This is a genomic window from Streptomyces sp. NPDC111520 (genome assembly GCF_055635295.1).
This window is the reverse complement of record NZ_JBVKBW010000009.1, coordinates 115,344-162,815: the sequence shown is the minus strand read 5'-3', so window position 1 is coordinate 162,815 and position 47,472 is coordinate 115,344. Positions and strand designations below refer to the sequence as shown.

Genomic DNA, 47,472 nt, shown 5'->3' with positions numbered 1-47,472 from the left:
CTGCGCCCGAGCACGCAAACAAGCCGACCTACCAACGGTATCCATGCCGGACGTCTACAAGCACCCCACCATCCGAACGCTCGCAGCCGCCCTCACCAACGACGCCTTGACCGCCGCACCGGCCGGCAACCCAGCCACTCTCGCCCTGTGCGAACGACGCTTCGCCGAAGTCCTGGCCGACATCGTGCACACCGAACACGTATCAGTCGACAGCCACTTCTTCAACGACCTCGGCGCCGACTCCATGCTGATGGCCCGCTTCTGCGCCCGAGCACGCAAACAAGCCGACCTACCAACGGTATCCATGCCGGACGTCTACAAGCACCCCACCATCCGAACGCTCGCAGCCGCCCTCACCCACACCGAACCCGACGCCAAGACCAGGCCCGCCTCGCAGCCGGCGACTCCGGCGGCTCCCACTGGGCCGCCGAGGCGGGCGCGCAACGCCGAGTTCGTCCTCTGCGGGGCGTTGCAGCTCCTGTTCCTCCTCGGCTACCCCGCCCTTACCGCAATCGTCGCGGTGAAGGGCTACGAATGGGTCTCGGACGGCCCGGACCCGGTCGACATCTACCTGCGGGCGGTCGCGTACGGCGGCGCGATGTTCGTCGGCCTCTGCGCCCTCCCGATCCTGGTCAAGTGGGTGCTCATCGGCCGGTGGAAGCCGCAGCAGATCCGCGTCTGGAGCATGGCGTACTTCCGCTTCTGGCTCGTCAAGACCCTGGTCCAGCGGAACCCGATGGCGCTGTTCGCCGGTTCACCGCTCTACGTGCTCTACCTGAGGGCGCTGGGCGCGAAGGTCGGTCGTGGCGCCGTCGTCTTCTCCAGGTCCTTGCCCGTGTGCACCGACCTGCTCAGCATCGGGGCCGGCACGGTGATCCGCAAGGATGCGTCGTTCAGCGGCTACCGGGCCCACAACGGCATCATCCAGACGGGCGCGGTAAGCATCGGCAAGGACGCGCTCGTCGGGGAGATGACGGTGCTCGACATCTGGACCTCGCTGGGTGACGGGTCCCAGCTCGGGCACTCCTCATCGCTGCACGCCGGACAGACCGTGCCCGACGGGGAGCGCTGGCACGGCTCCCCCGCGGAGCCGGCCGACGTCGACTGTCAGCGGGTCCCCACGATGGACGTCAGCGGTCGGCGACGGTGCGTCTTCGCGACCGTGCAGCTGGTGAACCTGCTTCTGGTGGGTACGCCGCTGGCGTTCGTCATCGTCGTCCTCGCGCTCACGAAGGTCCCGCAGCTCGTCACGCTGTTGGACGCGGGACCGCTCTCCTTCACGAGCGGCGCGTTCTACCGCGACAACGCGCTGGTCGTATCCGCCGTGTTCTTCTTCGGCGCCCTGCTCGTCAGCCTCGTCTTCGTGGGCGCCGTTCCGCGCGTGCTGAACCTCTTCATCAAGCCGGACGAGGTCTACCCGCTGTACGGGTTCCACTACTGGATCCACCGCGCGATCGCCCGCACGAGCAACAGCAGGTTCCACATGACGCTCTTCGGTGGCACCTCGTACATCGTCCACTACCTGCGTTGGCTGGGCTACGAGCTTCACGACGTACGGCAGACCGGCTCGAACTTCGGTGAAATGGTCAAGCACGACACCCCGTTCCTCAGTGCGGTCGGCAGCGGAACGATGGCCGCGGACGGGCTGTCCGTCATCAACGCCGACTTCTCGAACACGTCGTTCCGACTGTCCCGTGTGTCGATCGGGGCGGAGAACTTCCTCGGAAACGTGATCGCCTATTCCGCACAGGGCAAGACGGGCGACAACTGCCTGCTCGCGACGAAGGTCATGGTTCCTGTCGACGGGCACACACGGCAAGGTGTGGGCCTACTGGGCGCGCCGAGCTTCGAGATCCCCCGGTCGGTCAAGCGTGACGAGCGGCTCAAGGTGGAGAGCAAGGACGAGGTGCGCCGCCGCCTCGGGGCCAAGAACATCTACAACACCATCAGCATGGCGCTGTTCCTGCTGGTGCGCTGGATCCTCGCCTTCGTCGTCACAGTGCTCTACCTGGCCGCCATCGACCTCTGGGCCTCCCTGGGCGCGCTCGCGTTCGCGCTGGCCACCGCCGGGGCCTTCGTCCTCACCGTCGCCTACAACGTCCTGGTCGACCGGCTGGTCCGGCCGCTGCAGGCCTTGCGGCCGCAGGGCTGCTCGATCTACGACCAAGCCTTCTGGCGGCACGAACGCTTCTGGAAGGTGAGCTCCCTCGCCTATGTCCTCGTCTTCAACGGCACCCCGCTCAAGAACGTGATCTGGCGGCTGCTGGGTATGCGGATCGGCCGCCGGGTCTTCGACGACGGCCTCAGCGTGCCCGAGCGGTCGTTCACCACGATCGGGGACGACTGCACCTTCAATGCGGACACCATCATGCAGTGCCACTCGCAGGAGGACGGGGGATTCAAGTCGGACGGCATCGTGATCGGTGCCGGCTGCACGCTCGGTGTCGGCGCATTCGTCCACTACGGCGTGACGATGGGCGACGGCGCGGTGCTTGCCACCAGTTCCTTCCTCATGAAGGGCGAGGAGATGCCACCGCACGCGCTGTGGGGTGGGAACCCGGCCAAGGAGATGCGCGGGCGGTCGGCCGACCTTCAGGTGGGCACGATCAGCCGCTGCGACGGCGCCGCCGTGCCCGTCCACGGCGACTGACACCCGGCGAAAAGGAGAAATGAGATGTCGATCTCTTCCCAGACGGCGCTGCCCGAGGTGGACCTGCAACCCGGCAAACCGCCGGTCCTCCACACCGCTCCTGCCGACGACGCGGTGCGCTGGGCAGCCGAGAACCGCGCGGCGCTGCGCGCGGTGGTGGCCGAGCACGGATCGGTCCTGATCCGCGGCCCCGGGCTGCGCGACGCGGCCGAGACCGTCGCCGTCTTCCACCAGCTGGCCGGCACAGGTCCGATGACCGAGAGAGAGGCCTTCGCCTCCCGGCAGACCTACGCCGAGGGCGTGTACTCCTCCTCGAAGTGGCCGCCGAGCCAGCCGATGTGCATGCACCACGAACTGAGCTACCGGCTCGAGTTCCCCGGCCTGATGCTCTTCGCGTACCTGTCCGCACCCGTCGAGGGCGGGGCGACCGGTGTGGCGGACTCGACGGCCGTGCTCGACGCGCTGCCCGGTGACCTCGTCGAACGGCTCGAGCGGGAGGGCTGGATGCTCGTCCGCAACTACAACGAGGAGATCGGGACGTCGATCGCAGAGGCATTCGGCACCGAGGACCGTGACGTGATCGAGGGCTACTGCCGCGCCAATGCCATCGAGTCCGAGTGGCGATCCGATGGAGGATTGCGCACCTGGCAGCGCCGGAGCGCGGTGGTACGGCACCCGGTCACCGGTCAGCGCTGCTGGTTCAACCAGATCGCCTTCCTCAACGAGTGGACGCTCGACCCCGAAGTGCACGAGTTCCTCGTAGACACCTACGGCGCGGAGGGGCTGCCGTTCACCACCCGGTTCGGGGGCGGCGACCCGATAGGCGAGGACGTCGTGCAGTTGCTCAACGAGACGTACAAGGCCAACACCAAGCGGGAGCTCTGGCAGGCGGGCGATCTGATGCTCGTCGACAACGTCCGCAGCGCGCACAGCAGGGAGCCCTTCACCGGGCCGCGTGAAGTCCTGGTCGGGATGGTCGACCCGGTACGCCTGGCCGACTGCTCGCCGACCGTCAAGGTGAACGCCGGATGACCACGTCCCCCGTACGAACGCTCGTGGTCATCTCCGGTACCCACGTGCACCGCGCGAGCCGTCGAATCCCGTGTCCGGTCCCAGGCGCTCCCGGCCCTGCCCCCGGGGACCAGCCGGCGCAGGGCACAGGAGTGGGATTCCCCGGGCCGCCAGGAAAGAGTCGAGAGAAAGTAGTCCGCCGCAATGATCACCCGATTGCCGGACCTCGTTGCGAGGTCCGCCCAACGCAACTCCGGCGGGCCCGCCCTGACCGCACGGACGACCACGATCTCCTACACCGATCTGCACGAGCGGACGGAGCTCGCGGCCGCCGGACTGCGCGACCTCGGCCTCAGTAGTGGCGACCGCGTCGCGGTCTTCCTCGACAAGAGGATCGAGACCGTCGTGGCGCTGCTCGCCTGCTCACGGGCCGGTGGTGTGTTCGTCCCGGTGAATCCCGTACTGCGGGCCGGGCAAGTGAGGCACATCCTCGACGACTGCACCGTGCGCGTACTGGTGACCTCCACGGACCGGCTGCACACCCTTCGCGCCCAGCTCGCCGCCTGCGAGTCGCTCTCCCACGTCCTCGTGCTGGGCGACTCGCTCGCCGATGACACGGAAGCTGCTTACCGCGTGCTCCCCTGGTCGAAGGTCGCCGAGCCCGCGAGCCAGTCCGCGTGTCCTCCGGCGGGCGGCGTCGACACGGATGTGGCCGCGATCCTCTACACGTCGGGGAGCACCGGGGCCCCGAAGGGCGTCGTGCTGTCGCACCGCAACCTCGTGGTCGGCGCGGAGAGCGTCAGCGCTTACCTGGACAACACGGCGGAGGACCGAATCCTGGCCGTCCTCCCGCTGAGCTTCGACGCCGGACTGAGTCAACTGACGACCGGCTTCTGCGTCGGTGCCCATGTGGTGCTCGCCAACTACCTTCTGCCGGGTGATGTCGTCCGGCCGTGTGCGGAACACCGCATCACCGGGCTGGTGGGCGTACCGCCGCTGTGGATCCAGCTGGCAGCGCAGACGTGGCCGTCGGAGGCCGTGACCGGGGTGCGCTACTTCGCGAACACCGGGGGGCGGCTCCCGCGCGTCACCCTGCAACGACTGCGAACGATGTTCCCGAACGCCACGCCGTACCTGATGTACGGCCTCACAGAGGCGTTCCGCTCCACCTACCTCGATCCCCGGGAGGTCGACCGGCGGCCGGATTCGATCGGCAAGGCCATCCCGAACGCCGAGATCCTCGTGGTCCGGGAGGACGGCGGCCTGTGCGGTGCGGGAGAGCCGGGTGAGCTGGTGCACCGAGGCCCGCTCGTCGCGTTGGGTTATTGGAATGACGCGGAACGCACGGCCGAGAGGTTCCGGCCGCCGCCGAACCGCCCGGCCGAGCTGTGTACGCCCGAGCTGGCGGTCTGGTCCGGCGATGTCGTCGTCCGCGACGAGGAGGGCTTCCTGTACTTCGTCGGACGGCGCGACGACATGATCAAGACGTCGGGGTACCGGGTCAGCCCGCAGGAGATCGAGGAAGTGGTGTACGAGACCGGCCTGGTCCACGATGCCGTCGCACTCGGCCTCGAGGACGGGGCACTTGGCCACCGGGTCGTCCTGGTCGTGACACCCTGCGATCCCGCCGGCTTCGACCCGGCCGCGCTGACCGCACGCCTGCGGCATGAACTACCCGGCTACATGGTGCCCGCCGATGTGGTGGTCCGTGGTGTCCTGCCCAGATCGCCGAACGGCAAGTTCGATCGGGCGCTTCTTCGCCACGAGCTCAGCGCCTCCTGCCCCCAGGAGCCCGTGTGACCGCAGGTGCCTACGCGCACCCCACGATCAGCCGGTTCGCGATCACCGGCGGCAGGCTCCACATCGGCAGCCTCCCGGTCGGGGTGGCCCGCTGGGCGCGCCGGTGCCACTGCGGTCTTCATCGCAGGCCGCCGGGTCTGCACGACCGATGAGGAGAAGCCCGCATGACTCGCTCGCCAGAGATCTCGCAGGCGATTTTCGAGGACGTCAAGGCCGTCGTGGTGGTGACGCTGGACATCGAGGACCTGGCCGACGAGCTCGAGCCGGAGACGGGACTGTACGGCCACCTTCCCGAACTCGACTCGCTCACCGTCGTCAAGCTCATCGTCGCATTGCGGAAACGGTTCGGGATCGAGATCGAGATCGACGAGATCATCTGTCAGACCTTCGACACCCTCGGACAGCTCGCGGCTTTCGTGGAGTCCAAGGTGGGCTGAGAGCCGCGCGCGGCCGCCACCGCGAGGTGAGCCAGATCGTGCGCGTCATCCTGGACGACGCCGCCCAGGTTGCCGCCGGTCGAGGCAATCTCCTCGCCGCACGCCTCATCCTCCGTGCCTCTGTGAAGACAGGCTGGCACCTGTAAGAACCGGCTTGCGCCCAGGTTGGGGTCGACCGCGCCCGACCCGTACGCTGCACGGCGTGACCGTTGGCGACCTCGATCTGTCGCTCGCTGCGGGGTCCGGCCTCGCCGCTGTTGTCCCGCGGTCATGATGGAGGTGTGGCAGCCGGCTCGCAGCCTCCGGTGCCGGGGACCGTGGACCAGTCGAGCGTGTACGCCGAGGACCTGGCGCTGTAGCGGGAGAGTTCCGGCGGCGTCTGCCGACCCCGTTGGACGAGCTGTGCGGACCCGCCCGCAGGGTCGTGGATCTGCCGCCGCATGGCGCCTGGTCGGGGGATGACCTCTCCTTCACGGTTCCGCCGTGCCTGCACGCTGCCACGGGTTGATGAAAGCAGACGGGGTTTTCGGCTGTTTTTGCAGTTCAGACAACGTGCGATGGGCCGGGGTCGGAGCTGTACCGCACGCGGTTCCGCGAGCAGGGTCTCCTGCCGGGCACCGTGATCCGACCCGCGGCAGCGAGGCCCGGCGGGGAACGCACCAGCCCTCCTCGCCCTGCTCCCGCGCGGCCGCGGCCACGCGGACGTCCTTTCACCTGCCCCACGAGTGGCGGCCTCGCCCGTGGCCACCAATAAAGAGTATATGCTCCCATTTCCGTGACCCGGCAAACCGGCTGGTCACATCCCGCTCGGCGTTCCGTCGGAAGCTGAAGCGCAGGACCGCGCCGTGCTCGACCCACGGTCACGGCGACGGGTGCCGACGTGAGCTCGGGTGGAACGAAGGAGGCTAGGGCCATTGGACGTGACGCGTACGACGAGGCCACCCGGGGCGCTCGAGGACGAATGGGAGACCCTCCGGCCCGCCGTCTTCGGAGCGGCGTACCGCTTGCTCGGCAGCGTGGCCGACGCCGAGGACGTGGCCCAGGACGTGTGGCTGCGGGCGGCAACAACCGACCTGAGCGACGTCCGCGACCTCCGGTCCTGGCTGCTCACGGTGGCGGCGCGACGCTCGTACGACATCCTCAAGTCCGCCCGCGTGCGCAGGGAGACCTATGTCGGGCCGTGGCTGCCGGCGCCCCTGATGACCGGGCCGGACGCCTCCGAGGCTGTGCTGGTGGACGAAGTCGTCGGTTCCGCGATGCTCCTGGTGATGGAGGAACTGAAGCCTCCCGAACGTGTGGCGTTCATCCTCCACGACGTGTTCGCCCTTGAGTTCAGCCACGTCGCCGACGTACTCGACACCTCCGTGGCGGCCGCCCGCCAGCTCGCCTCACGAGCACGGCGGAAGGTGAGAGCGGCCCGACGGTCCACGCCCGACGCCTCCCGGGCCGAGCGCGAGCGCCTGCTCACCACCTTCCGCAACGCCTACGAAGCGGGTGACATGGCCGGCCTGGTGCGCCTCCTGCACCCCGACGCCGTCTACGTCACCGACGGGGGCGGCAAGGTCACCGCGGCGCGCAAGCTCATCCGGGGCGGAGCGCGCATCGCCATGGTGATGGGGCGGGTACGACGGCTGTGGCGTACGCACAGCATCGAGGTCGTCGAGGTGGGGGGCGAACCGGCGCTGCTGCTCCGCCGGGAAGAGCGGGCGTTCTGCGTGGACACCGTGGACGTCGAGGACGGCCTGATCACCGCCTATCGCAGGGTCCTCAACCCGGACAAACTCGCGCACCTGAACACCTGAACACCTGAACGCCGGGCAGGGCCGGCCGGTGGACGTACCGTGGCGCCCGCCGGGCCGCACGACTCGGGGACTCCCGGGGACGCACGCCGTCACACCCCTGCCGGCAACCTCGTCTCATTGCTGTGAGCACGGGGAGACCGGACCTCCTGGCTTACGTCCCGGCGGCCTCAATGACGAGAAGCCGTCTGCGGCAGGCCGCGCAGCGCCCTGATCACCGACGGCCCGACGCCGCTCCCGCGTGCACTCTCCTCCCCCGTTAAGGACGGAACTCCGTGTCAGGACCCAGCAGACGGAACACCCTCGGCACGGCCGGCACGGGCGCCCTCCGGGCGGCGCCTTTCACAGCGTGCCGCGGCCGGATCCCTCACCGGCGCGGTTCGGGGACCCGCTGTGGGTGGACCGCCCGTCCGGCTGAGGGACGTTCGTGCCGTCGGCCCGGCCCCGCCCTGGACTGACCCCGCCCGAAGCTACCGTGCCCGTCCACGCCGATGGCCTCGCCGCCTGCCGGCGGGGGGACACATCTCCGCGCCGACGGTCCGGGACGTCCGCCCCGTGATCGCGGAGATGCCCCCCGTTCCACGATGCGTCACAAGCCCGCGCCGACGGCTGTCGCGCCGGACTCCATGCCCATCACGACCAGTTTCCGAGGACACATGACCTTTTCCCTGGCCGCACTCGACCAGCACGACCCGCACTGGAACAAGCGCGGTGCCTTCTACGTGCCCTCGGGCGAAGGCCCGACGGTGTGGGCCGCGGGTGACGTCTACACGATCAAGGCCACGGGCGCGCAGACCAACGGCGGGTTCGGTTTCATAGAGGCCACGGTTCCGGCCGGCGGCGGGCCCACGGCCCACGCGCATCCCGAACAGGAGGAGACGTTCTACGTCCTCGACGGGGAACTGGAGTTCCTCGACGGCGACCACGTCTTCACCGCCGTCGCGGGCGACTTCATCCACATCCCCAGGGGAGTCCGTCACCGGTTCACGAACAGGGCGATGCACGCCGCCAAGATGATCTTCATGTTCACGCCCCCGGGCCTCGAGCAGATCATCGCCGACCACGCGCTTCCCGCCAGGCCCGGCGAGGCGCCTCCGTCGGTCATCGACGACGACCAGCTCGCGCGGTTCGACACCATGGCCCGGCTCGCGAAGTCGATCATGCTTCCCGAGCCTTCCTGAACTCCCCGCGACCTCGGGGCATCCGTCGGTGAGGCCGACGCCCACCCGGTCACGGCCCGGTCCGGACACGTGACCGTCACAGCACACAGGAGAACGAGGCATGCTCGAAGGATTCGAACACGGCTACGCCGAAGTGAACGGCACCCGGCTGCACTACGTGACGGGCGGCGAGGGCGAGCCGCTCGTCCTGATGGACGGATGGCCGCGCACCGTGCACGCCCTGCGCGAGATCCTCCCCGCGCTGGCGCGGCGCTTCCGCGTGATCGCCGTGGAGTACCGCGGCCAGGGCGCGTCGGACAAGCCCACCGGCGGCTACGACAAGAGGAACATGGCCACGGACGTCCACGAGCTCGTCCGGGGCCTGGGCCACGAGCAGGTCGGCATCGCGGGCGGCGACATCGGGGCGATGGTCGCCTACAGCTTCGCCGCCAACTACCCGCAGGCCACGAAGAAGCTCGCCATCTGGGAGGGCGGGCCCTTCTCCCGGATATTCATCGACTTCATCAGCTCCTTTCCGCAGCCGGATCAGCCGAACCCCTGGTGGTACCCCCTGAGCCAGGTCGACGACCTGCCCGTCAAGCTCCTGGCCGGACGGTTCCGGCACATCGTCGACTGGTCGGCCGAGCACCTGGCGCTCCATCCGGAGCGGATCAGCGAGGAGAGCCGTGCCCTCTACGCCGCGGCCTACGACACACCCGAAGCGGTCGCCGCGGCCTTCGCCGTGTACCGGACCTTCCACCAGGACCTGGCCGACAACAACGCCTACCCGCCGCTGACCATGCCCGTCCTGGGCCTCGGCGGGCAGTACGTCGCCGTGGTGCAGGCCATGATGGAGGGCAAGGCCACCGACATCCGTTACGCCACCATCGCCGACAGCGGCCACTACATCGCGGAGGAGCAGCCGGCAGCGCTCGTCGCCGAGCTGGAGAAGTTCTTCGGGTGATGCCGTCGCACCCGCATGGCGAGCCGTCACACGAGCGCTGACGCCGCGTTCACGACAGGGCGGCGCATGTCCCGCGTACGGCCCACCGCGGACCTCGGGTCGGGGACCGTCGTCTGATCGAGAAGCGGCCCCCTCGAAACCGAGGGGGCCGCCGCTCCGGCGCGCCCCGCGGCAGGCAGGAGTCCTTCGAGGATCCCCCTCGCCGCGTCGCAGACGCCGATGCCTCGTGCCGGTTCCGGCCGGCACCGGCAAGTGACCGCACGTGGCGCGACGAGCGGCGGATCCGCACCGTGCGTCACACCTGACTGGGCTGCCTCGTCCACTTGGCAGGAGTCACATCCCGCCGGCGGGCCCGCGAACGGGCCCCCTGAAGCGGTCGCCCGCGCGTGCGCGGCAGGCGCCTCCACGGCCGGACGCGTACCGGTGGGTCGGCCTGCCGGGTGCAGCCCGGACTCCCCACTTACCTGGACTCGCCGCACCACTGTGTGAGCCACGTCTCCCGATCGGAGAAATGCCCGGAGGCCGTCGTCGACGTACGGGCGGTGTTCCGCGCCGGCATCCGCGTGCGGTGAACCGACGGTCCCCCGGCGGCCGCACGCCGCAGCGTCCACCGTTCGGGCTCCGCGCCGAGCGGACGCACGGCATTTCCTGACCGGGCGGCGGGGGCCGTCTTCCACGACTCCGGTCGTGGAAGACGGAACGCGCCGACAGCGCGGCCCCGCAGGCAGGTCGCACCGGAGGAGACGCCTGACACCGCGGACCGGACGACAGGGCGGGCGCACCGCGTTCTCGCCGGGCGGTCACCCGCGGTCCGTCAGTACCCGGCTCAGAACTTTCGTCACTACCTGAAGCGTCTCCTCGGAGGGTTCCTTCAGGCACACATCGATCCTTGTGTCAGGGTCCTCGACGGACTTGGGCGCCCAGCCCGTCATCTGGCCGTCGCCCCCGATGGCACGGCAGTTGCCGTCGGCGGGCCCGGGGACCCCTCCCGCCGGCGACCCGGCGCTGTCGTCCTTGTCCGTGTGACTCCGCAGGAACGTGATCAGCACGCCGTTCGCGTCCAAGGCGGCCAGCGGGGGGCACGTGGTCAGCACGGCATCGGTGATCCTGGGGCACGTGCCGGTTCCGGGTGCGCGCAGCGTCTGCGACGACACGAATGCGGCCGCGGTCCCGTGGTCGTCCGTGACCGAAAGACTGTGCCAGGTCGTCGGCAGGTAGAGGGTCACACCCAAGGGGGCCTGCAGTCGCACCGGCGCGAATCGCTGACCCGCCGCGGGAGGTTCAGCCGGTGCGGCCCGGTCCGACGGGCCGAGGTTCGCCGGCCAGAGGGCGGTCGCGACGACCGCGCATCCCGCGGCGAGTGCCGACGCGGTCGTGGCCACCCGCCTGCGTCGCCTGCGCCACCGGATCCGCCGTCTGACCTCTGACACCCGGTCGGACGGCGGGGCGAGCGGGGGCACCATGCGTGTGAGGAGGGCCGGGAGATCCCTTTCGATCTCCCACGGTTCGCTCTCAGGCTCGCTGTGCATGCAGCTCACCGCCTTCCACCAGGTCCGAAGCGGCTCCCAGGTGCGCGCGCAGCATGGCCAGCGCCTTCAACGTGTGACTCCTGACCGTACCGGGCCGGCAGCCGAGCACTTGTGCGGTCTCCTCCACGCTCAGATCCTCGAAGTAACGCAGTACGACCACGGCCCGCTGCCGGGGCGGCAGCAGCCGTATCGCGTCCGACAGCCACTGCTCCCTGTCCACGGTGGCAAAGGGGTCGACGGCCTCACCCGGCCCCGCCAGCGTCGTCAAGTGGTCGTGCGGATGGGGCACCTCGCCGCGCCAGCGCCGCTGCCACCACGACAGGTGCGTGTTGACCAGGGCCTTGCGTACGTACGCCTCCGGATTGCCCCCGGCGATGGCCCCCCATTTCGGCCATACCTTCACCAGCACCGTCTGCAACAGATCCTCCGCAAGGTGCGCGTCACCCGTGAGCAGCCAGGCGACTTTGAGCAGCCTGTGCCCCCGGGCGGTGACGAACTCGTCGAAATCCGCGTCCGCGCTGTTCACCGTGTCCTGCCATCGTGTTCTCGTTCCGTTTGCTGCGCCGGACGTGCTACCGCCCCTGTGGGGTCTCGGGAGAGCGGCCTCCTCCCCCGCGCCTCGAGGAATCGGGCGCGACATGGACGTCAGGTCGCCGATCCGGCCTCAGGAAGGGGCACGGAGTGCTTCGACGGGTTCCATGCGGGCGGCGCGCAGCGAGGGGTAGAGACCCGCCAGCAGGCCCACGAGAGCGCCGGCCACCGGGGCGCCCAGGGCAAGGCCCAGGTCCAGTACCGGTGTCCACTGCCTCACCGCCGCCACGGAGACGACGACCACCACGCCGAGGGCCGCGCCGACGACGCCTCCGAGAAGCCCGATGGTGGTGGACTCCGTCAGGAACTGTCCGGCCACCTGACGCCTGGACGCGCCGAGAGCGCGCCGCAGCCCGATCTCGCCGGTCCGCTCCATGACGGTGACGAGTGTGACGTTGGCGATGCCGATGGCCCCAACGACCAGCGATACCAGCCCGAGTATCAGGAACAGGCCGTTGACGTCGCCCTCGACTCCGTTCCTGGCCTTCGACAAGTCCGGTGGCGCCGTGACGGTCAGCGCCTCCTCGTGCCCGGGCGAGAGGGCGACCGGGGCCTGCCGGGCGACCTGCTGGGCGGCGCCGAGGGAGGTGTTGACGAGGACCCGGGTCACGTGGTCCAGGCCCATCCGGTCCGCGCCCGTCGTCGGGGGCAGGATCACCGAGGCGGACAGTCGCTGCTCGCGCCGGAAACCGCCGAGCACGCCGATCACCGTGTACGACTGGCCCTCGAAGAAGACCGCGGGAGCGTCCCGTACGTCGTCGATGCCGAGCAGCCGGGCGGCCTGGTCGCCGAGGACGGCGACCCGGTCGTGGCGCGCGATGTCGCCGGCGTCGAAGAACCGCCCGGTGGCCATCGCGCCCCGGACTGCCTCCGGCAGCTCCTGGGTGGCCGCGACGACCGCCAGCGTCTGCTCGGTCAGGGCGCCCGGGGCGACCACGTCGTTCGCCCGTACCTGGACGTTCGCGCTGCCTTCGGAGTCGGACAGCGCGGCGGCGGACTCCACTCCCGCGAGCCGTTCGACGGCGTCGACACCGGACCACTCGACCAGCGGGGGCTCGGAGGACGCCCGCGACGCCGACGGCACCACGACCGTCACCGAGGTGGCGGTGAGGGCGTCGAATCGGCCGACGATCTGGTTCGCCGCCGTCGACGCCACACCGATCGTGATGACCAGGGTGCCGATGCCCAGCACCGTGCCCAAGGTGGTCAGGGCCGAGCGCACGGGGCGGGCGAGCACCCCGGCCAGGGACTCCGACCACAGGTCCCGCGGATCCATCCACGGGCGCTCGTACCCGTCGGTGCGGCGCGTCCGGCGCGGACGGCGCCGTCCGCCGCGCCGCGGTGCGGACGGTGCCCCGGCCTCCACCGGTCGTGGGCGGCCGACTTGTCGGGTGCCGGCGGTCATGCGCTCTCCTGGATGAGCCGGCCGTCGCTGATCCGCACCCGCCTGCTCGCGCGGCTGCTGACGGCGTCGTCGTGCGTGATCACGAGCAACGTCATTCCCTGGACCTGCAGTTCGTCGAAGAGGGCGAGCACGGATTCGGTGTTCTCGCTGTCGAGGTTGCCGGTCGGCTCGTCGCACAGCAGCAGCGCCGGCTCGCCCATCAGGGCGCGGGCGATGGCGACCCGTTGCCGTTCGCCGCCGGACAGGCGGCCCGGTAGGAAGCCGAGGCGGTGCTCGAGTCCGACGCGCGTCAGGGCGGCCCGGGCGCGCTCGGCGCGGTTGCGGCGCGGTCGGCCCGGGCGCGGGGTCCGGTAGGTCTCGGCGAGCATGACGTTCTCGTTCACGGTCCGGTACGGCAGCAGGTGGAAGGACTGGAACACGAACCCGATGCGGCTGCCCCGCAACGCGGTCCGCTCGGGATCGCCGAGGGTGTTGGTGAGGACGCCGTCGAGCCAGTAGCTGCCCGACGTCGGCCGGTCCAGCAGACCCAGGGTGTTGAGCAGCGTGGACTTCCCCGAGCCGGAGGGCCCGACGATCGAAAGGTGCTCGCCTCTCCGGACCTCCAGGTGCACGTCGCGCAGGGCGTGCACGGGAGGGTCGGTGTCGAACACCCGGCCCAGGCCGCTGAGCCGGATCACGGTGTCCGGGTCCGGCGCCTGTTCGGGGGCCGGGCGGAGCGGCACGGGTCTGCGCCTCACCGTCCGACCACCACCTGGTCGCCCTCGTCCAGCGAGCCGCCGTCCGCCCTCACCTCAACCTGCCCGGCGGCGGAGAGCCCCACGGTGACGGACACGTTCACGACCTCGCCGTCGCGCTGCACCCGTACCCGGGCCCTGCCGTCGGCACTGGTGTGAATCGCGGCCACCGGCACCGCCAGGACGGCGCCCTTCGAAGCGCCCACCTCGATGGTCACCTTGGCGGTGCCGCCCGACTGGTTCCTCAACGGGCCGGGGTCGGGGACGGAGATGACAAGCAGCACCGGCGCAGAGGGGTCGACGGACGAGTCGTCTGCCGCGTCGGAGCCGGGTTCGGCCCCGCTCGCGTCCTTCTTGTCTCCGCCGGCGTCCTCCCCGGCGTCCGACTGCGCTCCGGCGCCGCCGACCCGCGTCACGACGCCGCGCACACGGGTGCCGTCCGTCGTCTCGATCCGAGCCGGCATGCCCGCGCGCAGCACCGAGCCGTCGGCCCCGGGCACCACGGCCCGGACCACCACGTCGGAGCTCGTCACAGTGACGACCTCGCCGTCCGGGGTGTCGCCGAGGCCCACCTTGACCTTGTCGACCCGCACCGGCAGGTCGGGCAGGAAGACGACCTCGCCCGCCGGGACCTTGGTGCCGTACGTGGCGGTGAAAGCGCTGAGCGCCGCGTTGGCCCGGTCCAGCTGCTGTCGAGCGGAGCGCAGTTCGAGGGCGGACGCCTCGCCGGAGGGCGGCGGGGCCGGCGTGCCCGAACCACCCTTGCCGCCACCGTCACCGCCTTCGCCACCGCTGCCGCCGGCTGCGCCGTTCTGCGCCGCGAGGACCGCGCGCTGCGCGTCGGTGACGGCTGCCTCCAGGTCGCCCAGTTGCTGCTGGTCGGCGATGCCGGGCTGCTGCGACCGGAATCCCTTACTCCGGTACCAGCGGGTCACCGCCGACGCGGTGCCCTGCCGGTAGTCCCCACTGACGGCCCCCGGGGCGTGCCCGATCCGGCGCAACGCACTCTGCAACTGCCGGACGTCGTCACCCGAACTGCTCGGGCCGAGAGACCGGTACATCGGGACCGAGCCGCGCAGGACGAACACCGGACGGCCGTTCACCTGCATCAGAACGCTGCCCTCACGCAGCGTGGCACCGGCCTGCGGGAGCTTGGTGACGCGCTGCGTCGCCTCGCCGTCCGCGGAACCGCCCGCGGACCCGACGGACCCGGACAGCGACACCCCCTGCGGTGCCCCGAACTCCACGCCGCCCTGCGCGATCACGTTCGCGGTCAGTTTGCGGCGCTCCACAGCCACGGTGACCGGACCCGCCTCAGGTGGCCGGCGCGACGCCGCGGCGTCGGCCGGCGACTGCATCTGCGTACCGGCGAACCAGCCGCCCGCACCGACAAGCGCGACCACGCCCACGATCATCCCGACCTGCTTGCCGCGCCCCTGCGGGCCGCTCGGCAGACGCCGGCTCATCCGGTGAGCTCCATGAAGGGGTGCTTGGCGAGCTTGGCGAAGTACGCGGCGCGGAACTCCTTGCCGCACTCCAGGTCCTTGCGGGCGACGGCGATCTCCTGGGTGAGCTCTGCCCTGGCGGCGTCCTGGTCCATCTTCTGGACGCCGTCCTGCGGGGTCAGCGCGGCCGTCGCGAACTTCACCATGTCACCGATGGCGGTCGGCTGTGTCGTCGTCACCGCGATGCCCTCGTCGCGCAGGCAGGACGCAAACCGCTGCGCCAGGGAGATCAACCGGGGGTCCCCGTTGAGCGCCTGCTTCGCGGCGCGAACCCGCTCCTCATCGGCGGCGTGCTCACGGGCCAGTTCCGCCTGCGACTTCTCCGGCCCGTAGCCTTTCTCGATTCCCTCCTTCACACACCCCGGAAGCATCACCTTCTTCCCGCTCGCGAGTTGCTTCGCAGAGCCCATCGCCTTCTCGTAGGCCTTCCGCTGCGCCGGAGACAGCGCATCGAGGTACGCCTTGTCCGGGTTGGTCGCCTCCCGGGCCTCGTGCGCCCTGCTGCCGACGACGTCGGGGTCGTTCGGGTACACGGCGGCTGCGTAGAAGCCGAAGCCGTACTTGTCGCGGTACTTCTTCGCCAGTTCGTAGTCCTGCCCGTCGCCCGGGCTCGGCGCTGTTCCCACCCCCGACACGTGCGGGGTGTAGGTGAAGCCCTTCTTCCGCATGCAGGCCGCGGTGGCGTTCTCCGACAGGTAGACCTGCCGGGTCGTCTCGTCGGCCCCCTCGGGGATCGCCAGCTCACCGTTGGCGGCGGCCCGCGAAGGCGATGCGGGGGCGCCGGAGGAGGGTGCGGCGGAACCGCCGTCCCCCTGGGAACACCCGGCGAGCGCGAGCACACCGGCCGCGGCCGCCACCGGCCAGAAAGTGCGCGCGATGCGTATGTGAGCCATGTCGTTCCATCACTTCGATCTAGGGGATCGCACGAGGCTGTGCACTCCGTCGATGTCCTGAACCCGGTGCCCCCCTCCGACGGCATAGTTGCCACGATGTGACGTGGGTCACCGCCGCGGGAGCGAAGTGCGCCGGGAAGCCGGTTCCGGCGGCTGCCCGGCACGTCGGCCTCCGATGCCAGGAAGACGATGTGGCCGGCCCGAAGGTGACCGCTCGACGGCGTGACCTGCGCGGCAGTACCGGCGGGGGGCGGTCGCTGCCGCCGGCTCCACCGAATTCACCTGAGAGGACACAGCAGCTGCCCGGGCACAGGGGGCCCTTTGGTCCACCCGGGCGGGAGGCAGGTGTTCGGGTGTCGGCGTGTGGATCGGCGAGTGCCGGGCGGCTCGCGCCCCGGCACCCGCCGTGTTCTCACGGCATGTCACAGAAAGTGAGAGTCACTGTCACCGTGTGCCGGGGTACAGGTAGGCCCGGTCGATCGTCTGCCGGACGGAGTTGCCGGCCGCGTCCTTCGCCGTCACGCGGAGCGTCACATACGCATCGCCGTGCATTGACCGGCCGCCGCACTGTGGCCGGTGAAGCCACTGCCCTTGGGGGCCGTAGGAGCCGTGGTCCAGGTCTTCCCGTCGTCGTAGGAGGTCTCGACCGTCAGCCGCACGCCGCGGGGCGCGGCCATGCCGTCCTGCATCCGGACGTTCAGTCCCAGGTCGTGCGTGCGCCGCGATCCGACGGCGTTGCGGGCGTCGACCGGCACCGCGTAGTCGACCCGCATCAGCGGCAGCAGCGCCGTGTCGGCGGCGGCATCGGAGCGGAACGTCCACGAGGTGCGGGTGCCGGCGCCGAAGCGTCAGTCGTCCGACACCCGGGTGGTCTCCAAGTCCAGCCAGTACTCCGCGTCGCCCGCGGGAACGTGTCGGTGGACGCGGTGAGGGTGTTGCCGGCCTGGCTCATCGGGTCGGTGCCGTCGGAGGCGCTCTCCGAGCCGAGGCTCATGTTGACGACCTTGACGTGCTCGCCGGCGGCCCATTCCATGCCGTCGATGACCCGCGACTCGGTGCCGTAGCCGTTGTCGCCCAGCACCTTGCCGACCAGCAGGGCCGCCTTGGGCGCCACTCCGGCGACACGATCCGGCCGGTCGACACCTGCGGCGCGAAGCCGGCACACGGCTCCCCGGTGGCCGGCCCGAAGGGCCGCGTCAGCGGCCAAGCCCCGAAGTCCACGGGTTGACCGGGCCGTGAGTGGCACCCAGCCGCCGAAGGCCGCAGAAGCGCACGCCCTCCGCCATCGGCAACTCCTCTGCCGTCCCTGTCACGTTGACGAGGGCTGTCTCGTCTACCTGCGGAGGAGGGCCGCCGCAGATGTCCGCCGGGTGTTGCGGAGGCCACCGCAGGACCTTCTCGGCTCCATGACGAACCCATCGACCGGACAGGGGGACAGGCCATGCCGCACACAATTGGGCAGCCGCCCTCGCTTATGAGGTGATACCAGTGCTGGCCTATGCGATCTACGCAATCATCGGGGCGTTGTACGTCTACGCTCTGGTCGACTGCTTCAAGACCCCTGCGGAGCGCATTCGAATACTTCCCAAGGTGGGCTGGGTGGTCGTCATGCTCCTGTTCCCCATTGCGGGCGCCATAGCCTGGCGGAACCTGGGCACACGGCCCACTCCTGTCGAGGGTCGGTCGTCCGCTGCCTGAGCTCGGGCACTCACCATTCACCATCCGGTCGTAGCGCCGAACGGGCCATTCGCTCGTGGCCGCAGTGGGTCATCGAATCGTGGAATTCAGCGGAAAAGCGTCGCCGCCTCCCTTTCACGTGTTCACCGCAAACCGATCCGCAACCAACCCGGTGACACCCTCTCGTAATTGCTGCTTCGCTGTGCGGCGCACCCCAAGGCCGCCGTGAAATCCACGTGCCGGCGTGGGGTCGATCAGCGAGAGGAAACCGTGAAATTCACGAGCAAGAGACCTGTGACAGGCACGGCCTTGGGAATTGGCATTTCCTTTTGTCCACCTGTCCCGTGGTCTGGGCCACCAGAAGGTCGACGTCGCCGACGGGGACATCAAGGCGGTGGTCGACCACATCTCCGCAGCGAACCGTCCGCAGGCCACCGGGCACCTGACCCGGCCGGGAGGGGCGCGCCTCACCTGCACATCGAAGCGTCCGTCTCCCGGGCTGACGCCGTGCCGGACGCCGGCCCCCGAAACCTCACCAGGCCCGGACACCTCTTCCCGGGCGGAACGCAACACGAAGCACGACCGCACACCGCGGCGCAGTCGTGATCCCTCACTCGGCCCAGGGATCGAAGCCCGTGTCGAGGACGGCGTTGAGGAAGGCGCGCAACTGGGCTGCGTTCTCGGCGCCGAACTTCTCCTCGAATACCGCTTGCACGCCCTCCCAGCGCGGGATCGCCGCCCTCATCCGGGCCAGGCCGTCGGACGTGACGGCCACGACGCGTGCACGGCGATCGGTCGGCGACGGTTCGACGGTGACGAGTCCCTGGCGCGCGAGGGGCTTGAGGTTTGACGCCATGGTCGTGCGGTCCATGGCGATCACGTCGGCAAGGGCCGTGATCGTCATCTCTTCGTGGATGCTCAACTGCTGCAGGATGCTGAACTGCGTGGCCCGCAGGCCGAGCGGTGCCAGTGCCCTGTCGTACGTCGCGCCGAGGTACCGCGACGCCTTCCGCAGCGCCAGGTTGTTGCACAGGTCCGCCTTCGACTCGGCGCTCGTCATCGCGTCCTCCTCAGACCTCGTCCGCATTATACGAGCACCTGCTCTTAAGTGGAAGGACGCGCCCTGACGCGCCCTCCGCGCGGTCAGAGCCCACCACTGAGACGTTCCCGACATTGCCCCTCCGCAAATAGGAGCATATGCTCTCATTTGCCAATCGACCCCTCCTCCCCTGATCATGCGTGCCGCATACGGACGCGAAGGAGGTCTGCGGCCGCAGGAACGGGTCCGCCCTCAGCAGGGCGGCCCGCCTCGGGCGCCGGCCCAGGTCCCGGGCGGACGGTCCGCGCCGCGCACCCACCTCCCGACGACGGGCTCCCGCGACAGCGCCGCTCGATCACCATGACGAAAGGCAGTGACCATGAGCACCTCCCCGATCGAACCGCCCGGCCAGGCAGATGCCGGCACGACGCCGCCGTCGCGACCCGCCGGGGCGCGGCCCCAGGTTTCCCGCCGCGCCTTCGTCGGCGGCGCGGCTGCCGTCGCCGCCGGTCTCGCGCTCACCGGTGTCTCCGCGCTGCCCGCCACCGCCGCTCCCCGCCGTGCGCCGAACGGCTTCGGCTCCGTGTCCGGGGTCCCCGGGCTGCCCGCGGGGTTCCGTCGGACGTTCACCAGCCTGCTCGTCCAGGCCGGCGGAATACGCCAGCACGCCGTCGTCGGCGGAGACGGGCCTCCCCTGCTCCTCATTCACGGCTGGCCGCAGAACTGGTACGCCTGGCGCATGATCATGCCGACGCTCGCGAGGCACCACACGGTCGTCGCCGTGGACCAGCGTGGCATCGGCCTGACCGACAAACCGCGCGACGGCTACGACACCGCGACCCTGGCGGGCGATCTGGCCGCCCTGATGAGCACCCTCGGTCACGAGCGGTTCGCCGTCGTCGGTCATGACACCGGCATGCCGATCGGCTACGCGCTCGCCGCGGACCACCCTGACCGCGTCGACCGTCTCGCCGTCGCGGAAGCCGTCATCCCCGGTGTGACGCCCTCACCGCCCCTGCTCGGCCCCGCCCAGGCCAACAACATGCTCTGGCACTTCCCCTTCAACCGCCTCGACGGCGTCAACGAGCTCCTGGTCGCAGGCCGGGAGGACGTCTACTTCGGCTGGCAGCTGGACACCAAGGCCGCCCGGAAGCTGCCCCCGTACGCCGTCCGCTACTACGTCGAATCCCTCACCTCGCACCGCCACGCCCTGAGCGGCAGCTTCGGGTGGTACCGCGACCTCGACACGACGTTCGCGCAGAACGCCGACCGCGCGAAGCGACGCCTCACCGTCCCCGTCCTCGCGATCGGCGGAGCGCAGAGCGTCGGCGAGGGAGTGGCGACCACCATGAGGCTCGCAGCCGACGACGTGCGGTCCCTGGTCATCCCGGGCAGCGGCCACTGGGTCGCCGAGGAGGCCCCGCAGGAGCTGCTCGCCGCGCTCACGGCCTTCCTCGCCCCCTACCGCGCCACCGCCGCGGCGAGGAACCGCCGGTAGTCGTCCCGGGGACGTCCGGACGTACGTCACGTGGTCGGCGTTTCGTCGGACCGGGCCGGCTGCGGCCGGACGCCCCATGCGGGCCCTCCGCTGTCGTCACATCCCCCCGGACCGGCTCGTCTCACTGGTGGGCCTGCGGCGGAACAGCGGGAAATCCTGCGGGGCCGCCGTGCCCGATGGGTAATCGCACATACTGAGCAGCAACAGAGTGGGTAGTACGCGTGACAACAGCGCTCGACCGATACTTCGACATGGTGAACTCGGCATCCGGTGGCCAGGCCGGTCTCGAGGGCCTCCGTGAGGTTCTCGCCGAGAACGTCCTGGTGATGCACAGCGGGGAGATGGTCCAGGGCCTGGAGCCGGCCCTCGAGTTCCACCGGGAGCAGGCGGCCAAGTGGGCCGAGTTCCGCATCCATTGGACGGCGGCGGAGCAGACGGACGGTTCCCTCGCGGGCACGTGGAGCCAGGCCGGTCTGGACCCGAGGGGCAACGGATGCTCCGGAAGCGGACGCGTCGCCGCGACCCTGGACCCGGACGGACGGATCTCCCGGCTCCACCTGAGCCTCACCGGTGGCTCGGATCACGCCCGCGTGCTCATCGCCAGGCACCTCGAGGTCTGGATGATCCCGGACCAGGCCGAGCGCGCCGCAGCGATGGAGGACGTCTACACGGAGAACATCGCGCTCATGGAACCCGACGACCTGTTCGTCGGGCGGGAGGCCGTCAACGACTACATCAGCGTGGTGCAGAGCAAGGCTCCGCCCCTGTACGGCCGGCTCGTGAGCCATTTCCAGAACCGGGAATTCATCCACTGGGTCTGGGACTTCGGGTTCCCGGGCGGCAAGTCGGCACAGGGATCCGAAACGCTTCACCTCGACGGCGACCGGATCGAGAAGGTCGTCATCTTCAGCGCCGACCACGACGTCGTCGTCGAGGGCACCCGCTAGGCCCTCTTCTGCCGGCGACTCCACTTCGCCGGACGGATCCGCCGGCCGGAATGCGTCCGGTGGACGGCCTCGGACGTCTGATGTCGGTCAGGCCGGAGGCCACCGCCCTCGGGCCGTGGTCGCCCCGGGGGCGGTCGGCGGGTGGACGCGGGCGGATGACGACGAACGGATGATGACAAGCCCGTCAGAACGCCCGCGTGCGCGGCTCGTTGTCACATCCTTGCGGGCTGTCCGGTCTCCGTGGGTGCAGGCTGCATGACAGGGCAGTCTGCGTCAGCACGGTGATCGGCCGTGCTGCGCGGTGGCCGTCGGCCCGGTCGGCACGGGCCCGGCCCACCCGAAGCGCCCGTCCCAGCGGTGGAGGCGGGCGCTTTGCGCTCCACGGGACACTCCGGCCGGCCCCCAACGGCAGGTTCGCCTACCTCAACAAGCCCATGGATCCACGGCATTGAGAGCGAGCGGGGCAGGACGCCCGCTAGCCTCGCCGAATGAAGATCACAGCGGGGAGCCTGCTGCTGGGCTTGTTGTTCGGGGCGGCTACCGCGTTCGCGAACATCATTTCGTCGCCCTACACGCGGTGGGGGATGCCGCTGCACGGCACGGGCCTGGCCAAAGCCGCCAAGGTGCTGGGCCTTCTGACGGACGCGGGCTGGTGCTGGGCGGCGCTCGGGGTGGGGGCGGGCTGGCTCGGTGCGACATGGGGCCGCGGTGTGGCGGCCGCGATGTCGGCGCTGGTCTCGGCCACGGTGGGCTACTTCGTGACGGAGTCGGCCGCCGGCACCGACGCGATGTCGTCGATCGTGGTCTGGCTGGCGGTCTGCGTCTTCTTCGGGCCCGTCCTGGGGGTGATCGGGGCGGCCATCAGGAGGCCCGGGCTGGTCGGCATGCTCGCGGCCCTGGTGGTTCCCGTGGGGGCCGCGACGCAAATGGTCGTCCTGCCACCTCGGCCGCACCTCACCGTGACGCCGGGAATCCTTGTCGCCGAGATCATCGTCTGGGCGGGCGCCGTACTCGGCGCCGCCTGGGCCCTCCGTCGCTTCTGGGTCACGCGCCGCACCCTTCCGGCTCCGTGACGGACCGTCGCCTGACGCTCCGGCAGCCGACCGGCTCCATGCGCCGGGTCACCCGGTCGGCCTGCTGATGTGCACGTCGCGTCACACAGGGTGATTCTTGCTGAGGGCTCGCCGCTGTCCACCACGGCTTCTCCCTGCCGGTGCCGGCAGCTGCCGCCCGTAGCGGACCCTTTCCTGGAGGTGACGTGTTGTCCGGAATGGCCACAACTCGGACGGTGTGGGCGATGGCAGCGGGCGTGGCCCTGGCGTTCGGTGCCCTGGCAGGTGCTGCGCATGCGGGGAGCGCCGACGCAGGCGCCGCCAGACCCGTGAAACCCGGCGCTGGAACCGCCCTCGCCGACCCGTGCCTGCTGCTCCCCTACCTCCCCGGGTACTGCCCCAGCCGCCCGGGGTACCACGGGCACCCGGGGCGGCCCGGGATTCCCGGGCCGCCCGGCCCACCCGGCCTGCCCGGGCCTCCCGGACCACCCGGAGCCCCGGGAGCGCAGGGCCCCGTCGGTCCCGCCGGCCCGGCGGGTCCCCAGGGCGAGACCGGCCCGCAGGGACCCGCCGGAGCCGAGGGCCCTCAGGGGCCGCAGGGGCCTCCTGGGACCGCCCCGGGGCACGGCCTGGTGGACTTCCTCAACGACGGTCAATTCGTGCCGCCTGCCGGGGTCGCCTCGGTCTTCGTCCAGGCATGGGGTTCCGGCGGGGGCGGTTCGGGAAGTGACGGCACCCTCTTCACCGGTTCGGGCGGCGGCGCCGGGGGCTTCGCCTGGTGCGTCCTTCCCGTCCAGCCGGGCACGCCGGTCGCGGTGGACATCGGCACAGGAGGGGCAGGCGGGCCCGAGCTGGGGAACGGCCAGCCCGGCACACCCAGCACCGTGGACAACGGTCTCGGCAACGTCGTGGTCGCGAACGGCGGCAATGCCGGGGTCGGCGCGTCCGGGGGCGTGGGCGGCACCGCCTCCTGCCCCGGCCAGGGCACCGTCCGGCAAGGCGCGGTCGGCGGAGCCGGCGGGCCCACCGTGGTCGGGGCTCCGCCGGGTCTGGGAGGCCGTCCGGCGGTGGACGGCGTCATCCAGCCGGCACCACCGTTCGCGGGCATCGGCGGCAACGGCGCCCCCCACCCGCCCCCCAACGACTACAACGGCCTGCCCGGCGGCCCCGGATACGTCGTCATCTGGTGGTAGACCACGAAAGGGCCCGGCGCATCGCCTGGGGCGCCGGGCCCTCCCCCACGGTGAGCCGGCATCGGGCTCGCCGGTCACCCGTACGGCACGATCCCCGAGCCGCCGCCTCGCCGCCGTCCCACGACCGACTACCGAGCCCGGCCGGCGCGCACGGGCACGTGAACTCTCCGCCTTCGAGGAGGCCGCCTTGGGACACGCCGTCGGCGACGTGCTCGGCCTGGCCGCCGGTGTCGCGGTCAGCCCGCTCCCCATCGTGGCGATCATCCTCATCCTGGCCACCCCGCAGGGGCGGCTGAACGGCGCGCTGTTCGCCGTCGGCTGGCTCCTGGGCCTGGCCGTCCTCGGTGCGATCATGCTGGCGGTGGGCGGTCCGGGCGGGGCGTCCACGTCCCACCGGCCGGCCACGTGGGTCGGAGCGCTCAAACTGGCGCTGGGCGTCCTGCTCCTCCTGTTCGCCGCCCGGCAGTGGCGGGGGCGTCCGCGCTACCCCGCACAGGCGCGGTTGCCAAAGTGGATGGCGGCGATCGACCGCTTCACCCCGCCGAAGGTGTTGGGCCTCGGGCTGCTGCTCTCGGCCGCGAACGCCAAGAACGCCCCGCTGACCATCGCCGCCGGCGCCTCCATCAGTTCGTCGGGGATCCCCGTGCCGCAGCAGATCGGGGCGCTGGCCGTCTTCGTGGTCATCGCGTCGCTCGGAGTCCTCGCCCCGCTCGTCGTGTACCTGTGCATGGGCGAACGGGCCAAGGGCATCCTCGCCAACTGGCGGGACCAGGCCGCCCGGCACAACGCGGCCATCATGGCCGTCCTGTTCCTCGTCCTCGGCCTGAAGCTCCTGGGGGACGGCATCAGCGGCCTGGTTTGAGGCCCCCGCTACAAGGCCGCCGCAGGCCCGCATCCGGATGCGCGTCCAGCCACGGACACAGCCGGCCGCCCGGGCACTCGGTGACGCAGCCGTCGCGGAGCCCGCCGAGCCATGTCCCGGCCTCGCTGGTGTGCCGCAATTACTCGATCACGTCGGCCCGGCCGGTCGGCATGGCGTCGGGCGGCACGGTCATGCCCTTGCTGCCGCGCAGCGCGCCCACCGCATGGGTCGCGCATCCGGCGTCGCGCCGCCGTTGACGCCGGTCCTCGTGTGCGCGAAATCGACATAGCGGTCCGCGACGTCGGCGCGTTGCCCGCAGCGGATCGGCGCACCGCACTGCCGCACTTTCGTCACCACCTTAACCGGTGATACGTTCTTGTCGGCCCTGGCGCCCCGAGGACGTCCCGGGGCATCAACCGAGGTCACGGGGCAGCCGGCTCGTAGGCCCACCCTCACCCTCCTCGACGTGCGAAGCGCACATGTGTCGCCGCAGTCGGGCGCGCACCTACTCAGCGGATGTGAAAACGATGAAGAAGAAACTTCTGGCGGTGATCGCGGCTGGAGTTCCGCTGGTCGCAGCGGTGTACCTGCCGACCGCTTCGGCGGAGACCCGCACTCCCGCCTCGGCCGCACCGTCCACCTGCGCCTCCATGCCGGTGCCGGCCCCGGCCGGTACCGAGGTGGAGGCCGTGGCGGCGGTCCGCGACGCGGGCGGCACCATCAAGGGGACCGGTGTCCTGCGGGGCGAGGTCACCGGCGTCCCGGCCTTCTGCAAGGTGACCGTCGCCCTCACCCACCCAGGCGAGGGCGACCACGCCACGGTGACCACCTGGCTGCCCGAAAAGGGCTGGAACGGCCGCTTCCAGGCGCTCGGCGGCAGCGCCTACCTCGCCGGGGACAACGGCGTCGGGATGGGCACCGCGGTCAAGAACGGCTACGCGGCGACCACCACGGACGCCGGCGTCGGTGACGCCCTCGACGTCAGCTGGGCGCTGAACAGCGACGGCGAGGTCAACACCACCCCGCTGAAGAACTTCGCCTCCCGTTCCCAGCACGAGGCGGCGGTCGTCGGCAAGGAGGTCGTCGGCGCGGTCTACGGCAAGCACGCCGCCTACTCCTACTTCACCGGCTGCTCCACCGGCGGACGCCAGGGCTATATGGAGGCCCAGCGCCACCCCGACGACTACGACGGCATCCTCGCCGACGCGCCCGCCGTCAACTGGGACGAGTTCGAGGTCGCCACCCTGTGGCCGCAGGTCGTCATGAACAACGAGAAGACCTACCCGGCCGACTGCGAACTGGACGCGTTCACCAACGCCGCCGTCAAGGCCTGCGACTCGCTCGACGGTGTCAGGGACGGCCTGGTCAACGACCCGGAGCGCTGCGACGTCGACCCTCGCAAGCTGATCGGCACCAAGGTCGTGTGCCACGGAGAGCAGTTGACCATCACGGCGGCCGACGCGGCCGTGGTGCGCAAGATCTGGGACGGCCCGCACACCGCCTCCGGCCGGAAGCTGTGGTCCGGCGTCCCGGTCGGGGCCGACCTCAAGGGCCTCGCGGCCACCACGACCGACCCCGACGGCACCGTCAAGGGCAACCCCTTCCCGGTACCTGCCGCGTGGGTCCGGCTCTGGCTGGAGAAGGACTCCTCCTTCGACCTCTCGAAGGTCACCTACCGTCAGTTCACCCAGCTGTTCGAGCAGTCCCGGGCCGAGTACGACAAGGTGATCGGCACGGACGACCCCGACCTGTCCGGCTTCCGCGCCTCCGGCGGCAAACTGCTGACCTGGCACGGCCTGGCGGACCAGTTCATCCCCGCCCAGGGCACCGTCGCGTACCGGGAGCGGGTCGAGCGGAAGATGGGCGGCGCCAAGCGGGTTGACGACTTCTACCGCCTCTTCCTCGCCCCGGGCACCGACCACTGCGGTCTGACCGGCAGCGACGGCTCGGCCGACGGCCTTGCCGCGCTGACCGCCTGGGTCGAGCACGGCAAGGCCCCCAAGACGCTGCCCGCCACCCTGATCGGCGCCTCCGGCAAGAGCGTCACCCGTGACCTGTGCGGCTACCCCGAGGTGTCCCGTTACAAGGGTCATGGAGACCCGGACGTCGCCTCCAGCTTCCGGTGCGTCCTCCCGCGCCGGCACTGACACCGCCACCACCCGTCCGACTCACCCGAGAAAGGCCGAACACCATGAGTACGCAGACGGCGACTCTCCCGACCCGGAGAACGACGGGGGAACGTTCCACCCTGCTGAGGCTGTACCTGGGCCGCGGCGTCCTGGCCGTGGTGTGGGCCCTGGTGTTCGCCGGTGCCCATGACTCCGTCGATGCCCCGGCGATCACGCTGCTGGTCGTCTACCCGCTGATCGACGCCGTGTCCTCGCTGATCGACCACCGCGCCACCCCCGACGGCTCCGAACGCCGGGTCACAGCGTTCAACGGCGTGTTGAGCGCCTGCGCCGCCCTCGCCGTCGGCATCGCCGGAGCGGGCGGCGTGGAGCCGGTGCTTCACGTGTTCGGCGCCTGGGCGGCCGTCTCCGGAGCGGCCCAAGTGGTCGTCGGCCTGCGGCGGCGCCGCTCGGAGCTGGGCAACCAGTGGCCGACCCTGCTGTCGGGCGGACTGTCCTTCCTGGTCGGCGTGTTCTACAACGTCCAGGCCGTGGGCGACGACCCCTCGCTCGACGTGCTGTCGACGTACGCCACGGGCGGCGGGGTGTGGTTCATCCTCCAGGCCCTGCTGCTGGGCTGGAAGAGCCACCGGCTGCGCACCCGAGCCGCCTGACGAGCGCGCTTCCTCCGGCAGCCGAAGGAAGGTTTTGGCGCACACGGTCGCGCACGGGACGCCAACCCGTGGAGGCCCCTGAGCGAAGAACGGTTCCGGCCCGGCGGTTCACACCGCCGGGCCGGAACCCGTGTGCCACCGGGCGGCGGCCCCGGCTAAGTGGTACGCCGAGTACCCGTCGTAGTAGTCGTAGGAATCCGTGTAGTGGTGGTCCGTGTACTCCCGATACCCGTAGTCGTACTACGTCCGGCAAGCGGCGGGACGGGTGTCCCGGCGGGACCACCCGGATGTCCCGGTGGGGTCCGTCCGCTGTGCGCGACCCCCTGTCCCCATCGACCCCGGCCCGGCGCGTCACGTCACGCCCCTGGAATTCGGGGCTGACAACAACGGCGGCTCTCCCGGGCACCTGCCGGCGCTGCCGACTGTCACGCCAAGGCCACAGATTTCCGCCTCCTGGCCACATGACCCGCTCCCGGTGATAGCTTCCACCGGCCACTTGACCTTGCCTTTACGCACCCCAGGGGGACCCGCGATGACCACTCCGCCGCCGCCCGGCACCAACCCGTACAACCAGCAGCCGCCCGCCCCGTACGGAACCCAGGGCGGCAACCCGTACAGCGTGCCCGGCCCGCCGGCGCCCGCGCCCCGGCGGCCCCGGAGCGTCAAGGGCATCATCAAGGGAATCCTCAGCGTGGTGGTGATCGGGGTCGTGGCCTACGGCGGCTACACCACCTGGTTCGGGGGCGCCGCTACCGCCGACGCCGGCGACTGCCTGCACGCGGGGAACGCGGCGGCCACGGGCGTGATCTCCGTCGGGGACCCGGAGTTCGAGATCGTGGACTGCGGCGACTCCAAGGCCCAGTTCAAGGTGGCCGACAGGCAGTCCGGGACGGACGGAACCTGCGAGGAGCAGTACAGCCGCTACACCCAGGGCGGTTCCGGCCGGGACTTCACGCTCTGCCTCGAACGGCTCAAGTGACCGCACGCCGGCACCGCTGAGTCCGGCTCCCAGCCCCGGTGACGCCGCGTCAAGCGGTGCGTACCGTGGTCGGGATGCGGATCCTCCACCTGTCCGACATCCACATCGGCCCCGTCGAGGGGCCCAACTCGCGCAAGATCGACGCGCGGGAGTCCCTGCGCCGGATGCTCGCCGCCCTCGACTCCGTCCCGGACGTCGGCGCCGTCGTCGTCAGCGGTGACGTCGCCGACGACGGCTCCGCTGAGGCGTACACCGCCGCCCGCGGCATGGTGCGGGAGTTCGCCGCGGCCCGGCGGGCGCCCGTGGTGTTCTGCACCGGCAACCACGACGAGCGCGGCGCGTTCGCCAAGGTGCTGGGCAGCGGCCACCTGGGAGCCGACGGCGGCGACCTCGCGACCGCCGTCGTCGACTCCCCGGAGGGCGAGCGGGCGGCCGTCAGCGTGATCGGCGGCCACCGCTTCGTCACCCTCGACTCGCTCGTCCCCGGCAAGGTGTACGGCCGGGTCGGCCCGCGTCAGCTCGGCTGGCTCCGCGAGGTGCTGGGCGAACCCGCGCCGCACGGAACGGTGGTGGTCCTCCACCACCCGCCCGTCACCCTCGACGTGGCGACCCAGAAGGCCCTCGGGCTGCAGGACGGGGCCGCACTGGCGGACGCGCTGCGCGGCACGGACGTACGGCTCGTCCTGTGCGGCCACTTCCACCTGCAGCTCTTCGGCCACCTCGGCCCGGTCCCGGTGTGGGTGACCCCGGGGGTCCTCAGCCGCATCGACCTCACCGGCCCGCAGGGCACCGAGCGGGCGGTACGCGGCGCCTCGGCGACCCTCGTCGACCTCGGCGGCCCGCACGCCCCGCTCTTCCACGTGCTGCACGCGCGCGACCCGCGGGCGGGCGAGACGGTCTACGAGCTCGACCCCGACCAGCTCCGCTCGGTGGTGGAGCGGCTGGGCCCCGGCTCCTGATCAGGGGGTGACCAGGACCTTGCTGACCAGCGGCAGGTGGTCGGAGGCCGTGGGGTCGGCCTGCACCACGCGGGTCACCAGCGGCTTGACGTCGCGGGTGGTGTAGATGGCGTCGATGCGCTCGGTCGGGGCCTCGGCGGGGTACGTCGCGCCGTCGCCGCGGCCGTGCGCCGAACGGGCCCACGCGTCGGTGTAGCGGGACTGCAGCGGCTGCGACTCGGGGGCGGCCGGCAGGGCGTTGAAGTCGCCGACGAGGACGGCCGGCTCCTTGTCGCCGATCAGGTCGACGATCTGCGGGGTCTGCTGCAGGCGGTCCGTCTGCGAGCTGGCCGCCAGGTGCGTGCAGTAGAACTGGACGGACTTGCCGCGCACGTTCAAGGTGGCGTGCAGCAGCCCGCGCTGCTCCTGGCCGGGCGACTTGTAGAGCCAGGTGTTCTCCGACGCGGTGATCGGGTAGCGGGAGAGGATCGCGGTGCCGTACTGGATCCGGTGGTCGCTGCCGGCCGGGGGCGCGTTGTCGATGTTGGCGCCGAAGACGACGTGGTAGCCGAGCAGTCCGGCGAGGTCGGCGGCCTGGTCGGCCCAGTCGCTGCGCGCGGAGTAGTGGTTGTCGACCTCCTGCAGGCCGACCACGTCGGCGCCGCTGCGGCGGACGACGTCCGCGATCCGCGGGACGTCGAGCACGTCGTCGGTGCCCTGGGCGTGGTGGATGTTGAACGTCATCACGTCCAGCACGCGGGCGCCGCGGCCGTCGGCGGCCGGGGCCTTGCCCGTGGTGGCGGCGGCGGTGCCGGTGGTGGTGGCGGCGAGCGCGAAGACGACGGCGAGTGCGGACACGGTCCGGCGCAGCATGGCGAAGGTCCTCCAGGGACGGCGACAGGAACGATCACGATCGTGGTCGGGGCTCCTGGCGGACGCGTGACGGGCAGATGAAGAACGCCTCCCCTCCCCGGTGCCGGACGTCACGCCCCGTTCAACCCTGCGACCTGCGCGTCTGGTTGGAGCCCGGCCGGGAAGGCAGGTTGACCCTCGACCTGGTGGAGGGGGCAGAGTCCCGGGTGTGGAGAACGACATGCGCAGTATCGGTGAGCTGGCCCGGGACAGTGGACTGGGGGTGAGCGCACTGCGGTTCTACGACACCGCAGGGGTGCTGGTCCCGACCCGGGTGGACCCGTCGAGCGGCTACCGCTGGTACGGCCCCGAACAGCTCGAGGAGGCCAGGCTGCTGGCCCGGCTGCGCAGGACCGGCATGCCGCTCGCGGACGTCCGCCTGGTGCTGGCCGGCTGGTCGGGCGAGGACACCGGACTCGTCCGGAAGCTGCTCGAGGCGCAACTGCGCCGCCTGGAACGAGGGCTGTCCGACGCCCGCGCCGAGTTCTCCGCGATCCGGGCCCTACTCGACCGCAAGGAGAACCCCATGTCCACCTCCGTCGCCGACGGCGCCGTCCGCCTGACCGTCCCCGCGTCCGCCCTGGCCGCCGCGCTGGACGCGGTCCGCTTCGCCGCCGGGACCGATCCCGAACTGCCCGTGCTGGGAGGTGTCCTGTTCGACGTCGAGGACGGGACGCTCCAGGTCGTCGCCACCGACCGGTACCGGATGGCGGTCGCGCGGACCGGCGTCACCGGTCACGGCGGTCCCCGCAGGCAGGTCCTCGTGCCGTCGCCGCTCGCCGACGCCATGCGGGCACTGCTGGCCGGCGGTGACGCGCCGGTGGAGTTCACGGTCGAGGGCGACCACGTGACCCTGGCGGCCGGGGACCGGCAGGCGGCCGGTCGCTGCCTCGACCACGACTTCCCCGACTACCGCCGCATCGTGCGCCTGCCGGAGGGGCGCCGTGTCCCCGTCGAGGTCCCGGCGCTGCGTACCGTGCTGGAGACCGGTCCGGTCCGCGCCGGCGAAGCGCGGGAGCAGGACGGGAAGTCCCCGGAGATCAGCGTGCTCACGGTGGCGGCCGACGGCTCGGTGGGGGTGTGCGGGGACGGCGACGAGGGCCCGGACGACGTCGCCGTCAACCGCGAGTACCTGCTCCAGGCCCTCACCGCCGGGGCCCCGGACCGGCTGGTCCTGGAGTTCGGCGCCCCCACGGCCCCCCTGGCGATCCGCCGCCCGAACGCCGAGGGCACGTTCTCCCTCCTGATGCCGGTGCGCCTGGACGCGTGACCACTTCCGGGCGGTGGTCGTCGTACCACCGCCCGGAAGGCGGGTGGTACGACGACCACCGGCTCGACAGCGGGCCTCGATCGCGCTGCCGATGGTGAACCCGGGCCACGCTGCCCGGAGCCGGAGGCCGGACCGCCCCCACGAAGGGAACGTGACGGCATCTCCTCGGCCCCCTCACGGCCCGTCTCCCGGTCCTCGCACATCCCCGCACCGTGTGCGCGTATGCGAAATCGCAACCGTCGATCCGGCCTCCTGTGCAACCCGGCGGTGCCGCGGCGTAGTAGTGAGAGGCGAGCGATCACCGCCTCCGTCGGCCGAGGCCGTACGCACGAGGTTCGTCAACCAGCGAGGAGCGTCACGTTGTCCGGATTCAGAGGTGTCCCCACGGCTGCTGCACTGCTGGGCGGGGTCCTGTTGCTGACGGGGTGCACCGGTTCCTCCGGCTCCGACTCCGCTGCCCGTACGGCCACTTCGCCCGCGCCGAGCGCGTCGGCCCCGGCCGAGGCGTCCGCGAGCGCGTCGGCGAGTGCGTCGGCGAGCGGCGCTCCCTCGGCGTCGCCCTCCCGTTCCGTCCCGTCGGCCACCCCGACGCCCTCCTCCCCTTCCACCGCCGGCACGCGGAAGGCGCCCGCCTCCGTCCCCGGCTGCCGCAACCTGGCCGCCGGCGGGGAGGTCAAGGCCGCGGTGACGCGGGCGTACCAGCGCGGCTTCCCGCGCTTCGCGCACATCGAGCCGGAGCCGCGGCGGTTCTTCTACGGCCAGTGCGGCACCGTCCGCTACGCGGCCACGCAGTTCCAGCCCACCCGGGGCGCGACCGAGGGCGAGCTGGTGGGCCTGCAGGACGAGGGGAGCGCGATGAAGTACTTCCGCGCAGCCTCCGGGAGCGACTGGAGTTACTTCGCCACCGACGGCTTCCCCCCGAGCGAGGGCGGTTGCCGAGCCATCCCGCAGATCCCCCGCGCCCTGGCCACGGCCTGGCGGAACTGCGCCGTCGCGCACTGACGCGCGCCCGCCGGGCGGGGCGGCCGCGAGGACACCGCCCCGCCCGCCTCGGCGCGGCACGACAGGAACGTCACCGGTACGGCGCAACCCGCCGGCGCGTCCGGCAGGCGAGGACACCGCAGGTCACGACCTGCTTCGCCCGTCGCACCCCGGTCGGCGGCACGTCGTCCCGCCATCGCCCCGAATGCCACGAATGGGTAGATTTCCAAGGACCGCCCTGAGGCGTGGGCGGACAGGACTTCGGCCCGCTGGAGGCCGCCGAGGAACGGGGAACCGACGATGGCCACCGACTCACCCGTGCAGCTCGGCATGATCGGCCTCGGCCGCATGGGCGCCAACCTCGTGCGGCGGCTGATGCGCGACGGCCATCCCTGCGTCGTCCACGACCTCAACCGCGACGCCATGCTGGAGCTGGAGAAGGAGGGGGCCACGGCCGCAGCCTCCCTCGAGGACTTCGTGGCGAAGCTGGCACCCCCGCGGAACGTGTGGCTGATGGTCCCCGCGGGGGTCGTGCAGTCGACGCTCGACGAACTGACCGCCCTGCTGGCGGCCGACGACACCGTCATCGACGGCGGCAACTCCTACTACCGCGACGACATGGCCCGCGCCCGGCAGCTCGCCGGCCGGGGGATCCACTACGTCGACTGCGGGACGTCCGGCGGCGTCTGGGGGCTCGACCGCGGCTACTGCCTGATGATCGGCGGCGAGGACGAGCCGGTGGCGCGGCTGGACCCCATCTTCCGCACCATCGCCCCCGGCCGCGGGAACGCCGAGCCCACGCCCGGCAGGACCCGGACCGACGGCACGGCGCCGGAGGGCTACCTGCACTGCGGTCCCAGCGGCGCCGGCCACTTCGTGAAGATGGTCCACAACGGGGTGGAGTACGGGATGATGGCCGCCATCGCCGAGGGCCTCAGCATCATCCGGCACGCGGACGCGGGTCTCGGCCGCAGGACGGTCGACGCCGAGACCGCACCGCTGCGCGAACCCGAGGCGTACCAGTACGAGATCGACGTGGCCGAGGTCGCCGAGGTGTGGCGGCGCGGCTCCGTGATCGGCTCCTGGCTGGTCGACCTCGTCGCCGACGCGCTGGCCCGCTCACCGCAGCTGGACCAGTTCACCGGCCGGGTCTCGGACTCCGGGGAGGGCCGCTGGACGGTCCAGGCGGCGATCGACGAGAGCGTGCCCGCGCCCGTCATCAGCGCCTCGCTCGCCGAGCGGTACGCCTCGCGCGGACTGGGCGAGTTCGGCGACAAGGTGCTGTCCGCGATGCGTGGCGAGTTCGGCGGCCACGCCGAGAAGACCGGGTGAGGCCGCCATGTCCCACTCCCCCTCCTCCCCTTCTGCCGCTCACGGCCCGGTGCCCGAGGACCACGTGGTGGTCCTGTTCGGCGCGACCGGCGACCTCGCCCGCCGCAAACTGCTGCCCGGGCTGTTCCACCTCGCCAAGGCGGGTCTGCTGCCGGCCCGCTACCGGATCGTCGGCTCGGCGCCCGCCCAGAGCACGCTGAGCGACGAGGAGTTCCGCAAGCACGCGCGGGACGCGGTCGCGGAGTTCGGCCGGTCGAAGCCCCAGGGCCGGGCGTGGGAGGAGTTCGAGTCCGCGCTGTCGTTCGGCGCGTGCGACCCCGGCGCCGCCGGGCCGCTGATCGCGGCCGTGCAGGAGGCCGAGCAGGCCATCGAAGGCAAGCCGCGGCGCCTGTTCCACCTGGCGGTGCCGCCGAGCGCCTTCACCTCCGTGGTGGAGACGCTCGGGGCGAGCGGCCTGGCCGAGAACGCCCGGGTGATCGTGGAGAAGCCCTTCGGCACCGACCTCGCCTCCGCCCGCGCGCTCAACGCGTCGATCCACGCCGTCTTCGACGAGTCCCGGGTCTTCCGCATCGACCACTTCCTCGGCAAGGAGTCGGTCGACAACATCCTCGCCCTCCGCTTCGCCAACGGCCTCTTCGAGCCGGTCTGGAACCTCGACCACATCAGCCACGTGCAGATCGACGTGCCGGAGAGCATCAGCATCGAGGGCCGCGCCCAGTTCTTCGAGGGCACCGGCACGTTCCGGGACATGATCGTCACGCACCTCTTCCAGTTGCTGGGATTCATCGCCATGGAGCCGCCCACGGCGCTGCAGGCGCAGTCCCTGCGGGACGAGAAGGAGAAGGTCTTCGAGTCCCTGCAGCACGTGGACCCGGCCCATGTCGTCCGCGGGCAGTACGAGGGGTACCGGTCCGAGCCGGGCGTGGACCCGAGGTCGGACACCGAGACGTTCGTCGCCCTGCGCGTGGGCATCGACAACTGGCGCTGGGCGGGCGTGCCGTTCTACCTGCGCTCGGGCAAGTCGCTGGCCGAGGCGCGGCACGTCGTGACGCTCGGCTTCCGGGAGCCGGCCCTGCGCATGTTCCCGCTGGCCGCGCGCGGCCACGCCGGGGCCCGCAGCAACGCGCTGGTGATCGACTTCGACGACCCGGGCCGGATCACGGCCTCGTTCCTGGTGAAGGACCCGGGCCCGGCCATGCGCCTGAGCCGGGCGGAGATGGTCTTCAGCTACGCGGAGTCCTTCAACTCCCTGCACGCGCTGGAGGGCTACGAGCGCCTGCTGCTGGACGCGATGCTGGGCGACCAGTCGCTGTTCACGCGCTCGGACGGCATCGAGCGCCTGTGGGAGGCGTCGACCCCGCTGCTGGAGAACCCGCCCCCGGTCGAGCCGTACGCACCCGGCTCCTGGGGCCCGGACAGCGTCCGCCGGCTGATCGCGCCGCACCACTGGAGCCTTCCGCACCGCAAGTGAGCGTTCCGCGGGGGTGCGGGAGCGCTCAGTGATGTGGGTGAGTGCGGTGATCCGGCCGTGGGGCTCCTGGCTGGTGTGCTGCTCGGGGTGGACGGTGATAGAGGCCGCGCGGGAGGAGGAGACCGATCGGGAAGAGGCGAGCGCTACGCACGTGGAGTTCCTAGTGTGGCGATGGTGACGACGCCGGTGGCGTGCAGGGTCGCGCGCATGGACGGGGCGTCGGCGGCCTGCGCGATGGGCACCGGGGCGGGGCGGACGTCCACGTATTGTCGATCAGGGCCAGGACGCGTCTGCTGTGGGCGTCGGCCGAGAGCGGGTCGACGCTGAGCCGTCCTGTTCCTTAGCCGTCAGGATGTGTAGGCCCTGTGCATCTCCGCTCGCCGTCCATGCGACGTCACCGGACGAAGACCAGTCGGATCCAAGCAGCGATTCGCGCTTCTCTGAGGGCACTGAGTCAGCGCTGGCGGATGGCTTCGCAGACTGCGTAGCACATGCAGGCTGCTTGTCACTGGGCTGAGCCCACGCTACTGGCTGAACCACAGAGTCACGAGTATTGCCCCGGCGGCCAGAGCCGTAAGGGGTGTGGGTGTCCGTCTTCTGCGTTTCACAATATCTCCCGGATGAGTCGGGGATTCCTGCGCAGATCTTGGAACGGAAGCGGCCTCTCCGCGCGGGGCTCGCCTATCGAGTGCGGCCCCACGCGGAGAGGTGATGGAGAGGGAGCGGGACTATGTCGGGGTGCGGGTCACGTTGACGATGACTGCCGTCAGGTGTTTCGGGACGACCGCACCCTCCGTTCGGTCCTGCGCGGTATATACGCCGTCATGGGTTGCGCCGGGCGCCAATCCGTCGGCCCTCACGTCCATCAGGACCTGATAGCCGAGAGGTCCCGTCAACCGAATAACAGCCCATACGTCTGCTGGCTTGGTCTTCGTATTGGTGACCTCCACGGCCACCCAGAATGCGTCACCAGTTTCTTTGAGTACGGGCTGCTTCACTGTGACGCCGTCCTTGGAGGCGGCCACAGCGGGGTCACCCACTGGGCTTTCCGCGCCTGCGGATTCATCAGGTGAGTTCGGGGACGCTGGACCTGACGCAACTCGCGCGCCAGAGGGCGTCGGCGACGCGTCTGAAGCTGCCCCGGTCTTGACTGATGCGCTACAGCCAACTATCAGCGCTGCCCCAACTAGCACGGCCAGGCCGTGCTTCCCGCGGCGCCCGTAGTGGTGAAATGTCAAGGCATCGATGTGCAACGCCATCTCCTAGTTGCAGTAACTGCCTTCAACCCGGTTGATGAGGTACGTGGTGGAACTGGAGGTGACCTTCATCAACGCCGTGACCTTGGGGCAGTTGTCCATGTAGACCAGTCCGGCGTACTGGCTGAAGTTGCCCTGATCGACGTCACAACGCGGACTGCTCACCTTGTTCTCACAGAGCTGCAGCTTCATCCACCTCGTGCCGGCGGGGTCGTTGTTGTCGAAAACGGCGCACACGAAGTTGTCCGGGCCCGTACCACCGTCCGTGTACAAGAAGAGGGTGCCTCGACGTTCGGTCGCCGTGGGAAGGCGTTCAGCCACGAGGAGGCTGTAGCCAGATCCGCACTCGACTGATGCAGCCTGCGCTGCGGCGGGGTCGGCGGCGGCGACTGCTCGGGATTTCTGGTCCGCATGTGCCGAGATGGGCACACTGTCGATGGTGTCGTTAGCGGCATGAGCCGACGGCGCGGTGAGGCTCAATGCCGCGAAGCTCAACACTGCCACTGTCGTCCGGTGACGGACTTGGCGATGCGGTGCATGGTTCCTCCGTACGTTCCGTTCAGGGACGTAGGTGGGCATACCGATCCACCCGCCGCTCTGTTGGCGATGCGCGTCTGGTACCCCCCTGATCAACTCAGGAAAGGTACGGGAACGCGCGTTCGTGCGGGAAGTGTGTAGGTCGCATGCGTGCGCGATCGTCTCGTTGTCGCCTCCCCATGACCGAAAGGTGGGTCCACAGGTTTCTCACAGGCGCCCGAAAGTTTGAGTTCACTGCAAACGCTTGCGGAGGGTGCAAAGGGGCTGGATACCGCGAAAAGGCGCGCAGCTCTCCAACGAACTCCATGCCGCTCTCGACGACCAGGCGCACGAGAACGCCGAGTCTGGCGACGACGCCAGCGCGGCACTGCGCGCCGCCCTCCTGCGAGCCACGGAACCGCCGGGCCCGGCGGACGGCCGCGGCAGGCGTCGCCGGCTCACCGCCTGAGGCGGCGGCCGGCGCCCCTGTCAGTCCGCCAGGGGAGCGGTCAGGTTCCCGATCCGCGTGACCGCCCAGCGCACCATGATCACCGTCACCATGCCGCTCGCCACGGCGGCGGTGACGATCGAGGCGGCCGAGCCGGAATGCAGCGCGGTCAGGAACGGGACGACCAGCGTGACCACCGCCGCCAGCGTCCCGGCGCCGTACCAGCCCAGGAACAGCACCGGGCCCATGCTGCCCGTGGGCGACTGGGCCGACGACATCAGCAGATGGTGCTTGGTCGCACCCCGGCAGGCGTTGACCAGCGAAGCGCCCACCAGCGGCGGCACCAGGGCCGGTGCCAGGAACGCGCGGGCCCCCGCGCCCTCCCCGGCCAGCACCCCCGCCGCGACCAGCGCGCCCACCAGCCCCAGCACGACGGGCACCGCCGTGTGCCGCAGCATCAGGTCGCGGTAGGGGTACGGCGCCCACGAAGCGCGCCTGGTGTCGTCGGTCTCCACCCGGGCCGACTCCATCAACTGGGTCAGCGACCAGTAGCCGAAGACCAGTGACGCCAGCGCCGCCGCCACGCCCGTCCCGCCGTGCGCCGAGGCCGCAAGCACCGCGCCCAGCACCGCCAGGACCGCCAGCACCACGGCCCGGCCCAGCCGGCCCGGAGTCCGCAGCAGCGCGAGCGTGTCGCGCCACGGCACCGCCAGCTGCGCCCGGCGGGGCGCCGGCAGCCGCCAGCGTGCCGACCCGCTCCCGCCGGTGACCCCGGCGACCGCCTGCCGCGCGGTACGGAACTCCACCGTGCGCAGCGCGGCCATCACCCCGGTCGCAGTGCGCGAACGCCGCCGTACCGCGGACAGCGCCAGCGACCCGGCGGAGCGGTGTGCCGCGACCAGCGCGCCGGCCACCACCACCGCCAGCAGGGCGCCCGCGGCCCCGCCGCCCGGCAGCGCGGCCGGCGTGGGGGCCAGTGCGGCCAGCCCGGCCCAGCCCCAGGGCCCGGACCACAGCTCCACGCGTTCCAGTCCCGGCAGCCGGTGGCCACCGACCGCCAGCACGGTCTGCGCCGTCAGCGCCAGGACGGCCGTACCGACGTACGGAGTGGCCAGCCGGGCCCAGCGGGCCACCCGCTCGCTGCCCTCCACGGCGGTGGCCAGCGCGGTCGCGAGCAGCGGCAGACCGACGCCGCCCAGCAGGCACCAGCCGAACGCGGCGGGCAGCCCCACCCCGACCGTCAGGCCCAGCGCGACCATGCCGATCACCGAGACCAGCAGCCCGGCCCCACCGGCGATCGCGGCCGCCCCCCAGAACCACGGCCGCAGCACGCGGGCGGCGTCCACCGGCTGGGCCAGCAGCCAGTCCACGGTCTCGCGCGGCGGCACTACCGGGCCGCGCCACTGGGCGTCCCAGGCGGCGATCAGCAGCCATCCCAGCCCCAGCGCGCAGGACCCGGCCGGCAGCGCGGCCAGGATCGCCGGTCCGTGACCGGAGTAGTCGGCGCCCATCGACTTCTCGAGGAACAGCCCCAGGCTCGGCAGCCCTCCCCACACCGCGAGGAGCAGCGCGACGCAGTACACGACGTAGCCGATCTGGCCGGCCCTCTTGCGGCGGTGCGGGGTGCGCAGGTCACGGACCAGCCGCAGTGTCTCGCGCGTCCAGTCGTCCTCGTGGGACCAGGCCGCGGCGTGCTCGCCGGCCCCCTCGGCCCCCTCGGTCTCCTCCGCGAGGGTCGTCACCGGGCACCGCCCGGGCTCTCGGCCAGCCAGGTCAGTCCGTCGGCGCCGGTGGCGAGCACCTCGTCCGGGCGGCCGTCGGCCACCACCTTGCCGTCGCTGAGGACCAGCACCCGGTCGGCGACCTCCCGGGCCAGCTCTCCGTGGTGCGTGACCAGCAGCACACCGACGCCGTCCGCGGTCTCCTTCTTGATCAGGTCAGCCAGCCGCCGCCGCGCGCCCGGGTCGAGTCGCTGTTCCGGCTCGTCGAGCAGCAGCAGGTCGCGCGGCCGGACCATCGCGGAGGCCAGCAGGAGGGACTGGAGCTGCCCGGAGGACAGTGCCCCGGGCAGCGCGTCGGCGTGGTCGGTCAGCATCCGCTCGGCCAGGACGTGACCGATCCAGTCGCCGGCGTCCTCCACCCCGTGGGCCACCGCCACCAGCTGCAGGTGCTCGCGCACGGTGAGGTCGGGGTAACAGGCCGCGGTGTCGCCGACCACCGCCACCCGGGCCCGGACCGCGGGGTCGTTCTCGTTCATCGGCTTGCCGTCGAACGTCACCGTGCCGGTGCTCGGCTTGTCCCGGCCGGCGGCTATGCGCAGCAGTGTCGATTTGCCGGAGCCGTTGTGGCCGAGCAGCGCCACGCACTTCCCGGACCGCAGTCGCAGGTTCATGGCGGCCAGCGCGGTGCGCTTGCCGTAGACCCGGCTGACGCCTTTGAGTTCGAGCAGTGGTGGTGCACCCATGTCGCCGGGCCTCTCGTCAACGCGAACGCTGTCCCCGCTTCGGCCTCGGGACGAGGGCCCGGAGCGGCCCGGCCATTGTCCACGCTCCGCCGGACCGGGGGAGCGCTGGGTGTCGTGGTTCACTCCGCGTGCGGGGCGCCGGCGGGCCCGGCCCTGCGCGTGTTGCCGCCGGCAGCGGGTGGTGGCGCCGCAGGTGATGGGCGATGCGCGTCCATGCGGTCCACGTGCCGTGTCTCGGACCGGTGGTGCCGGGCGTTCTCGCGTCCGCCCCGGGCTGGGGGACCGAGGACGCCGTGGTCGGATGACGTGCGTCGCTGTCGCCCACCCCTGGCGAACCGCAGTCGGTGATGATGTGCGATTCTTCAGCGCAGGCGATCCAGAATGTATTGCCGCAGGGAAGCGGTTGCCCTGCTCTCCGTACGCGTGATCGACCACGCAAGGAGAATGGGACGGGACGCCGGCGGACTACTGATCGGAATTTCGATCGAGTCGCTCGCGTCCGGCGCGGTGGCCAGGATGCAGACGCCGAATCCGGCCGCGGTCAGGCCGCGTAGGGTGGCGGTGTCGGTGCTCTCGAACACGATGTGCGGAGTGAACCCGGCAAGAGCGCAGAGCTGTTCCGTAGTGGCCCGCAAACCGTATCCGCGGGGCAGGGCAAGGAAGTTTTCCGAAGCGACGTCGGCAAGCGCCACCCGGCTGCGCGTGGCCAGCGGGTGCGCCGGGGGAACAACGAGCACGAGCTGTTCAGTGAGCAGCTTCGCGGCGGCGAACTCCGAGGAATCCGGTGCCGGCGAGGTCAGGCACAGATCGATATCACCTTCGCGCAGTGCGTCGTGCAGGAACTCGGTTCCCCCTTGATGCAGGGTGATCTTCACTTCAGGGTGGCTGCCGCGGTAAGCGCGCAGGATCTCAGGTACCAGACGAGATCCCAGACTGTTGAGGAATCCGAGAGCTACCGCACCTCCGCTGCCATCCAGGTTCTCGGAAAGATCCGCACTGGCCCGATCGAGACCCTCCGAGCATCGCAGCAGCGCTTGCTGGAGGGCTCGGCCGTGGCGGGTCAATCGGACATGTCGCCCGACGCGGGTGATCAGGGGCAGGCCGAGCCCGCGTTCCCATCGGACGAGCGCACGGCTGAGGCTGGACTGAGCAACCCCCAGCTCCGCTGCGGCATGTGTGAGGTTTTCGTGACGGGCGATCGCGAGGAATTGAACCAGCGGTGCGGCGAAGACGTCCGCCACGTCGGGCTTCGCGGGGCGGGGGTCGGTCACGGAGCCATTATGCGCGGGCGCATCGTTGGCCCGCAAAACCGCATTGGACGCATCAATGCGAGGCTGTCAGGCTCGCAGTCGTGGTCACCCATGTGCAATGCGATCCCGAGTGTCCGGTGCGGACGGACGGACGCGACTCGCGAAGCTTGCCCGGCGGACGGCATCCCGCTGCCGCACATGTGCGGGTCACCTCTGGTCCGGTCGGCACCGATGCGGTGACCTCCATGCCGGCTTCGCGGCCATGACATGGTGGCATGCGGTGATCATCTTGATCGCCGGAATCTGGGCCGGCGCCATCAATTCGGTGGTCGGTTCGGGCACCCTCGTGACATTCCCGGTACTGGTGGCGCTCGGCTACCCGCCGCTGACCGCGACCACCTCGAACGCGATCGGGGTGGCGCCGGGTTCCGTCAGCGGCGCCATGGGATATCGCCACGAGCTGAAGGGGTTCGGGCCGCAACTGGCCCGGCTCTCGGTCGCCTCGTTCTTCGGCGCGATATGCGGCACGGTCCTGCTGCTGTCACTGCCGCCGAACGCGTTCGAGTCGTTCCTGCCGCTGCTGGTCGGCCTCGCCGTAGTACTGGTGGCCGTCCAGCCCAAGGTCTCCGGGTGGATCGCGAGACGCCGCGCAGCCGATGGTGTCAGAGACGCGGACCATCCCGGCATCACCCCGCTGCTGCTGTTCTTCACCTTTCTGATCGGTGTCTACGGCGGGTATTTCACCGCCGCACAGGGCGTGTTGATGATGGGGGTGATGGGCATGATGCTGTCCGAACCTCTGCAGCGGCTCAACGGCGTGAGAAACGTCCTGTCCGCCCTGGTGAACGTCGTCGCCGGCACGATTTACGCCTTCGGGGCGCCGGTCAACTGGTCCGTTGTCGCCCTCCTCGCGGTCGGCTCGACCCTCGGTGGGCAGCTCGGCGCCAGGATCGGACTCAAGCTGAAGCCCGCCGTGCTCCGCGGCGTGATCGTCGCGGTCGGTGTCGGCGCGACGGTCCATCTGGTGACGAAGTAGGGAAGCCCTCCGCCGCGTTCAGGACATGCCGTTTCGATACGCCGCACACGCCGGCCCGGGGACATGCCGGAGGCGGGGCGATCGTTTCCTTCGTTCCGGGCGCCTTTGCCCAGCGGCCGCCGCGCTCCTCCACCGGAATCAGCGCGCGCGGGGCTGGCCGGACGGCTCGGGCGCGAGGTCGGCGAGCAGGGTGTCCAGCACTGCCTCCTCCTCCACGCGGACGCCGTGCTCGGCCAGGGCTTCGGCGAGTGACGGATCCCACGGGGATGCCGCGGGAACACCGGCCAGGGGCACCGCGCTGTCGCGGGCCGCGGCACGGTAGTGGGCGGCCGTGTAGCGCCAGGGAGTCCAGGGGACATGGGCGAGCAAGGCGGCGGCGATGCGCAGTCCGCCCCAGTCGAAGTCACCGTGGTAGCGCAGGCTCGCACCCTGCTCCGCCATCCGCCGCAGAAGCGTGAGGGCGGCGGCGGAGGGCTGGCCCTGGAGGCACACCAGGGGTGGGCAGGCCGCACCGTACGCGTCGGCGGCGGCCGCCACGATCGCGGGATTCTCGCAGACATGCACCGCCTCCCCCGGTGTCAGCAGCAGTGCACCCGCGGTGAGTTGGCGGAGGGTGAGTACGGCCGGTTCGCCGTTCGCGGTGAGCCAGTCCAGGGCGGGGGTGCCGCGCAGGCCGAGGGTGAGGACCGTGGAGGACAACTCGTTGCGGAGCAGTCCGGCCGAGGCCCATGCCTCGCGTCGCCACTCGGTCCCGGAGCCGTCGGGGAATCCGGTCAGCGCGCGGATTCCGGACAGAGTGAGGGTGGCCAGCGGTGTTCCGTCGTCAAGGGCGTGCGCGGAGCCGAGGACTCGGGCGGCGAAGGCGGGCAGCGAGACCGCGGGGTCCGCGGGGAGTTCGCTCAGGACCCTAACGGTGGCCGCCAGCAGGTCGCCGGCCGTCTCGGGTGTGCGGGCGAGGCGCCGTACGAGACCGTCCGCGCGCAGCCGCGCAGCCCAGGCGGCGAGCCCGGGCAGCTGGTCCAGCCGCGCGTACGCCGCCTGCCACGCGCGGTCGTCGTCGGCGCGCGTCTCGCGCAGGGGGACCACGGGTCCGGTGAGGGCTGTGACGGCGGCGGCGAGGCCGTCCGGGCTGATGCCGGAGCGGCGCAGCACGGCGTCCACCGTGTCCAGCCGGATCGTCAGTGAGCGGCCGCCGCCGGGCGCCCGGCCCAGCAGGCTCTCGGCCGCCCGGCGCTGGGCCTCGGTGGGTGCGCCGAGGGACACGCCGCCGGTGAGCGGTTCCTCGCGTTCCATCCGGCGGCGGGCCCGCTCGACGAGCCAGGTGAGGGCGGGGCCGCCGAGCAGGCGCTTGAGACGGATCGCGTCCACGCGCGCCGGTTCCGCCTGCAGAGCGTCGCTGGGACGCCGCTGGGGAGGCGGTGTCGTGCGGCCTGCTTCCGGCTGCACGTTCACAGGCCCTTCTCCTCTTCGAACTCCTGCTCTCCAGAGGCATGTTTCATGTCCGGCCGCGCCGGGTCCACCGTCCGCGTCCGCGTCATGCCGTCCCACTCCCAGCGGGTGACGAGCACCGCGGCGACCTCGTCGATGCGCGAGAGCTGGGCGATGGCGATGCCGGGCACCTGCGGGTAGCAGGCCCATTCGCGTTCGCTGGTCATCACGACGTCCAGGTCGAAGGCGTGGAGCAGGCCGAGGCACTTGGCGCGGGAGTCGTCGTCGACGCCGGCGAACGCCTCGTCGAGGGTGACCAGGCGCGGGGCGTACGGGTTGCCGGCGGTGGCGTAGTGGGAGGAGGCCGCGGCGAACAGGGGGACGCAGACGGCGAGGACGCGCTCGCCGCCGGAGGCGGGGCCGGTGGCGGGGACCCATCGGCCCTGCTGGTGGCGTTCGATGCCGAACTCGTGCCAGGTGCGGTAGTCCAGGGCGGCGGTCAGGTGTTCCAGCCAGCTGCCGGAGGCGTCCTCGCTCTGCCGTGCGGTGATCTGCGCCTCGAGGAACTCGCCGACGGCGGCCCGGTCCTCGGGTGTCCAGGCGTCGGCCGACTGACGCAGCCGGGCGCGGGCCTGGGCGAGTCCGGCGGGGGCTTTGCGGGAGGGGCGCCAGACCAGGCGCAGTTTCATGCCGGTGGAGGTGGGCCGCTGCTCCAGTTCGTCGTTCATGGCGGCGACCTGGCGCTCGGCCGCGCCGATCAGTTCCTGGAGGGTGCCGGCGACCTCGGTGATGAGGTGGGTCTCCAGGATCTCGCGTTCGTGGGAGGACAGGATGCGGGTCAGCTCGCCGACCTCGACGGCGAGGGCGTCGGCCAGTTCGGGGACGGCGCGGGCACGACCCTGGTAGACGATGTCCACGACCATGCCGTCCTCGACCATGCCGGCGGCGGCGGAGTGCCCGTGCCGGGACAGGGCGTCCTGGAGGGTCTTCAGCTCTTCGCCGAGTCGCTTCTGCACGCGCTCCCAGGCGGCCTCGGAGTCGTCGGTCGCCGCGAGTTCCGCCTCGACGGCGCGGGCGAGTGCGACGGCGGCGGTGGCGCTCCAGGGCCCGGCGTCGTTCGGGGGCGCGTCGGTGCCGGGCAGCGCGACGGTGAGCAGTCCGGTGCCGGCGAACCGCTGGAGGGCGGCGATCGCGGTGGCGCGGGCGGCGACGGACTCGGCGATGTCCCGGTCGAGTTGCTCGATGCGTCCTCCTGCCTTGCCCCCGCGTTCGACCGCCTCGGTGTGGGCCTGCTGGGTGCTCTTGCGGCCCGCGGCGTTCGCGGCGAGGGCGGCGGCGGTCTCGGCGAGGCGGCGTTCCAGCTCGGCGACGGCTGCCCCGACGGTGGAGCGCAGGGTGGTGTGGCGTTCGTCGGCCGCTGCGGCATCGTGTCCGGCCTCCTCGGCGCGCAGGGCGAGTTCGGCAGCGCGCTCGCCCGCCTGGGCGGCGTCGCCGCGTTCCTGTTCGACGGTGCGGGCGGCCTCGGTGCGTTCGCGCAGTGCGGGCCAGAGGGCTGCCAGGGCGACGTCGAGAGCGGACAGGGCCCGGCGTACGGCGGCCAGTCCGGGGCGGTCGGTGGGCAGGCCGAGATCGGCCGTGGTCCGGGCGAGTTCGGTGGTGGCCTGTTCTGCCCGCTCCGTCGCCTCGGTGAGGTCGGTGGCCCGCTCGTTCCTGCGTCGTGTGGCCCGGCCGGTCTGCTGGGCGGCGGATTCCAGCCGGGCGTGGGCCTGCCGCAGCGGCGCGTCGTCGGGTACGGCGGCGAGCTCGGAGTCGAGCGTGCGGCGGCGGGCCGCCACGGTCTGCGCCTCGGCGGTGACCGCTGCCTCCTCGGTGGCGAGACCGGTGAGTTCCGTTCGCAGTACGGCGATGCGGGCGCGCCGGGCCTCCTCGCGGGCTCCCTCGCCGATGTATTCGGCGGCGGGCTTGGCCCAGCGGCCGGTGAGGGCACCGGTCCGGAAGCGGCCGTCGGCGTGGACCCAGGTGTCGGTGTGCGGGGCGGTGTCGTGGGGCCCGTAGCCGATGGCGGCGAGCAGCCAGGCCACCGTCTCCTCCCCCACGGCGGCGGCTGCCGCGTCGCCTCCGTCGACGGCCGGCCGGAGTACCTCGGCAAGGGCGCCGGTGGGGACGGGGCCGCGCGGCGGGTCGAGCACGATGTCGTGACCGTCCGCGCCCAGGGCGGTGCCGTCCGGACGTACCCAGGCGTCCAGCAGCCCGGACGCTTCCAGTGCCGCCTCGATGCCGGCGCGGTCGTACTCGGGGACCTTTTCGCGGAAGTCCACCAGGCGCCACAGGGGTGCGCCGGGCGCCCCGTCGCGTACGCCGGGGGTGCGGGTGTACGGGGGCCGGGGACCGCGTCGGCCGCCGGACTCCAGGACGCCGAGTTCCGCTTCGGCGGTACGGCGCCTGCCGCTCAACTCACCATGCCGCTGCGTCACTTCGGCGGACCGGGCGGCCAGTTCTCCGGAGCGCGTGCGGTGGGCGAGGACCGCCGCTTCCCGGGCCGGGTTCGGCCCGTTCAGATGCTCCGTCCACTCCTGGAGCTCGTCCAGCAGGCCGACCGGATCGGGGTAGGCCAGTTCCGTCCATCCGGCGGCTCGCTCGCGCACGGCGCCGAGCAGGTCCCGGCTCGCGGCCTGGACGGCGCCGTGGGCGAGGGCGTGGTCCTCGTGGGTGTGGGCGAGGTCGGACTCGGCCTCGTCGAGACGACGGGAGGCGGCCAGGCGGTCGGCCGCGGCGCGGTCCGCCGCGTCGGCGAGTTCCTGTACGTGGTCGAGGGTCCGGCGCCTGCGGTCCGCCGCCGCCGCGACGGCGTCGCGGTCCGGTTCCCGGTCCTCGGGCAGTTCCACCCGGGCGTCCGTCGCGGCGTCGCGTACTTTGGCGAGCGCCTGCCCGGCCTGGTGGCCGGCCGCGTCGAGCCGGTTCTCGGCGGCGGTCAGGCGGGCCCGCGCCCGCGCGAGCACCTGATCGGCCTGCCGCCGGTCGCCCTCGGCGCGGTCGCGGGCGTCTGCGGTGTTCCGGGCGTGCCGGGCAGCCTGCTCCAGTTCGCGGGCGCTGCGCATCTCCGGGCCCTCGCGCAGGGCCGCGTCCTGGGCCTTGAGCCGGGCCTCGGTCTCTTCCAGGGCGGCAAGGCGCTCCTCGGCCTCGGCGCGCTCCTCGTCCGCCCTGGTCCTGTTGGTCCGCGCCTCGGACAGTTCGCGTTGCAGGGATTCGTACCGCGCGTGCTCGGCGCGCGGCAGGCGGGCACGGCGGCGGGAGGCGATGCGGGCGTAGCGGCGGTAGTGGTCGAGGAAGGCGGAGGCGGCCTTCTCGGCCTCGGCGGCGGAGCGCAGCTCCTCCTTCTCCTCGTCCAGGGAGCGGAAGGCCTCCGCGACGTCGGCGATGACGGCCTGGTTCATGGGTGGCAGGGCCTCGGTCAGCGCTTTGGACAGGGCGGCTTCGTTGGGGCGCTTGGACAGCTGGGGCTGGCGGAGTTGGATGAGGAGGTCGACCAGGGCGGCGTAGCGCTGTTCGCCGAGGCCGAACAGGGCTTCGTCCACGGCTCTGCGGTAGGCGCCGGCCTGGTCGTAGACCATGCCGTGGCCGGTGACGGCCTCGGCGATCCGGTCGCGGGACAGGGGGGTTCCG

The 47,472-nt window shown here is 71.5% G+C and carries 41 protein-coding genes (1 of these 41 cut by a window edge); 23 read left to right on the top strand and 18 right to left on the bottom strand.

Annotated features, from left to right (window positions below; translation table 11 throughout):
- Positions 1-43 precede the first annotated feature (43 nt).
- The 7 genes from ACZ7MY_RS22625 (at position 44) to ACZ7MY_RS22595 (ending at position 9,821) form a co-directional block, all read left to right on the top strand.
- On the top strand, positions 44-2,650 hold the full coding sequence (locus tag ACZ7MY_RS22625) for a Pls/PosA family non-ribosomal peptide synthetase (RefSeq protein WP_499604100.1): 2,607 nt from the start codon (positions 44-46) through the stop codon (positions 2,648-2,650).
- Between the two features lie 24 nt (positions 2,651-2,674).
- Complete coding sequence (locus ACZ7MY_RS22620) at positions 2,675-3,682, top strand: TauD/TfdA family dioxygenase (protein WP_499604098.1); 1,008 nt, start codon at positions 2,675-2,677, stop codon at positions 3,680-3,682.
- A 183-nt stretch (positions 3,683-3,865) separates the two neighbouring features.
- Positions 3,866-5,461 (top strand): acyl-CoA ligase (AMP-forming), exosortase A system-associated, encoded by a 1,596-nt coding sequence (locus tag ACZ7MY_RS22615; RefSeq protein ID WP_499604097.1) that lies wholly within the window; start codon positions 3,866-3,868, stop codon positions 5,459-5,461.
- A gap of 164 nt (positions 5,462-5,625) precedes the next feature.
- Positions 5,626-5,898: an acyl carrier protein gene (locus tag ACZ7MY_RS22610; protein WP_499604095.1), complete on the top strand. Its 273-nt coding sequence runs from the start codon at positions 5,626-5,628 to the stop codon at positions 5,896-5,898.
- Between the two features lie 914 nt (positions 5,899-6,812).
- A complete protein-coding gene (gene sigJ / locus ACZ7MY_RS22605) occupies positions 6,813-7,700 on the top strand; it encodes an RNA polymerase sigma factor SigJ (RefSeq protein WP_499604093.1) in 888 nt (295 codons plus the stop codon).
- A gap of 653 nt (positions 7,701-8,353) precedes the next feature.
- Positions 8,354-8,878, top strand: a complete 525-nt coding sequence (locus tag ACZ7MY_RS22600; RefSeq protein WP_499604090.1) for a cupin domain-containing protein — start codon at positions 8,354-8,356, stop codon at positions 8,876-8,878.
- A 100-nt stretch (positions 8,879-8,978) separates the two neighbouring features.
- Positions 8,979-9,821, top strand: a complete 843-nt coding sequence (locus ACZ7MY_RS22595) for an alpha/beta fold hydrolase (protein ID WP_499604088.1) — start codon at positions 8,979-8,981, stop codon at positions 9,819-9,821.
- A gap of 800 nt (positions 9,822-10,621) precedes the next feature.
- Here the strand turns inward: ACZ7MY_RS22595 and ACZ7MY_RS22590 are convergent.
- From ACZ7MY_RS22590 to ACZ7MY_RS22555, 8 genes are all read right to left on the bottom strand, one after another.
- On the bottom strand, positions 10,622-10,915 hold the full coding sequence (locus tag ACZ7MY_RS22590) for a hypothetical protein (RefSeq protein ID WP_499604085.1): 294 nt from the start codon (positions 10,913-10,915) through the stop codon (positions 10,622-10,624).
- A 418-nt stretch (positions 10,916-11,333) separates the two neighbouring features.
- The gene (locus tag ACZ7MY_RS22585; protein ID WP_499604083.1) at positions 11,334-11,876 is read right to left on the bottom strand and encodes a SigE family RNA polymerase sigma factor; all 543 of its coding nucleotides are present in this window, start codon (positions 11,874-11,876) and stop codon (positions 11,334-11,336) included.
- Between the two features lie 138 nt (positions 11,877-12,014).
- Positions 12,015-13,346, bottom strand: a complete 1,332-nt coding sequence (locus tag ACZ7MY_RS22580; RefSeq protein ID WP_499604082.1) for an ABC transporter permease — start codon at positions 13,344-13,346, stop codon at positions 12,015-12,017.
- On the bottom strand, positions 13,343-14,083 hold the full coding sequence (locus ACZ7MY_RS22575) for an ABC transporter ATP-binding protein (RefSeq protein WP_499604080.1): 741 nt from the start codon (positions 14,081-14,083) through the stop codon (positions 13,343-13,345). Before ACZ7MY_RS22575 ends, ACZ7MY_RS22580 begins: the two co-directional genes overlap by 4 nt.
- Complete coding sequence (locus ACZ7MY_RS22570; RefSeq protein WP_499604078.1) at positions 14,080-15,546, bottom strand: peptidoglycan-binding protein; 1,467 nt, start codon at positions 15,544-15,546, stop codon at positions 14,080-14,082. The genes ACZ7MY_RS22575 and ACZ7MY_RS22570 overlap by 4 nt, the downstream gene beginning before the upstream one ends.
- Complete coding sequence (locus ACZ7MY_RS22565) at positions 15,543-16,478, bottom strand: hypothetical protein (RefSeq protein ID WP_499604076.1); 936 nt, start codon at positions 16,476-16,478, stop codon at positions 15,543-15,545. The genes ACZ7MY_RS22570 and ACZ7MY_RS22565 overlap by 4 nt, the downstream gene beginning before the upstream one ends.
- Positions 16,479-17,008: 530 nt before the next feature.
- Complete coding sequence (locus tag ACZ7MY_RS22560; RefSeq protein WP_499604074.1) at positions 17,009-17,251, bottom strand: hypothetical protein; 243 nt, start codon at positions 17,249-17,251, stop codon at positions 17,009-17,011.
- Complete coding sequence (locus tag ACZ7MY_RS22555) at positions 17,251-17,643, bottom strand: S8 family serine peptidase (RefSeq protein ID WP_499604073.1); 393 nt, start codon at positions 17,641-17,643, stop codon at positions 17,251-17,253. The genes ACZ7MY_RS22560 and ACZ7MY_RS22555 overlap by 1 nt, the downstream gene beginning before the upstream one ends.
- A gap of 314 nt (positions 17,644-17,957) precedes the next feature.
- On the opposite strand from ACZ7MY_RS22555, the gene ACZ7MY_RS22550 reads away from it, so the two are divergent.
- Positions 17,958-18,176 (top strand): PLDc N-terminal domain-containing protein, encoded by a 219-nt coding sequence (locus tag ACZ7MY_RS22550; protein ID WP_499604071.1) that lies wholly within the window; start codon positions 17,958-17,960, stop codon positions 18,174-18,176.
- 589 nt (positions 18,177-18,765) lie between these two features.
- On the opposite strand, the gene ACZ7MY_RS22545 is transcribed toward ACZ7MY_RS22550, so the two are convergent.
- Positions 18,766-19,215, bottom strand: a complete 450-nt coding sequence (locus tag ACZ7MY_RS22545; RefSeq protein WP_499604069.1) for a MarR family winged helix-turn-helix transcriptional regulator — start codon at positions 19,213-19,215, stop codon at positions 18,766-18,768.
- Positions 19,216-19,573: 358 nt separating this feature from the next.
- Between ACZ7MY_RS22545 and ACZ7MY_RS22540 the strand changes: the two genes are divergently transcribed.
- The 9 genes from ACZ7MY_RS22540 to ACZ7MY_RS22500 all read left to right on the top strand — a co-directional run bounded on the left by ACZ7MY_RS22540 (position 19,574) and on the right by ACZ7MY_RS22500 (position 29,466).
- On the top strand, positions 19,574-20,692 hold the full coding sequence (locus ACZ7MY_RS22540; protein ID WP_499604067.1) for an alpha/beta fold hydrolase: 1,119 nt from the start codon (positions 19,574-19,576) through the stop codon (positions 20,690-20,692).
- A gap of 221 nt (positions 20,693-20,913) precedes the next feature.
- The gene (locus ACZ7MY_RS22535) at positions 20,914-21,639 is read left to right on the top strand and encodes a hypothetical protein (protein WP_499604066.1); all 726 of its coding nucleotides are present in this window, start codon (positions 20,914-20,916) and stop codon (positions 21,637-21,639) included.
- Between the two features lie 488 nt (positions 21,640-22,127).
- Positions 22,128-22,712 carry a hypothetical protein gene (locus ACZ7MY_RS22530; RefSeq protein WP_499604064.1) on the top strand — a complete coding sequence of 195 codons (585 nt, stop codon included), beginning with the start codon at positions 22,128-22,130 and terminating at the stop codon, positions 22,710-22,712.
- 638 nt (positions 22,713-23,350) lie between these two features.
- Positions 23,351-23,884, top strand: coding sequence for a glycine-rich domain-containing protein (locus ACZ7MY_RS22525; protein ID WP_499604062.1), 534 nt, complete (start codon positions 23,351-23,353; stop codon positions 23,882-23,884).
- Between the two features lie 187 nt (positions 23,885-24,071).
- Positions 24,072-24,746: a GAP family protein gene (locus tag ACZ7MY_RS22520; protein ID WP_499604059.1), complete on the top strand. Its 675-nt coding sequence runs from the start codon at positions 24,072-24,074 to the stop codon at positions 24,744-24,746.
- 527 nt (positions 24,747-25,273) lie between these two features.
- Complete coding sequence (locus ACZ7MY_RS22515) at positions 25,274-26,893, top strand: tannase/feruloyl esterase family alpha/beta hydrolase (protein ID WP_499604057.1); 1,620 nt, start codon at positions 25,274-25,276, stop codon at positions 26,891-26,893.
- Between the two features lie 44 nt (positions 26,894-26,937).
- A complete protein-coding gene (locus ACZ7MY_RS22510) occupies positions 26,938-27,528 on the top strand; it encodes a DUF308 domain-containing protein (RefSeq protein ID WP_499604055.1) in 591 nt (196 codons plus the stop codon).
- A gap of 532 nt (positions 27,529-28,060) precedes the next feature.
- Entirely contained in the window at positions 28,061-28,507 is a 447-nt protein-coding gene (locus ACZ7MY_RS22505; RefSeq protein ID WP_499604053.1) for an LppU/SCO3897 family protein, read from the top strand.
- Positions 28,508-28,581: 74 nt separating this feature from the next.
- Complete coding sequence (locus tag ACZ7MY_RS22500; RefSeq protein WP_499604051.1) at positions 28,582-29,466, top strand: metallophosphoesterase family protein; 885 nt, start codon at positions 28,582-28,584, stop codon at positions 29,464-29,466.
- Here ACZ7MY_RS22500 and ACZ7MY_RS22495 read toward each other — a convergent pair whose 3' ends face one another.
- Entirely contained in the window at positions 29,467-30,318 is an 852-nt protein-coding gene (locus ACZ7MY_RS22495) for an endonuclease/exonuclease/phosphatase family protein (protein WP_499604049.1), read from the bottom strand. It abuts the gene before it with no gap.
- Between the two features lie 220 nt (positions 30,319-30,538).
- Here ACZ7MY_RS22495 and ACZ7MY_RS22490 point away from each other — a divergent pair, with 220 nt between their 5' ends.
- Positions 30,539-31,627: a DNA polymerase III subunit beta family protein gene (locus ACZ7MY_RS22490; RefSeq protein ID WP_499604047.1), complete on the top strand. Its 1,089-nt coding sequence runs from the start codon at positions 30,539-30,541 to the stop codon at positions 31,625-31,627.
- 338 nt (positions 31,628-31,965) lie between these two features.
- Here the strand turns inward: ACZ7MY_RS22490 and ACZ7MY_RS22485 are convergent, their stop codons facing one another.
- The gene (locus ACZ7MY_RS22485) at positions 31,966-32,211 is read right to left on the bottom strand and encodes a hypothetical protein (RefSeq protein ID WP_499604045.1); all 246 of its coding nucleotides are present in this window, start codon (positions 32,209-32,211) and stop codon (positions 31,966-31,968) included.
- Between the two features lie 100 nt (positions 32,212-32,311).
- On the opposite strand from ACZ7MY_RS22485, the gene ACZ7MY_RS22480 reads away from it, so the two are divergent.
- The 3 genes from ACZ7MY_RS22480 (at position 32,312) to zwf (ending at position 35,411) form a co-directional block, all read left to right on the top strand.
- Complete coding sequence (locus tag ACZ7MY_RS22480) at positions 32,312-32,629, top strand: hypothetical protein (protein WP_499604043.1); 318 nt, start codon at positions 32,312-32,314, stop codon at positions 32,627-32,629.
- 279 nt (positions 32,630-32,908) lie between these two features.
- The gene (gene gnd / locus ACZ7MY_RS22475) at positions 32,909-33,940 is read left to right on the top strand and encodes a phosphogluconate dehydrogenase (NAD(+)-dependent, decarboxylating) (RefSeq protein ID WP_499604041.1); all 1,032 of its coding nucleotides are present in this window, start codon (positions 32,909-32,911) and stop codon (positions 33,938-33,940) included.
- Between the two features lie 7 nt (positions 33,941-33,947).
- Positions 33,948-35,411 (top strand): glucose-6-phosphate dehydrogenase, encoded by a 1,464-nt coding sequence (zwf, locus tag ACZ7MY_RS22470; protein ID WP_499604040.1) that lies wholly within the window; start codon positions 33,948-33,950, stop codon positions 35,409-35,411.
- A gap of 728 nt (positions 35,412-36,139) precedes the next feature.
- On the opposite strand, the gene ACZ7MY_RS22465 is transcribed toward zwf, so the two are convergent.
- Complete coding sequence (locus ACZ7MY_RS22465; protein ID WP_499604039.1) at positions 36,140-36,436, bottom strand: hypothetical protein; 297 nt, start codon at positions 36,434-36,436, stop codon at positions 36,140-36,142.
- A gap of 237 nt (positions 36,437-36,673) precedes the next feature.
- Positions 36,674-37,162 (bottom strand): hypothetical protein, encoded by a 489-nt coding sequence (locus tag ACZ7MY_RS22460; protein WP_499604037.1) that lies wholly within the window; start codon positions 37,160-37,162, stop codon positions 36,674-36,676.
- A gap of 286 nt (positions 37,163-37,448) precedes the next feature.
- Between ACZ7MY_RS22460 and ACZ7MY_RS22455 the strand changes: the two genes are divergently transcribed.
- Positions 37,449-37,652, top strand: a complete 204-nt coding sequence (locus tag ACZ7MY_RS22455; protein ID WP_499604035.1) for a hypothetical protein — start codon at positions 37,449-37,451, stop codon at positions 37,650-37,652.
- 20 nt (positions 37,653-37,672) lie between these two features.
- On the opposite strand, the gene ACZ7MY_RS22450 is transcribed toward ACZ7MY_RS22455, so the two are convergent.
- From ACZ7MY_RS22450 to ACZ7MY_RS22440, 3 genes are all read right to left on the bottom strand, one after another.
- Positions 37,673-39,373, bottom strand: coding sequence for a hypothetical protein (locus ACZ7MY_RS22450; RefSeq protein ID WP_499604033.1), 1,701 nt, complete (start codon positions 39,371-39,373; stop codon positions 37,673-37,675).
- The gene (locus ACZ7MY_RS22445; RefSeq protein ID WP_499604031.1) at positions 39,370-40,095 is read right to left on the bottom strand and encodes an ABC transporter ATP-binding protein; all 726 of its coding nucleotides are present in this window, start codon (positions 40,093-40,095) and stop codon (positions 39,370-39,372) included. The genes ACZ7MY_RS22450 and ACZ7MY_RS22445 overlap by 4 nt, the downstream gene beginning before the upstream one ends.
- A gap of 362 nt (positions 40,096-40,457) precedes the next feature.
- Positions 40,458-41,366, bottom strand: coding sequence for a LysR family transcriptional regulator (locus ACZ7MY_RS22440; protein ID WP_499604029.1), 909 nt, complete (start codon positions 41,364-41,366; stop codon positions 40,458-40,460).
- Between the two features lie 241 nt (positions 41,367-41,607).
- Between ACZ7MY_RS22440 and ACZ7MY_RS22435 the strand changes: the two genes are divergently transcribed.
- Complete coding sequence (locus ACZ7MY_RS22435) at positions 41,608-42,381, top strand: sulfite exporter TauE/SafE family protein (protein WP_499604027.1); 774 nt, start codon at positions 41,608-41,610, stop codon at positions 42,379-42,381.
- A gap of 138 nt (positions 42,382-42,519) precedes the next feature.
- Here the strand turns inward: ACZ7MY_RS22435 and ACZ7MY_RS22430 are convergent, their stop codons facing one another.
- Together ACZ7MY_RS22430 and ACZ7MY_RS22425 are read right to left on the bottom strand one after the other, a co-directional pair.
- Entirely contained in the window at positions 42,520-43,749 is a 1,230-nt protein-coding gene (locus ACZ7MY_RS22430) for a TIGR02679 family protein (RefSeq protein WP_499604025.1), read from the bottom strand.
- 80 nt (positions 43,750-43,829) lie between these two features.
- Positions 43,830-47,472 carry the 3' portion of a TIGR02680 family protein gene (locus ACZ7MY_RS22425; RefSeq protein WP_499604023.1) on the bottom strand. The gene runs 503 nt beyond the window's last position, so only the last 3,643 of its 4,146 coding nucleotides appear in the window; the start codon falls outside the window, past its right edge; it ends in the stop codon at positions 43,830-43,832.

Coding starts and splice junctions, on each gene's coding strand:
- ACZ7MY_RS22625 (WP_499604100.1), top strand. CDS start 44: ATGCCGGACGTCTACAAGCACCCCACCATCCGAACGCTCGCAGCCGCC.
- ACZ7MY_RS22620 (WP_499604098.1), top strand. CDS start 2,675: ATGTCGATCTCTTCCCAGACGGCGCTGCCCGAGGTGGACCTGCAACCC.
- ACZ7MY_RS22615 (WP_499604097.1), top strand. CDS start 3,866: ATGATCACCCGATTGCCGGACCTCGTTGCGAGGTCCGCCCAACGCAAC.
- ACZ7MY_RS22610 (WP_499604095.1), top strand. CDS start 5,626: ATGACTCGCTCGCCAGAGATCTCGCAGGCGATTTTCGAGGACGTCAAG.
- ACZ7MY_RS22600 (WP_499604090.1), top strand. CDS start 8,354: ATGACCTTTTCCCTGGCCGCACTCGACCAGCACGACCCGCACTGGAAC.
- ACZ7MY_RS22595 (WP_499604088.1), top strand. CDS start 8,979: ATGCTCGAAGGATTCGAACACGGCTACGCCGAAGTGAACGGCACCCGG.
- ACZ7MY_RS22580 (WP_499604082.1), bottom strand. CDS start 13,346: ATGACCGCCGGCACCCGACAAGTCGGCCGCCCACGACCGGTGGAGGCC.
- ACZ7MY_RS22570 (WP_499604078.1), bottom strand. CDS start 15,546: ATGAGCCGGCGTCTGCCGAGCGGCCCGCAGGGGCGCGGCAAGCAGGTC.
- ACZ7MY_RS22565 (WP_499604076.1), bottom strand. CDS start 16,478: ATGGCTCACATACGCATCGCGCGCACTTTCTGGCCGGTGGCGGCCGCG.
- ACZ7MY_RS22560 (WP_499604074.1), bottom strand. CDS start 17,251: ATGCGGGTCGACTACGCGGTGCCGGTCGACGCCCGCAACGCCGTCGGA.
- ACZ7MY_RS22545 (WP_499604069.1), bottom strand. CDS start 19,215: ATGACGAGCGCCGAGTCGAAGGCGGACCTGTGCAACAACCTGGCGCTG.
- ACZ7MY_RS22540 (WP_499604067.1), top strand. CDS start 19,574: ATGAGCACCTCCCCGATCGAACCGCCCGGCCAGGCAGATGCCGGCACG.
- ACZ7MY_RS22530 (WP_499604064.1), top strand. CDS start 22,128: ATGAAGATCACAGCGGGGAGCCTGCTGCTGGGCTTGTTGTTCGGGGCG.
- ACZ7MY_RS22515 (WP_499604057.1), top strand. CDS start 25,274: ATGAAGAAGAAACTTCTGGCGGTGATCGCGGCTGGAGTTCCGCTGGTC.
- ACZ7MY_RS22510 (WP_499604055.1), top strand. CDS start 26,938: ATGAGTACGCAGACGGCGACTCTCCCGACCCGGAGAACGACGGGGGAA.
- ACZ7MY_RS22505 (WP_499604053.1), top strand. CDS start 28,061: ATGACCACTCCGCCGCCGCCCGGCACCAACCCGTACAACCAGCAGCCG.
- ACZ7MY_RS22500 (WP_499604051.1), top strand. CDS start 28,582: ATGCGGATCCTCCACCTGTCCGACATCCACATCGGCCCCGTCGAGGGG.
- ACZ7MY_RS22495 (WP_499604049.1), bottom strand. CDS start 30,318: ATGCTGCGCCGGACCGTGTCCGCACTCGCCGTCGTCTTCGCGCTCGCC.
- ACZ7MY_RS22490 (WP_499604047.1), top strand. CDS start 30,539: ATGCGCAGTATCGGTGAGCTGGCCCGGGACAGTGGACTGGGGGTGAGC.
- gnd (WP_499604041.1), top strand. CDS start 32,909: ATGGCCACCGACTCACCCGTGCAGCTCGGCATGATCGGCCTCGGCCGC.
- zwf (WP_499604040.1), top strand. CDS start 33,948: ATGTCCCACTCCCCCTCCTCCCCTTCTGCCGCTCACGGCCCGGTGCCC.
- ACZ7MY_RS22445 (WP_499604031.1), bottom strand. CDS start 40,095: ATGGGTGCACCACCACTGCTCGAACTCAAAGGCGTCAGCCGGGTCTAC.
- ACZ7MY_RS22435 (WP_499604027.1), top strand. CDS start 41,608: ATGACATGGTGGCATGCGGTGATCATCTTGATCGCCGGAATCTGGGCC.